The sequence below is a fragment of the Lachnoclostridium sp. genome, assembly GCF_031997925.1.
GTDB lineage: Bacteria > Bacillota > Clostridia > Lachnospirales > Lachnospiraceae > Lachnoclostridium.
This window is the reverse complement of sequence record NZ_DAMADT010000033.1, coordinates 1-54,216: the sequence shown is the minus strand read 5'-3', so window position 1 is coordinate 54,216 and position 54,216 is coordinate 1. Positions and strand designations below refer to the sequence as shown.

Sequence of the window (54,216 nt, the reverse complement as noted above, 5' to 3'; positions counted from 1 at the left end):
AAAAACCGACCTCCCAATCGTTAGATTTTTGGTCTAACTTTTGGGGGTCGGTTCACTGATAAGTCCCTCTTCCTAAAAATTCTTCTTATAAATATTTCTTTAACTCATCTGCCTTATCTGTTTGCTCCCAAGGAAGATTTAAGTCATTTCTACCAAAATGTCCATATGCAGCTGTTTGCTTATAGATTGGTCTTCTTAAATCAAGCATTTTAATGATACCAGCTGGACGAAGATCAAAGTGGTTACGAACAATTTCTGTTAACTCTTCATTACTCTTCTTTCCTGTTCCAAATGTATCAATCATAATAGAGGTAGGCTGAGCAACACCAATTGCATAGGATAACTGTATCTCGCACTTATCTGCAAGGCCAGATGCAACTATATTCTTAGCTACATAACGAGCTGCATAAGAAGCTGAACGATCTACCTTTGTACAGTCCTTACCAGAGAATGCACCACCGCCGTGACGAGCATATCCACCGTAGGTGTCTACAATAATTTTTCTACCTGTTAAACCACTATCTCCATTTGGTCCACCAATAACAAAACGTCCGGTTGGATTAATAAAGAATTTTGTATTCTCATCTACCATTTCTTTTGGAAGAACCGGCTCAAATACATACTTTTTAATATCCTCATGAATTTGCTCCTGTGTCACATCTGGATCATGCTGAGTAGATAATACCACTGCATTTAAGTGAACTGGTTTTCCTTCTTCATTATATTCCACTGTTACCTGTGACTTCCCATCCGGACGAAGGTAGCTAAGCGTACCATCTTTTCTTACTTTAGATAACTGTTTTGTTAACTTATGAGCCAATGAAATAGGGTATGGCATAAGTTCTTCGGTCTCATTGGATGCATAACCAAACATCATACCCTGATCTCCTGCACCAATTGCCTCAATCGCTTCGTCTGTCATCTCATTTTGTTTTGCTTCCAATGCTTTGTCTACACCAAGAGCAATGTCTTTTGACTGTTCGTCAAGTGCAACAATAACACCACATGTATCCGCGTCAAAACCATACTTTGCACGATCATATCCGATTTCTCTTACGGTATCACGTACAATTTTTTGTATATCAACATAACCAGATGTTGTAATCTCACCCATTACAAGTACGAGTCCTGTAGTAATTGCTGTTTCGCAAGCAACACGGCTCATTGGATCTTGCTCTAATAATGCATCCAATACTGCATCTGAGATTTGATCGCAGATTTTATCTGGATGTCCTTCAGTAACTGATTCTGATGTAAATAGTAATTTGTTTTGCATAAAATCTCCTTTCACCCTTCCATGCTCTGAAAGGCTTATGATATATTAATTTGTACCGATTTAAGTCCGAATACAATCGTCGTAGTATTTTACTCTATCCACAAAAAAAGTCCGCATAAGCGGACTTGTTATTTAAAAACCAAATCCTCTCATTGTTCGATTGCTCGCTCAACTTAGCACCTTCCCATAGGGGGTTGCCGTGACTTCACTGAGTCTTTACTCTCCGTCACTCTGAATAAGAGAAATATCTATGAACTTATTGTATATTCGCACACTTAGTAGACAACTAAAATAATTGTCACTTGTGCATTAACTATATCGAAAAATCACTTTCCTGTCAAGAAAAATAATTTACCAGAGCAATTAATTTTTCAAATATAGCTACTTTCTTGTTGCAGTAAAACCGATATCCGCTAACTCTTCCACTGCTTGATTTAATGTTGCTTCATCACCGTCAATACTTACAGACTTACTGGATAAGTCAACTTCATGATTTATATTTAGTCCTTCAAGAAGTTTATGAATACGATCTACACAGTGATTACAGCTCATTTCTTTAATATCAAATTTTGTCATAGTTTACTCCTTCTCCGTGCATCATTGCACTATCTATTTTTTTGTGACCTATATGCCAAACAAAACATATTTGATTGAATATTCTTTGCTTTTAGTTATTATCTTGTTATTTCATTATTTTCTACTTTTTCGTTATTATCCCGTTATTTCAGTATTTTCTGCATTATCATTATTATTCCGTTATTTCATTATTTTCTGCATTATCATTATTATCACGTTATTTCATTATTTTCTGTATTGTTTTTAAAAGTTCCTCAATCACTTCATCATTCCCTTGCCTAATATCCTCTACTACACAGGAGCGAATATGATTTCCTAACAATACCTTATTAAAACTATTTAACGCAGATTGGATAGCAGAAACCTGAGTTAATACCTCAACACAATAATGCTCTTCCTCTACCATACGGCGAACACCTCGTACCTGACCTTCAATACGATTAAGACGATGAATTAAATCTTTAAATTCTGCCTCATTACGGTGTTTCTGCTCATGGCATAAAGGCATCTCTTCATTTTTCTCGGACATCTACGCCCTCCTCTTTACCTAAAGTCGTTTGTATCGTAAGCTTAATGCATTTGTAACTACACAAACAGAACTTAAAGACATTGCAAATCCTCCAAGCATTGGACTTAATAACATTCCTGTAAATGGATATAGCAATCCTGCTGCAATTGGAATACCAATAATATTGTAAATAAAGGCCCAGAAAAGATTTTGTTTGATGTTACGGATTGTTAACTTACTTAAATGTACCGCGCGGTACACATCCATAAGGTCAGAACGCATTAATACAAGATCTGCTGAATCAATTGCAATGTCACTACCGCTTCCGATCGCAACACCAACATCTGCCTGTATTAGTGCAGGAGCATCATTGATACCATCTCCTACCATCATAACCTTATTTCCTTCTGCTTGAAGTTTCTTAACAACCTCTGCCTTATCACCTGGTAATACCTCCGCGATAATATGGTCCACCTTAGCCTTTTTCGCAATTGCCTCTGCAGTAACTTTGTGGTCCCCTGTTAGCATATATACTGTTAAGCCTAATGATTTAAGCGCTTCCACTGCTTCCCTACTAGTAGACTTAATTGTATCCGCTACTCCGATAATGCCTTCCAGTTTGCCATCTATCATTACATAGATTGGAGTTTGACCTTGCATTGCCATCTGATCAGCTGCCATGTGATATTCCTTAGACACAGCATCTTTTCCATAACTTAGCATAAGCTTTTCATTTCCTACAGCAATCTTTTTGCCACTCTCTGAAAGAATTGCCTCTACTCCAAGACCAGTCTTATTCTCAAACTGCTCTATTGCAGGTTCTTTTTCTTTCACACTACTATGATACTCCTCTACGATTGCTCGTGCAAGTGGATGTTCACTTCCTGCCTCAACAGCAGCAGTAAACTTTAAAATTTGTTCTCTACTATAATTCTTTGTAAATACTTCTACTACCTTCGGTTTTCCCTCTGTAATTGTACCTGTTTTATCTAATACGACTGTATCAATATGATGGGCTGTCTCTAGAGCTTCCCCACTCTTAATTAAGATACCGTGACTTGCACCGAGGCCTGTTCCAACCATGATTGCCGTCGGTGTTGCAAGTCCGAGGGCACATGGACAAGCAATTACTAAAACCGATACAAAAATCGTTAATACGAAAGCAAGGTCATGACCAAGTAAAAGCCAAATAATTGCTGATACAACTGCGATAATCATTACAACAGGAACAAAATATCCTGCAACTTTATCCGCGATCTTGGAAATCGGTGCTTTCTTTCCTTGGGCATCTTCCATCAGTTTTACAATTTTAGCAAGTGTAGTATCTTCACCAACACTTGTAACGCGTACTAAAAGCATACCATTAAAGTTCTGGCTTCCGCCAATTACCATATCGTTAATTTGTTTTTCCACAGGGATACTTTCACCAGTAAGCATGGATTCATCTACACTACTGCTTCCCTCAATAACAATTCCATCAATAGGTACTTTACTACCTGCCTTAATAATAACAACATCATTTTTTCTTAGTTCACTTACTGGAACTTCTCTTTCCACGCCATTTTCCACCAACATAGCAGTATCCGGTGCTAGCTCCATCATCTTACGAATCGCCTGCGTGGTCTTTCTCTTACTTCTGCTCTCTAAATACTTACCAAGCATTACTAACGTAACAACTACCGCTGCGGATTCATAATAAAGATTGTTAACTGCATCCGAATTATAAGGGATGCGGATTGTCATCACTACACTATAGATAAAGGCTGCTGATGTACCGACAGCAACTAAGGTATCCATATTCGGGTTTCCTTTGAATAGCGTATGAAATCCGTTCGTATAGAATTTACTTCCACATACTAAAACAGGTATTGTTAATATTAATTGTGCCACAGCAAAAATAAATGGCATATGATGCATGTCAAGAAACGCTGGCAATGGCATCTTCCAAGGTACCATATGTCCCATACTGATATAGAGAAGTGGAACAGCAAATATAATTGCTACTATAAGCCTAGTTCTAGAAGCCCGGAATTTCTTTTCCGTCTCCTCTTCTTCTTTTTGCCTTGCTGCTCTCTCATCTATTTGGTGTTCCTTATGATATGGAGAAATACCAAACCCCGCTTTTTTCACCTTTTCCATAATCAGGTCTGGAGTTACCTTATCATCCTCATATTCAATCGTAAGCTTCGCTGTCGTTAAGTTCACGCTACTAGAGATAACTCCTGGAAGCCTACCAGTAACCCGTTCCACAGCACTACTGCAGGAAGCACAGGTCATTCCTTCAATATTATATATTTCCTTCATATATCTCAACCTTTCTATTCTTTCTCACTTAACTCCGCTTTCTAAATGTCATAAATAGATATTCTAATTAGGTACAAATAGTATTCCTAATTTTAAGTAATCGATGAACAAAAAGAAATCTTTTAAAGCTAAGCTTCTTAGAATTAATTGTTATTTTAGTATACCCCCACGGGGTATATATTATATATAACTTAGATTTTGTTCCTTGTCAATAGATTTTTCCTTATTTATTTTTTCCATTTATTATTTTTTTCTTTTATATATTTATTCTTTTATATTTTATTCTTTTATTATTTTTTCTTATATTAGTTCTTATTTTATAAATTCTTTCTTTTATAGTTCTTTTATAACTCTTACTTTTAAAGCTCTTTTCATTTATAACTCTTTTCTATTCCTTCTAAAACGAATTTATCTTTCATACAGAGGAATAGAGCAGTTAGTAGATACTGTAGAGACTATTAAAGAGGAATGTAATTCTTTTTTAAAGGTAATGGGTGTTATAGCAACCATGTATGAACAAAGGGTTAAGGATATTAGGGACTTAAGAAGTAAAGATAATGTGATAGGAGTAGTAAAGAAGTTAGCTATTGCTAAAAAAGGAGTTTACGGTTTTTTACCTATACTTTTGTTCTATATGCCATACAACCATTTACATTATAAAAATAATTAAATTAATTATTTACAAAATACTATGATTTTCTGTTGATTTATTATGAATTTAATGTTGATTTTTAGAATATTTTGTATGTATTATTTGACATTTTTCAATTTTATTCTTATAATTATGGTAATAACTCACATTTTGTTTTCCATGTTTCATGTCACATATTATTAACACTTATAATGCCAAAAAGAAGGAGTACCTATGAAAACCAAAAAGATTCCAGTAAATCAAGCAGTTCCGGGTATGATAGTTGCAGAAAATGTCTATACGTTTAGTAATCAGCTTATTATATCAGAAGGTACTAAGCTCTCAGATAAAATCATCACCCGTCTTAAGTTCTACTCTATTCATCAAGTCATCGTTCAACTTCAAGATGAAATGGCATTAAATCCACCGGTAAACCCTGTTAACTCAAATCTTTATTTAGGAAAAATGAGGTCAACAGAAGAATTCGAAGATTTCAGTAGTACCGTCTTAAGCACAGTTGGAAGGTTCCATAATGCTATGGATGATATAGCAAATAACAATGGAAAAATAGACACAGATTCTTTGTATCGTGATATTAAAAAGATTATGGCTCGTGGCCGTAATAACCTACACATTTTTGATATGTTACACTGCATGAGAGACTACGATGATATGTCCTATATCCATTCTATTAATGTTGCTATCATGTGTCATATGTTTGGTGTATGGTTAAACTTTGGACCACGCGATCTTGAAACTCTAACATTATGTGGTCTTCTTCATGACATAGGGAAACTAGTTATACCAAGTGAAATCTTAACTAAAAAAGAAACACTTACACAAGAGGAGTATGACTTACTGAAGTCTCATGCCACACGTGGATATAAGATCCTTGAGCAACATGATATCAACATCCATATTAAAATGACCGCAATGATGCACCACGAACGTTGTGATGGTAGTGGATATCCTATGGGCTTAACTTCTGCACAGATTGATCGTTTTGCTAAAATTGTTATGATTGCAGACGTCTATGATGCCATGACCTCCTCTCGGAGCTATCGTAATCCTCTTTGTCCTTTTGAAGTTATTTCCTTATTTGAATCAGAAGGATTAACAAAATACGATCCAAAATACATCATGACATTATTCGATCATATCAGCCAGCTTTATTTAAATAGCTCTGTTCGCCTTAGTGATGGCAGAGTAGGTCAGGTTGTCTTTATGAATCGTAATACTCTTTCGAGACCAGTCATTCAATGTGGAGAGGAATTTGTTGATCTAATAAAGTTTTCTAACCTCTATATTTCGGAGATATTATAGGCAGAAGATGCTAAACCAAGAAATTACTAGGAACTAAACTGGAACTCCAGAAATAAAAATACAAAAAGCAGAGAATTCTAAATGTAATAAGAATTCTCTGCTTATATTGTTTTATGATGTTATTCTACACCAATATAGACTTCAACTATTTCTTTTCGGTTGTAAATAACTCCCCATGCATTTCCAATTATTAGTATATCCCATACGGAATAAAGATACACTCTTAGCCTATCTTTAATCTAGCTTTTCGAACGGACTTTTCGTCTTCCGCATCTATCTTTTCCATGGAAGCTCCAAGTTCTCTCATCTTTTCTTCAAAATTCTCGTAACCACGTTCTACTAATTCAATATTCTCAACAATAGTTACACCTTCCGCTGCTAATCCTGCAATAACTAATGCCGCACCAGCGCGTAAGTCTGGAGAACATACTTTTGCTCCTGTTAATTCAGCTACTCCATCAATGATAGCAGTGTTTCCTTCTACCTTAACGGATGCGCCCATTCTTGCAAGTTCATCGACATACTTAAAACGATTTTCGTAAATACTTTCTGTCACAATGCTTGTACCACTTGACATAGCTAAAACTGTTGCTATCTGTGGTTGCATATCCGTTGGAAATCCTGGATATGGTAAGGTCTTAACCTGAGTATGGCCTAATCTCTTATTTGCTACGACACGAATTGCATCATCAAATTCTTCTACCTCTGCACCAATTTCAACAATTTTTGCAGTGATTGCTTCCAAATGTTTTGGAATAACATTCTTAATTGTTACATCACCTTTTGTAGCAACTGCTGCCAACATAAAGGTTCCTGCTTCAATCTGATCTGGAATGATGGAGTAGGTACTACCATGTAATTTATTTACACCTTTAATACGAATCACATCAGTTCCTGCACCTTTTATATTAGCACCCATGCTATTTAAGAAGTTTGCAACATCAACAACATGTGGCTCTTTTGCTGCATTCTCCATTATTGTTTGACCCTCTGCCAAAGCTGCTGCAAGCATAACATTTATTGTTGCACCAACTGTAACACAATCAAAATAAAGATGTGTACCTACTAATTTTTTTGCTGATGCTGTTATCATACCATGCTGAATCTTTACATCTGCCCCAAGAGCTTCAAACCCCTTAATGTGCTGATCAATCGGTCTGCTTCCAATGTTACATCCGCCTGGGAGTGCAACTTCTGCATATTTATATTTTCCTAGTAACGCACCTAAAAGATAATAAGATGCACGAATTCGACGAACAAAATCATCGTCGATACTTCTTGAATTTATAGTACCACCATTTATCTTAACAGTATGTCTGTCTATTCTCTCTACCTTAGCACCAATCGCTTCTATTGCTTGAAGTTGAATACAAATGTCACTAACATCCGGCAAATTTTCAATTGTAACCTGCTCGTCCGTCATTACAGCAGCCGCCAAAATACCTAATGCTGCATTCTTTGCCCCACCGATGGTAACTTCACCGGCTAAAGCCTTGCCTCCCTTTATAATATACTGCTCCATTTCGCACCTCTATCTATTATTAATGCAGTTATATCATATTCCATTTCCTGCTTTATTTTACCATGTTAGTCATCAACATGCGTGAAACGCAGCGATGTACATCCACGCAAAAAGCCTATGGTGACCCATAGTTAAAATGCACATAAACTGCGTCTTGAATTTGTGAAAATTGATATCTTAATAACGATTATAACACAAAGCTCAAATTTGTAAATGACTTTTTTTCGAAAAACCCTGTATTTAACTACCTTTTCCAACGTTTCTCTCGAAGCTCGACTGACTTATTCTATAATTGTGTGCACGCGTTCTACAATTGTCTCCATTGTAGATTCAATATCCATATTTTCACAATCTATTACAATATCTGCATAGAGTTCATACATAGGGCAACGTTCTTCATATAAACCTGCTAAATCCTGTCCCTCTTTTAGTACCACTCCTCTTTGCATTATATTTCCGAGACGCTTACTAATCTCCTTATAGCTTATCTTTAAATAAATGACTGTTCCAATGCTTTTAAGATGCTTCATCGCTTCCTCACCATAGATTACACTGCCCCCAGTTGCAATCACGGTATGTTTTGTTTGAATGCTTTGATTTGCCTCATTCTCGATCTGTATAAAGCGTTCTAGTCCATCACTAGAGATAATTTCATGTAAGAGACGCCCTTCTTTTTCTTGAATGAGTAAATCTGCGTCAATAAACTGATACCCTACTACTTTAGCTAAAATAACACCGATTGTACTTTTTCCGGCGCCTGGCATCCCAATTAACACAATATTATCTTTTTTCATCGTTAATCTTACCCCGCGGCATCTTACTATTTTTTTTATCAACCTTTTGTATCTTTTGTTTTCTTACAGAGTAACCAAAGTTTCCTAGTAAAGTTCCAAGACCATAATACTCTCCATGGGAATAAACTACCGGTCTTGTCTTATTCAATTCAAATTTACCAGTCTCATTCATAGATCTCTTATCGACTTGAACCCCTACAACCTCTGCGATAAACATGTCGTGAGAACCGAGTTTTATAATCTCCTTTAAGCGGCACTCGATATTAACAGGGGATTCCTCTATAATTGGCGCGTTCACCTTCTCTCCTTTTTTCGGAGTTAAATTCATCTCCTTAAACTTATCCACGTCTCTACCTGAACGAACACCGCAAAAATCAGTTGCTTTCGTAAGTTCTTCTGTGGTTAAATTAATAACAAATTCTTTTGTATTTTCTATTATTGAATAAGAGTGTCGCTCCGGTCTTATAGAAACCGAAACCATAGGTGGATTAGTACAAATCGTTCCGCACCAAGCTACCGTTATGATATTATTATTCCCAAATTCGTCAGCACAACTGACCATTACAACTGGTAATGGATATAACATATTACCAGGTTTAAAAATTTCTTTCTCCATTGTAATACCTTTCTAATTTTACTTGTTAATTTTGACACATATGGGATAATTTGATATAATACAACCTATTAGAAAATGAATTTCAAACTTCTGATAAATGGTGCTGCTATTGCGTCATTTAGCCCATATTGGAATACGCTTAAAGTTCCGATAAATATTTAAAATAAACTATTAAACATTATAATATACTAAACTTTTTGAGGTGAACAATATGCCAACCGATTACATCGATATAGAAGCTGTTTCTGGTAGTGATCCAGCCCTGATAAGACAGAATTTAAAATTTAAAACAGGAAAATTTGCTTGGAGAGTTAAATTCTCAGCTCCCTTAAATCCTTCCACCGTCAATAATATGAACCTTTACGTAACAAGATCAGATGGTTCTTCACTTAAAACCACTATTCAATATGATTCTGTTAATAATTATATTGAAATTGAACCACTAGAGGCCTATGCACAAAATGAGTCCTACATATTAAATATAACGAAAAATGTTGAGTCAAAAGGTGGCCAACGATTGAAAGAAGAAATCCGACTTCGTTTTAAAATTTAATCAGATTTGAATATTAGTTTTCTACTGTTTCAGGTGTAAAAATGCTTGCTTATATGGCATTTTTACACCTGAAACAGTATAGAAAACTTGTTCAACTTAGATAGGCATCATTTAATATCTTCTTTTTTTAATATAGAAAGATCAAAATGATTCAAGCTACCCTTACGGGTTAATTCTAATAACACTTGTTCATTTTGCTTTTCATGATCAATAATCATTTGATTGAGATCTGAGAAAACTTCGGAAAGGATATTTTCTCTCTTTCTCTTTATTTTATCCCAGATTACCTCTATTAAATACTCAAATGCTTCCTTTTCTATTTTGTATCCTGCTTCACATATTTTGTCATAGGCAAATCCTGCATAATCCTCCACCTTATATTCAGGCAATATAATACGGATCGGATAATAATTACTTAAATCCTCGTTTGCTTCCCATAGTTGATCCATTTCTTCATTTACTCCAGTTAACATATAAATAATGTTCTGATCTGGTATATGCTGTAACTCCATTAAGCGAATTAAAGTCTCTCTTGTTAAATTCTGAGAATTTTGTAAAATCATGATGCAATCTTTTAATTGATGACTTTTGGAAATAAAGTCCATTTTATTTAACTTCTTTGCATCAATGAGTGCAACTCTAGGAGAAGAGATAAAAGATAAGCGATGCAATAATTTTGCATATTTCTTGGCTAATAGTGTTTTCCCACTATCTTTACTACCCATTATAATTAAATTTTGATTCCCATATACAGAGTGAATCATTGATTCAAGACTTTGAAGTATATCCTCCTTCAACCCGTCAACTCTCATAAAATTACCGAATATTTCACTTAGTGAAATATTCTTTTCTTCTAATAGAGGCAAAAGCTTTGAGTTATAATTATCCATGAGTTCAGCATTGGATTTTAAATCAAAATGAATCAAACTTTTTGAACTTGCTTCTGTATCTTCTTCTATTATAGTTTCATCAACAGTTTTACTCTTTATAGTATCATCTATTCCGATATTATCTTTTTGTAGGTCATACTTTTTATGAAATAACTTATGTTTAGACTTTCCAAATCCAGGCGGAATTATTATGTTAGCTTGTTCATCCCATTGTTGTGTTTTCTTGTCCTGTAAGCCCTCGTCTTGTAATGACTTCTTTGCTTCTGGCTCTTGTTGTATCTCTTCTTGTTCTAGATTTTCTTTATATCCTCCTTCAAGCTCTATCTTCTCTTCTTGATTTATTTCTTCCTGTACTAACTCCTCTTTAAATCCTTCTTCACCCTCTAGTTTTCTTTCTTGCTCTATTTCCGCTTGCTCTAATTCCTCTTTAAATCCTTCTTCGAGCTCTTCTTTCTCCGTTTCTTCTTGTTCTAGCTCCTCATTGGATTCTTCTTCAAACTCTAGCTTTCCTTGTTCATTCTCTTCTAGACAATCCTCATCCACTCCATCTTCCTGCTCTATATTGTTTTCAAGTGCGTTAAAATTGTCCTCTTTTGTATCATTTCTGTCTATTGGGGAATTATCCTTACTCTCCAACTCGTTCTCGTCAAGTTGATATGAAATTTCCTCATTACATCTATCTTCGAGATTCTCATATTCGATATTCTCTTTAAATTCGTTTGCATGTTTATCTATGTTCTTCGAATTATTTTCTTCAATCTTATTGTCCTTTTGCTTTGTGGTTTCAAGGAGCATATCTATATCTAAATCACCATTATAAAAATCCAGAAGTGCCTTTGCTCGATCTACATATTCACCGCTGCCAAACCACAAAATGATTTTTTCACATTCTTTGCGGCAAGCTGCTTCATTACCACTTTTGTAATATAATTTTGCAAGCTCATAAGCCCAACATTCAATATATTCGACCTCTTTCAGCTTTTCTAAATCCATAATTAATACACCGATAGGCTTTCGCATTAACTTATCGATGCTATAACGGAATATATACTGATAAAAATCATCCGGAGCTATTTTAATAAATTCTTCTAGATAATAATTTGCCTCAATAATATCCTTTAATTTAATTGTCAAATGAACTATTTGCGCCAAAACTCTTCTTGTTCTCACTGTATCATAGATTTGCTCAAACAGTTCCTTTGCTTCAACATATCTTTTATTTTGAAAGTAGCATTCTGCAATCACACCTAAATCAGACATACTTTTTAACTTTTTGATATCTACATTTTCAGCCAAATCGTATGCTTCTTTTAATTGCCCCTGCTCTAGATATTTCTTTATTTGTTCTATCTGAATGATTAATTTATATTTCTTCATTCTAACCTCCAAGCGCCAATCGTTTTTAATCTATAAGAATTAAAAACGGATATGACTATATTACTTCGTTTAGAAATCTATAATTTTTTATCTATAATTTTTTATCTATAATTTTTTATCTTAAAATCTGTTACAAAATTATACATGCAAGATGTGTTTATGAATCACGATCTTACACACTTCATCATAATGTCAAAACAGCTTCACTAAGAAACAGGAGACATCTTCTGTAAGGTTATACTATTCAATTTATACTAATCAATTAATGCTTAATTCCTCATAGAGCTGCTCTAAAGAAATTTTTTGGTCACTTCGTATAAGGGAATTTGATACGGTATCATTCCATACACATCTTCCTTGATTAAAAATAAGAATCCTGTCACACAAGCGTTCCACTTCTTCTAAATAATGGCCTACATATAAAATTGCAGTTCCAGACTTCTTTAGCTGTTCAATAGCGGATAAAATCTGTTTTCTAGATTGTAAGTCAATCCCAACGGTTGGCTCATCTAAGATTACTAATTTAGGTTCATGTAACAGTGCTACCGCAATATTTAATCTTCTTTTCATACCACCGGAGTACTCTTTTACTTTTCGATTTAACTCACTCTCGGTAAAACCGATCATATCACTTAATTGCTTTATTCGTTCTTTCCTCAGTGTTTTTGATAAATGATAGGCATTTCCCCAAAATTCAAAATTGTCCATTCCAGTCAGTGATTCGTAGAGTGCAATGTCTTGAGGTACGTATCCTAAGGAGCTTCGGATTATTTTAGGATTTTTTGAAATATCCTCTCCATTGAAAAGAATCTGCCCCTTGTCCGGTCGAAGTAAAGTTGCGATCATCGATACTGTTGTTGATTTTCCCGCACCGTTTGGACCAATTAAACCTGTAATTTCGCCCTGCTTCATCTGAAAACTAATGTCCTCTACAGCGGTATGATTTTGATAAGCCTTATGTACGTGATTTACTTCTAGCATTGTTAACCCTTCTTTCCGAATGCAATTCTCCCTTTTTTGACATAATCTAAACTAATATTATCATTATCGTTTCCAATTAACAAGTAGTATCAATAGAACAACCACAACATATAGCGTTTTTAGTAAAAAACAGAGGTAAATTAGGGCTTTCCGTATCAGACACAAAATCTTTCCTTGTCGGAACACTACTAATTTACCTCTGCTATTCTTTTTATCACAATTCTACATTAACCTTTTATGAATTTTGAAAAATAAGTATAGTAAGACTTTTTAACGAAACCGCTTATTCCTTATTGATAAAACTCAAAACTCGTCTGCTCGTATTTTAATGGAGTAAATTCAGTCTCTCTTGCTTCCACCGAGCTATGATAATCTACCACAACGGTCTGTTGTCTTTGATCGATTAATTTTTGTCCAAGGACATAGTTAACATCAAATCGGCTCGTAATTGCTGGTGTCGTACCTCTGGCAGGAACAATTAACTGCACCTGATTTGCCTTAAGAAGCTCAAAAATTGGTTCCCAGATATAAACATCCTTTGCTGCACCGAATGGATTATCAATAAAGATAACTTTACGTAATCCGCTATTCTCTGTCCTATGAGAATTGATATTGGTAATGTAGTTAATAATCGAAATTAAAAACTGTGTATAAATACCCTGTGACTGACCTGTACTTCCAACTGCTTCTTCATAACGAAGATGACGGCTTTGCTCTTTGATACGCTCTCTCTTATATAAACTAAGCTTAATTGCATTCATATCGGTGACAATAACAGAAAATAGTTTCTTTAAGGACAGTGCATTACGAATAAACTTAAGTCTTTCATTCATATCCTTCATGCTATCCGCACCTTTTACGATTTCATCTATATAAGAGGACATCTTATCCTTATAGAACTCTTCTTTCACATAAGGAATGTGCAGAGAAATCATTGGAATTAATTCTCCCTCTAACGTAATACGAGAAAGCTTAGGAAGTCGTTCCAGTTCTGTTTTGATATAAATACAACGCTGTAAACACTGATTTTCAAAGTTGTCTTTGATATTTTGCATATCTTCAATTCCCTTAAAGATACGGTCTTTTTCTAACGTTAAACAGTCATTGACCTCACTAAGGCTAGAAATTAATCTTCTGGTCTCAGATTCTGTGTTAGGGAGTTTTACATTCTGGCTAATCTCATCCGCTAACATAACAGCACCTAGAAGTTTTAAGGAATCCATAGTCTTGCCTTTGTTATGAGCAAATTCCTCCTGCTTTTGTTTCACACGCTTTTCATTCTCAAAGAAACGAGACTCAAGCTCCTTTAATTCTAAGAATAACTTCTCTGTGCTAAGTCCTGTGTATTTAACTCGGCTTGAATCTGTTTCAGCCTCGGAAATGGAAGTATCTGCAACCTTTCGCATACGAACGATGTCCTTTTTCATCTCTTCGAATAATGCTTCTTCTTTTTTACAAGCTTCCAATATACTCTGATATTTCTTTGCCTCTGCATCTAAGCGATTTAATTGCTCTTTGGTATCGATTACTAATCGATCTAAGTCAAAGCCATCAAAAGACTCAAAAGGACCATCCCCATACTGTTCTTTTAATGCACTGACCGCTTGATCGCACTTACCAAGAAGTCTATGATAATCAGAACGGAGAGTATCGCATGTTACCTTTGCCCTTTCGGTTTCCTTCTCAAGTGTTTTACACACTTCTTTTAATGAGGAAATCTCACTTTCGCTAGTTTCAAACAGACGATTTTCCTGTTGCATCTGTTCTAACATTGATAAGGAGATACTTCTACCTTGAATACTCTTAAGACAACGATTCATAGCACTTACATAAGAATTAACTAAGCGGTTTTTATCTTCTAAATCGGTATGTTTTGACTCTAATGCCGATAAGCATCCATGGAGTTTCGTCGTTAGCTCTTCATCTGTAAGAGATATTTCTTTATACTCCCCTTCTTTGTAATAAAGCTGGTATTTACTTTCCCATAGGAGTTCCTGTTTATTCAAGGCTTCTTTGTTAGAATTTCTAACAGATTCAAGCTCCTTGCTTCTTTCAAATAGTATTACCTTTTCTTCTGATACCTGAGATAAAATTTCTTTTATCTTCTGTTTTCTTGCCCCTTCGCTTTCAAGTTCAGCTTCTTGGGTGGTAAACTCTTTCTTAAAAACAAGTAACTCCTCTAAACTTCTTATCTCTCTACTTGTAGACTCAAACTCTTTTTGTAGTTCAGTAGCCAACTGACCTAAGGCTATAATCTGATCTTCTCTCTCCTGACACTCTTCCCGTCTTTTTCTAAGCTCAATTTCTACTTCCTCAAGTTTCTGTTTCCGTGTCTTGGTACTTTCTATCAGCTTTCCATATACTTCTTCTTGATTTCCCTGATAGAGTGACACCTTTTCCTCATCTTCAGAATATGTTTTTTCCTGATCTTGTAATCGATAAATGTGATTCTCTCTTTCCCTAATCTCATCCTCAAGTTTATTAACTTGCCTTTTAAGTCGTGCTTCATCAAAAAGAATACTCTGATCCTTTGACAACAAACTAATTCCTTTTGGCAAAGATAACTTATCTACCCTATCTAAACTTTGCTCCAGAATTACTGGAATTACATATTCCTCAAATTCTTTTCCTTCCAGTATAATTTCTTCTGTGCTTTCTTCACCTATAAGGATGATAGCGTATGGAAGATATGGTAGGTTTAAGCTTAAGTCACTCCGTTTCTTTGCTTCTTGGGAATGAAGATACTCTACCCCTGTCACAGCATCGATGCCATAACGGGATTTCAGTGTTGTAGCAGCGAGTTGTAACACCTCTTCATTGCCAGAGAAACGCCCTAACTCTAAGTCCTCTTTATCTTTTTTCAGTTTTATCACAATTTCTTTTTCAATAGCAATTGTTTGAATTATCTTTCTAAGCCGTTTGTAAATCTCCTGCTTTAGTTCTCCTAATCCACTTTGCCCATAAACATGAAGCAGTTGATCTAATTTTTTTCGTTCTGAAACAATTTTTTCAATCTGTTTTTCTTCTTCCTCTTGCTGTTCCTTATAGGTAGAACTTTGAAGAGAGAGCTTTGCTACACTAATTTTTGCTTCCTGATAGGACGCTTCTTCAAATAACTTCTTCTCCTCGGTCGCCTTCTTCCGTTCTCTAAGTTCACTAAGTCTTGTTTCACTTGCATGCTTTTGCTTTTCGGTTTCCTCTATTAATAATAAATTTGCCTCTCTCATGAGAATCGTGATCTTTTCCCCTAGCTCTTGCCTCTTAGTGTTTAGCACCTGTAATTGATGGGTAACAACCGCATATTCTTTTTCTCCAGATAACGCTTTGTCATTTGCCATCTCAAGCACCTTTTGTACTTCAATTATTTCAAGGTTAAGACCATCTAAGAAACGAGCACACTCTGTTCTATAAGCATCGAAACGCTTCTTCTTTTCAAATACCAAGGAATGAATTTCTGATAACAGGTCCGAATTATTATTTTGTACCGCATGAATAGACTCCAAGACCTCATTTCTCTTCTGCTTCTCGCTAAGATACTCAAGGTAATCATTCATTGATTCCTTTTTCATTAACTGAGTCTGATTTAATTGCAGCTTTTCAAACAGAGCTTGATATTCTTCTTCCGTTTTTTCTAATCGCTCATGAAGGTCAATCGTCTCTTTCTTTGTTTCAAATACTCGGATACTTTCGAGGCGTTTTTTTAGTTCCTCGCGTTTTTCTTCACTCTCTCTAACCTGCTCTTTGTGACTTTCGTATTTTTCTTTCGACTCCTCTGTCATGTCGGAAGCTTTTAAATATACCTTCCTTAATTCCTCTTCACACTGTTCTTTCTCCTGACATAAAGTGGCGAGGCCCTCTAATCGGTGAGAAAAATTTTGTAATACATCGATTTGTTTATCATAATTTGCAATTTCATCTTTACAACGAGATAATTCCAAAAGCTTTTCTCTAATGTCAAGTAAAGTTTTGGACATCGTTTCTTCTTCCTCAGAACCACCCGCTTTTTGTGCAAAAGACTTTTGAATAATCTCTTCGATTAATAAATCTTCCACTACTTTGCGAGTAGTTTTATAATTTGTTTCAAAATAAGTTCTTACATGGCCTTCGGTTTTATTAATACCACGAATGATCTCCCATTCACTTTCGTAGATTCCATGGCAAGCAACAAACGCCTGATAATCCCTCTTACGGTCAAAAATTTTTACCACATAATTATTGTCACGTTCTAAATCCTTTAGATATTTCCTAAGCCCAGTATACGTAATCCTCTCTTTGTCCTTTACAAGAGGAAGATTTTTGATATCATTTTCATTGTATTCCCGATAAAAAACACAATAATTAAAGTACTCAATCGAGGCAGTATCCTTTACCTCTTCTGGTACCTGGTTGGTTGCTTTTCTTGCACAAAATCCAGTTAACATATAACGGAATCCATTTTCGGTATCGTAATCATCTAATCTCCACTCAATTAACGAATGAATGGTCTGACTTCCATCTCCGGTACGAAACAACTTTTCAATCGGCTGTTTTTCATCTAACGTACAATTTGGAATCATGTTCTGTAGCATAAGTAACATTAATACACTTTTTCCACCACCATTTGCAAGGTCATAGAGTGTGTTGTGACAGAAGGGTTTCATGATGAAATCATCATACGCCTGCGTACCAAAGTTATATTTTACGTTGTTTACACGGATACGATTAATGTGTGGCATCCTCCTACCCCTCCTTTTCCTCTAGTTGTTGCTGCATCTCATATAATCTACCTCTCTCTTCTTCAAAGTAGTTTTTCACCACCGCGTGGAATCGGTTGGTTGGATAATACTTCTCCTGTGCTTCCACAAAAAGATTCTGAAGAGTTAGAAAGTTAAATACAAGCTTTACATAGCCTGACTTAGAGCCCCTACCGGCACGAATTCCATTCGTATCTTCACTGCTAACCACTGGTAGTTCATCCCAAGTTAGTGCAAGTGTTTCAAAACTGCTCTCTTCTAGTTCATTTCGTACTAGAATGTTTATGTTACGAATCATATTTGTAAGGTTTCTGCTAACTGCTTCTAGAATTTCCTCAATTCTTACATACTCTGTATAGGTATAGGTTGCAGAATCACTATAGAAACTAACCATAATGTTATACATGATAAAGTAACAAAGATACAACTCCTTATTAAGACGTAATCCCATCGCACGCTTTAATTCTTCGTTTGTATATCCAAACACACGATTGTGGTCTCCAGCAGTTAAAAAGAGGCTATAATTATAATCGTAGATTTTTAAGTTCATTCCTTTCGCCATCTGTTCCACAAGATCATTAACTTCAGCATTGTTACTGTAAGCCTCATAATAATCTGCATTTTTCCCAGTCTCCAGGCTAATTTCTTCTCCGATAATTAATGCCTGAAAAACTTCCATTGCCTTTGCAAGACTTTTATTATTTAACATTGTAAATCTCCTATCTTCTCTCATTTTGACGGCATAGACAATGCATAAAACTAGTGTAAGAATTACATAGACGGCGTCTTTTGACGTCTTAGAAATTCTCTACACACTTGTAACCATGCCGCCAAAAGCGGCATAAACAATGCATCAAACCCGGACAAATAAAATGTTGGTCGTAACAAATTCACGATTTCCAGATATATCAGTAATTAAGTGGGTAACCTTCTCTTCTTCTCCCTCCTGATCCGAAAGAAGTTTTAGAGAAAATCGTAATTTACGATACCTCTCATGTCTTGCTTCCTCAAGAAATCTCGCTAGAAATCCATCAAAGAAGGTGTCCTGATGCTTTCTTATCTCTGAGAGATCATACTCTTTCTTTTGACTTAGATGAACTAAGAAGGAGTAATAATCGCTATTTTTAAAGATGTCATCAAAAAATTTTAACTCAAGTTCATGATTGAATTGTGCTAGTGAGAAATTTTCCCTTACAAGTAGCATATCAAGTAACGTCTTTATCATCGCTTCATAGTTCTGTGAGATTCTTTCTTCTTCAACTTCATCGTCAAATGTATAACTCACTTCATCCACTTCTAAAACGACTTCACCGACTTCTTCCTTTTGGCTTGTATAACTTAGGAGTTCATCAATATTTCCAAGATAAAAAGTCTTTGTAATCTTTGGAGAAAACAATGGGGAAACAATAGATTTTAATAAGGATACATCATTTTTATTCTTTGCCTTTTCTACATAATCCGTAAAATCAAAGGCATTTCTAAAGCGGCTATATTTATGCTTTCTTATCATTTCATCAGAACGCATCTGAAGTTCAGTACAATCTGATAAAAGTCTACTGTGATTGGTCATCGCCTTTTTTAGTTCTGTCTCAAGCTCATAGATTTCTTTTAAAGAGGCTTGGTAACTAACCCCAGCTACACTTGCCTTTTTAAGTGCCTGATCCGTTAACTCTTTGTTTCGTAAGAAAGCCTTTTGTTCTCTGTCAAACCACTGCATTCCCGTTCTTTGAAAATCTTCTAAAGCTTTTGCACCCTCGAACACATTGACACCTAATAAGCTTAAAACTTCCTGCTTTCTAAGTCTAAGACGATTGACTTCACTGTTAATTCGTCTAACAACCTCCGTACCACCCGTAAAATTCTTGGTCTCAATCATTTTTTCCAGTAAGAGCTGTTGGATATTAATCTTGCTTTCTTCCTTTACCTCTTTGGTCTCTAAATAAAACTCGATTGCATCCGCGGTAACGGAATACACTACACTACCAGCCAGTAACCTACTCTCTAAAAGTTTTACTCTGGTTGTTTTTTGCTTTTTTTCTACTGGATCAAAATAATCCATAACAAATGGCTTCCCATCGTTTTTTATCTTATCAAAAAGGTAATCAATTAGTTCCTTTTCTTCCTCTCCATAGAGGGATAAGGAAAAATCGTTTCTTAATAACTCCGATAAAAACTCCGCTACTTCCTGATAGGTAACGCTCCTTTCATTAAAGTGGTTTTCTTCAATAAAATAACGAAGAAGAGCCATTGTGACATATCCCATGTCAACAATGGCGTATTTTCCATCCTTAAATTGAGTCATAGATACCTGTTGCAATAAAAAAAATGGTATGTATTTTTTTAAATACTGCATACGAGTACTATGATTATTTACAATATCATTCCGTAGTGTATGATTCATGGTACCTCCAAATAAACGCAAACAGCCCCAGCGATTACACAGAAAAACCACTGGGGCAGTAAATATTAAAGTTCTCGGTAAAAGGACATCGTGTCCTCTAATTCCTTTGTCAACTCGATTTTTTCTTTAGTTAATGCATGGAAACGAAGTTCTAATTCTCTAATCTTCTTAGTAGTGTTACGTTGATACCTAGCAAACGCCTCCACAAACAGCGGTTGCGTAGCCAGTTTCTCTCGTATCTCTTTAGAGAATGGACAATACGTAGCGAGAAGATCTCTTGCCACTTTATTTAGTCGAATGGCACCAGAAGCCTCCCCTTTAATCCATGCCTCATAATCAATTACAAATATCTCTCTTGTATTATTTCTTCCCTTTTGAATCTGTAGTTTTAACTTTTCTTTCCGCTCCTCAGATAAATCATGATTTCTGCGGTAGAATTGAATATAATCTACATATTCTGAAGTAAGGGACTTATGTTTTAAATCATTCCAAGCAGTTCCTTGAATACATCTGCATAATTCCCAACGGAATCGTGCAAACAATTTTATCATAATATCATCCAAATTGGAATCGATAAACTGTGGAAATAAAAAACGACCCGGATTATTTCTTCTCTTAATACTAATCTCCTGCCACATAGAACCATTTGAACCAGCGACTGGTAGGATAATAATCTCTGGAAGCACTTGTTTCATAATATATTCTTTCTCAATACCTGCTTCCGCATTGACATAGAGGGACTCACGGTGGAAGGCAGAATAATCAATTGCTAGTACCTTCTCAAAGGAGTCATTAATTTTTTGCTTGGTAAGCATTGCTCTCTCTACGACATTGTAGAATTGTTCTTTATAAAGGATAGGAATGAAAATAGAGATTTGTCCATTTAATAACTTATTATTATAGGCAAACATATTCGTAACTTCATAATGAAGTTTCTTATCCACATCGACGAGAAGCTCTTTCTCTACACTCTCTGTGATTTCTCCCTTTTTACGCAGTGCTCTAAGATGATCCACATATTCTAAGTCGAATTCGCTTTTGGATGGTTCTCTTTTTCCTTGCATAATTAAGCTAAGCCATTCATACAACGTATAAATACGACAAGGCCCTTCATTTGTTCCAGCATCTAGTTTGCATAAGCTATGAAGTTGCTGTTCGGTCAATAAGCGCTCATCTACGAATCCATATCTTAAAAATAATTCAATTGCCTTCGGAATCGCTTTTTGTTTTTTATAGGAAATTAAGAAAGCTCGTTCATAAATTTCATAATATAGCTTTGTAATTTCTCTTCTTTTTAATCTCATCTCATCGTCTGGCGATAAACGATCTTCTGCATTTACAAAGTAATCGACCGCTTTTGTAAATGCTATTACTTTTTCTTTTTCTAGCTCAACAAAATTGAATATCTGTCGCATCGAACCATGTAAAGAATCTACCATTGCTTTAATATCTGCAGTATCATTATTTGTAGTTTCCTCTGGTTCAGTTTCTACAACTAGACTTAAATATAATTCTTCAAATTCTTTACGTTCCAGCGTTACACTATGATTTGTATATAGCGATAATATTTTATCTACAGAATTAATACGATCTACCATATTATCAATCCGACGCATTAATTCTTGATTAACGAGACCATCCTTCTTGAAGTCCTGATAAAGTGCTATTGTTCTTTTAAAGAGACACATTTCACTATTGTTCATAAGAAGTTTAAAGGTGTCCTCAAGGTGAACATTAACCTCTTGGCAATTTAGCGTAAGATTAGCAAGAATAGCGCACGCATCCTCGACATGTGCCATCGTCATGCTTTCACTGTGTCCATAAAATGTCTTTACCGCAGCAAGTGGTAAATTGGAACATTCACAGAAGAAATCTGCTTCTCTATGATTAAATTCAACCTCTGAATTATAACCTTCTAATTCTTCAATTTTTGGTATAGCATATACAGGAAGCTTACTACTATGACCCGCATTAACATAATAGGAATATTCATCCTTTAAATAGTCAAAGAGGGACTCATCACATCGACTAATCTCCTCTAATACCTGACTTAGTTCCCTGATATAGTAGCAAAGGGAATAAATTATAACACCTTGATAATCTTTATTGAACGCAAAAATTTCATGAAGGGAATCCACTCCACTTACCGGGAAAGGATAAATAACCGCGTCCTCTGATGCTACATAATTACTTAAATATCTACCTAAAAATAAATCATGAATGCCAAACATACACCCCTGCGTCAGGACAATGCGGCTCCCATGATTAATCGCAGTTATTCGACCTTTTAGCACCATGCATATGTAAGTTACTTCCTCTTGTTCTTGGAAAATAACGGTGTTTTTTAATAATTGATTGACCGTATTTGGTTTTAATAACAAATGCTGCGCCTCCTTGCTTTCGTGTAATTATAACCCTGCCCATCCTTGATTTATAATTTGTCTCTCAAACCCCAAAACCAAGATGTTCCACTCATCTATTATAATCGAATTTAGTATAATGGGAAAGTATATTTTCTCTTTTTATCGAAAATCGGAAAATAGAAACAAAAAAACCGATATAAAAAGTAGGCTATACTTCTTCTATATCGGCATATTTTTTATTAATGTATATGGATAATTAGTCATGTATTTATTAATCCGTGCGCCTTGCTTCGAATAATTACCACAAACGTTACCTTTACAGTTAACTCGGTCCAGGCACCCTCACGGCACACGAAAGGTTTTGCTTAGTGCTGCTGCATTCCTGCCCTGACACGGTTCACAAATTTTCATTGCGTAAGACCCAAACGTCAACATCACTTATAAAGGGCAGCTATGCAATAAGTTATCCTAGGCAAGACATCACCCCTGCTGTAGCGGATTGCAGGTACAGGGCACCGCTATCTCCCCGGCTGCACGGAAACTTTATAACAATAAAAAGACCAGTGGTCTCATTGCTACCTTATAAGCAGTATCCACAGTTGGATACTATTCATACACCAGACACAAAACGTAAGCTTTGTGTGAGGTAAGGTTTAGTATACTTTGTTTTTTCTTACTTGTCAATAGTTATCCCTATGAAGTAAACTTTCAAATTATGGCTATTTCTATTATGAATGCAAAAAATTTAAGTAATTGTCTCAAGGGATATCCCACTAGAAATAACACAAAATAAAAACCTTAGACTAATTCTCAGTAGCTAAATACGCAGCCCTTGCTTCCTCTTCCGTGTCTTTATATAAATCTTGATACAAGCGAACTATATTTTCTTCCCAGTTAGGAAGAATAGGATAAGTAATACCATTATACTCAGAAGGATCCTCAAACAATCCATTATAAGGGAAACGTTCTGAATTTAAGGTTGTTATTCCATCCTCAACAATAAATTCTATTGTATTTGATATTTGCCCACTAGTAACATTTGACTTTACATAAGAAAGACATTTTGATGTGATAGATAATAAGTCAAATATATTTTTCTTTTTATATTTATCAAATATAGCAGTTAGTAAACGACGCTGTCTTAAGGTTCTTCCATAATCGTCATTCACTCCACCTAAAGTTTCAACCTTTCTAACTCTGGAATAGCCGAGTGCTTGGTTACCGTTAAGATGATTCATTCCAGCTTTTACAGTACGATTGGCAGGATTTGAAATATAATTTTTTACATTTAAATAAGCAGCTTCTTTTGCTCCCAGCTCTATATCAACTCCACCTAATTCATCAACAACTTTCTCAAATGCCTCAAAGTTTACATAAGCATAACCGTCTATTTTAATACGATAATTTTCCTCAATTACACTGATGAGTGAATTCATTCCTCCGGCTGCATAATAGGCGTTTAATTTTTTAGCTCGATTCTCACGTTCAATATACGTATCACGAAGTAATGACACTAGTGTAATTTCCTTGCTATTTTTATTAATTGAAGCGATTATTATACTGTCTGTATTCCTATTTCCTCTGATTTCTTCAATTCCAACTAAAAGAAAGTTCTCTACACCCTCTTCAATTCTTGGTACAATATTTTTATCCGATCCTTCTGTAATCTCTGACTCTGGAAAGAGATCAACCAGATCATCGGGATTCACATCATCTTCTGGGTAAGGCGTTACTAATGGTTGAAGAACTTCTGGTGAAGTGTCCATAGCATCATGCAGAAATAAGCCAGCTAAATTATAAAAAATTCCTCGTCCTGACCGAGTTCCAACGGCAAAAGATACGATTCCTATACAAACAATTACCAAGGAACCTACTAAAAAACGACGGTATTTTTTCTTCCATTTGAAATAAATTGAATCTTCTCCGGATATGTCATTTGGTTCTTCCTCTAATAAACCATTTGGCCCTTCCTTCAATAAGTCATTTGATCCTTCTTCCTCCGATAAGTCATTTGATCCTTCTTCCTCCGATAAGTCATTTGATTCTTCAGTTTTCTTATGATTAAAAACCCAATTCTTCATAACTTAATCCTCCGTTAGATTTGTTGGAATTTAGATATTCCCTTAGACCTTATATCACTAACTTTTGTATCATACCCATATTCTTTTTATTATAAACATTAATTTATTACCAGAATGTGTCAAATGAATGTTTAAAATCTTATAAATTTATTACAGATGCAAATCACTATGTATTCTATACTTATCTCTCTGTTTATCTCGCCATTGTTTCTATCTCTTCCTCCAAAGAACACGGATTGCTTCACTTACTTCTACCCATTTATTTACGTGGATTGAATTGCGCCCATGCAGGGCGCACGGTTATATAGCCTTGTACTTCTACAGTAAAATGCTATAATGATAGAGATGTTCCTCTGTAATTTACATGGATTTTTATAATTCAGGTAGATTTCATAATCCATACATCCTATGTAAAATAAGCATAAATTCTAGTTGCTATAAGGAGACTAAAAAAATGGATGAGAAAATAAAATATATGAAAGCTGCGATAGCTCAGGCAAAAAAGGCCGCCTTAATTGGGGAAGTACCAATTGGTTGTGTTATCGTTTATAATAATAAAATTATTGCTCGAGGTTATAACAAGAGAAATACAAAAAAAACCGCGCTCGCTCACGCTGAGATACTTGCAATAGAGAAAGCCTCAAAATATCTTAACGATTGGCGTTTGGAAGGTTGTACAATGTACGTAACTCTAGAACCTTGTCAAATGTGCTCTGGTGCTATTGTTCAATCACGAATGGATCGTGTTGTTATCGGTTCTATGAATCCGAAGGCTGGTTGTGCCGGTTCCATTCTTAACTTATTACAAATGGAGCAATTTAATCATCAGGTAGAACTAGAAACAGGTGTTATGCAAGAGGAATGTACGAAACTATTGCAAGACTTTTTTGTCCTACTTCGTGAACAAAAAAAGAAGGAAAAGGAAAGGAGATTACTATGAAAATCAGCGGCTTACAAAAACTAACGCTTTTAGATTACCCCGGACATCTTGCCTGTACGATATTTACTATGGGCTGTAATTTTCAATGCCCATTTTGCCAAAATGCCTCTCTTGTCATTTCTCCTAAAGAAACTCCACAATATAGTGAAGAAGAGATTCTAAATTTTCTATCCTCTCGTAAACATATATTAGAAGGAATCTGTATCTCTGGAGGCGAACCAACGTTGCAATCAGACCTTATTGACTTTATTCGCAAAGTAAAATCAATGGGGTATTTCGTAAAGTTAGACACGAATGGTACTTATCCAAAGCTCATACGTCAACTAATCGAAGAACATACCATCGATATGGTAGCAATGGATATTAAAAATAGCAAAGAAAGCTATGCAAAAACTTGCGGAATTGAAACTCTTAACATGAATATCATAGAAGAATCAGTGAATCTTCTAAAAGAAGGATTGATACCTTATGAGTTTCGAACTACTGTTGTAAAAGAACTACATACCAAAAAAGATTTTGAGGAAATTGGTAAGTGGCTTGAAGGGGCATCCCCTTATTATCTACAAGCGTTTGTTGACTCCGGTGACTTAATCGGTACTAATCTTACCGGCTATAATAAACAGGAACTGACTGAATTACTTGAGATAGCAAGACTCTATCTACCTAATGCATCCTTACGCGGGATTGAAGTGTGAAAGAAACCTTCGATTTCTTTCGCACAGAAGTTTGTGCCTGCGTCGTCCTCGGCACAAACTTCCGGTTTTCTGAATAGGAATGTTTTCAAGTATATTTTTGTTTCAAGGAGGCGTTTTTTGGACTCAATATATTATACCGAGCATCTTATATTAAAAAATCTAGATCCAAGTTGGGCTCCATCTGTTCTCAATTTTTATCTAATTAACCGTTCTCATTTTGAACCTTGGGAGCCACTTCGACCTAATAATTTTTATACCTCTAATCACCAGCGTTTCGTTCTCGCTGCAGAGCAACAATTATTCTTAAATAACCAGGCCGTTCGATATTATCTATTTGAAAAAAGTAATACTCATAAGATTATTGGTTCTGTAAACTTTTATAACATACACAAAAACCCTGATAATTCCTGCAAGATAGGCTATAAATTAGCCTCCTCCAAGCTACATAAAGGCTATGCGACAGAAGCTATATCCTTTCTAATACCAAGAATCTTTCATGATTATAATCTATATCGAATAGAAGCGGACATCATGAAAAATAACCTCCCCTCCATTCATCTCATTGAGAAATTGAACTTTCATCTAGAAGGAATTACACGAGGAGGTTTCGAGATCTGTGGAAAGAGAGAAGACCATCTCAAATATTCACTAATTTATACCGATATTTAATGAAGCCAAGTTCATCATTTACTTATTTGCAATGAATCACAGAGTTTTATAAAATACCATTTATAAACATCAGAATAGGGGGTTCACTTCAAAGTGACCCCCCTATTCTGATAAAAGTAATGTGAAACTTCCAGTCAAAGCGGATATTCGCAATCCGCTTACGCTACTCGCTTATAACTATTCTTTAGATAGTACTAGTATTACTATAATCGATATAGGCATACCAGTATCCGAAATCTCCATCTCTTAATTTACGTCTTCTAGAACATTTGAAATCTTTAAAACCAAACATTCCAGCCATATGTTTCTCCCTTACGTTATAAGCACCTGGTACCATAATCATATAGTAAATTCCTTCTCTTGACATCTTTTTTGCAAAAAGAAGATGACGATAAGTACTAAAGGAATGAAGTAAAAAGCTATTATTACCGAGAACCCAGGCATCCATAGGTAGTGACCCAAGATCTTTTGGTTCAATACGAACACATTCGGTTATTTCTCCGTCATCGAAAGGATACATATGAGGAAAACGATCCATAATGGATCTTGCCGACGGGTGGTCGCACCAGCCTTCCTTCTCGGACATACTGGGTGTAGTATTACAATCATTTACTAACTCATCCGTATCATCAAGTGCCAATTCATCCTCTTCTAGGCAATCCCCTACTTGAGCTGCTTCGATAGAGGATACCATAAATTCTTCCTCTTTGTTTACTTCTTCTCTTTCGTCAATTATCTCCTTCTCTATTTCCTCTACAACCTTTTCTTGCGTTACGCTACCCTCTTCAACTACCGTTTCTTCTTGCACTACATCATCCTTCATTACTGCGGATTTTTCCACGGTGTCTTCTATATTTTCTAAAACATTGTCAAAGGTTATTTCTGTATTATCCAGTACTACTTCAGTATTATCAACTCTTGCTATCGTATCTGTTACTTGCTCTTTTATTTCTAAACCATCCTCTATGACCATATCTTTTTCATTAAATTTTGCTACATTATCTATTTTTAAAGCTTCATTTTCTTGGTCGATTACTTTTTCTAGCTTTTCCTTCTCCTCATTCTTTGTGCTACTTACTAGATTTGAGCTTTCTGGTAGAACCTCAATTACCTTCTCTGTCTTGGTATCCACAATCTCAACAACAGAAGGTTGTTTTTTTGATTCAACCTTTTCATTTTCTTCTCGAGCACTTAAAAGTTTATCCTCAAAAGAGGCTACCTGATGATATGTAATCGGGATATCATCCCATTCTGTAACAAAATAATTATCCTTAGAAAAGCAAACAACGATACCTGTGATCTCGTAGAAACGTACCTTCGTATCCTCTATAACTCCTCTTGGCATCGTAACTCTAGCTTCTACTCCATCTGCCTTCGTGATTGCAGTTCCAGCTATTATGCCTTCTGTCTGATCCCGGTTTCTTTTTACGAAGTATACTCTACACACTCGACCAGCAATTGTTCTAAGGTTACAATTTAGAGAAACCTTACACATTTCATCGCTAGTTTCTATTCTCGCATATCCAGTATTGTTATTTTTTCTTCCCGAATCATATTGATAAAAATACGATACAAAGCGTTTGTAATTGGTCATACTGCACCCCTTTTCTTTTCACTACCGTTCTTGCCCTTTCATCCAGAATATTTATGATGAGCCCGTCTTATCCTAATATATGTGATAACCTATTGTACTATGACAAAAAATATGCTTACTTAAAACAAGTATCACTAACAATGCCCTACCATTGCGTTTATATTACATATAGTGTAAAATGTGTCTAGTTATTAAGAATCTAAGTCATTCTTAGCATAATATAAACCTGGCATTCGCACAAAACGTGCTAGAACGGAGTAGTCAATGAATTTATTAACCATGGAAAATATCAGCAAAAGTTACACCGAACGTATGCTGTTTGATAAGGTAAGTCTAGGAATTAATGAAAATGATAGAATTGGCGTAATTGGTATCAATGGTACCGGTAAATCAACGCTTTTAAAGTTAATTGCTGGAATAGAAGAACCAGATGAAGGTACTATAACCAAAGGTAAGCAAGTAAGAATTGAATATCTGCCTCAAACCCCACAATTCGATGAATCACTTACAATTCTTGAAAACGCGATTGAAGGAAAGACAGCCAAAGAAGAATATCGAAATCTTGCTGGAGAAGCAAAGGCCATGCTGCTAAAGCTTGGTATTGAAGACTGTGATCAAAAAACCACCTATCTTTCTGGTGGTCAGAAGAAACGTATTGCACTTGTTCGTACCTTGCTAACCGAAGCAGACATCTTAGTGCTAGATGAGCCTACGAACCATTTAGATAGTGCCATGACTGAGTGGCTTGAAGATTACTTAAGTAAGTTCCGTGGGGCTTTTATTATGATAACCCATGACCGTTATTTTCTTGACCGTGTTACCAACCGTATTGTGGAATTAGATAAAAGTAAACTTTATTCCTATACCGCTAATTACTCAAAGTTTTTGGAGTTAAAGGCAGAGCGCGAGGATATGGATCTTGCTACAGAAAGAAAGAATAAGAGCCTTTACCGTGTAGAGCTTGAGTGGATGATGCGTGGTGCAAGAGCCCGATCTACCAAACAAAAAGCTCATATTTCACGTTTCGAGGATCTTCGTGATCGTAAGAAAATAGAAGTAGATCAGTCCGTAGAGATGTCTTCTATTGCCTCTCGCTTAGGAAAGAAAACAATAGAGCTTGAAAACATCTGTAAATCTTATGAAGACCGAACTCTAATTAACGATTTTTCCTATATCTTTTTACCGGGAGATTATATTGGAATTGTTGGACCAAATGGCTGTGGAAAATCCACGCTACTTCGTATCTTAACTCAAACAATTGAGCCTGACAGTGGTTCGGTAGTCATGGGGACAACCGTAAAACTAGGATATTTTTCTCAGGAAAATGAATATATGGATGAAAATCAAAAGGTACTAGATTACATCCGTGCAACTGCTGATTTTATTCAAACTACAGACGGAACCATTACAGCATCCCAGATGTGTGAAAAATTCCTCTTTACTGGTTCGATGCAACATCAGTTGATTTCTAAGTTAAGTGGTGGTGAAAAACGTCGTCTCTATCTGTTAAAGATATTAATGGATGCTCCAAATGTTCTTGTTCTAGATGAGCCAACCAACGACTTAGACATTAAAACCCTAACGATTCTAGAAGATTATCTTTCTAGTTTTCAAGGAATTGTAATCACAGTATCCCATGACCGTTATTTTCTTGATAAGATTGCAACTCGTATCTTTGCTTTTGAAGAAAATAGCATAATTCGCCAGTATGAAGGAAATTACTCTGATTATAAGGATACACTGAAAGAACGTTATCCACAATCACAAAGAGAAAATGAGACCTCTATCAACAATAGCAGTAATTCATCCAACTCTTCTGTGGACAATACAAACCAGAAATCATCACGAACTACAGAAAAGAAGTTAAAGTTTAGCTACAATGAACAGAGAGAATTTGATACCATTGAAGCTGATATTGAAGAGCTAGAACAAAAGATATCTAATCTTGATGATGCCATTGCAACTTCTGCCTCTGAGTACTCTAAATTAGATGCTCTCATGAAAGAAAAAGAGGAAGTAGAACTTCAGTTAGAAGAAAAGATGGAACGCTATCTTTATTTACAGGATTTAGCTGATAAAATAAAAGAGCAGAATAGTAAGGGGTAAAGGTTAAAAAAACGCCTTGAGAACTTCTCTAATCTACATCAAGTCGGTCAGTAAAATATAAATCATCATATGCACGGAAGAGCACTCCACTCGAACTTTTCCTTATCATGAACAAGAAAAATCCAAGGTAAGCATAAGCTTTCCCTTGGATTTTTCTTTTGTTATGAGTCACCTTATAAGATGCCTTATGAGTTACCTTAGTAAAGCGTACCAATATGAATGATATCACTACACTTTGATAAGGTAATAATTACTCCTACAATTAGGACTCCTTTTCTATATTAAGCCTTGCATTATTTCACATTCCTTAAATCCGTAATCTCTCCCTTTAAAATTTTCACTACCATTTGATTGATTTCATTCGATATTTCATGATTAATCCCATGCCCAACACCATCATAAAATTTGGCATTCATATGATACCGTCTCAGTGCTAACGCCCCTCCCATTTGTTCAAAAGGATCTTCCGTCCCAACCAGATAGAATACTTTATCCCTTATTTTATTTACCTCATCCTCAGAAAAGGACCTCACTTTATGATATTTCATCGCCATATTATTAAAGCCTCTAAGCAGGGAAGTATAGTGTTCCATAATAAGATTATCCTCTGTAAATACGGAATAGTTTGTTCCAGACATTTTCTTTAGCAACTTTTTGACGTTGTTTTTCGTTGGAAATAAAGCCTCTGGTAAGAAAATCTTCATCATCGTCTTCATAGGGCTCCCACTCTCTCCAATTGGAACCGCTGCCGATAAGCATATTGCCTTTTCAACCTTTTCAGGCCTATGTAATGTAAATAGCTGTACTAAATATCCGCCATGAGAAACTCCCATAAAGGACGCCTTCTTTAGCTTTAAACCCTCTAACACTTTATCAATCCATACTACATCATCAAAGTTCTTATAACCCTCTCCTAAAGAACTCTTACCCGGACCACCAAGCGTATCCACAGCATATACTCTGAACTGTTCGCTTAAAGCCTTTGCATTAAAGATCCACATAAGAGCTGAATCATCCCCAACACCATGAAAGAGTACTAATGGTGGTTTCGTTTTATCTCCGCACATGATTATATGTGTGTTACCATAAGTAGTCGGAATGTCTATTTCATCCACCCTAACATTCCACTTTGAAATTAACTTATCATAGGTATTCAAAATATTATTCTGAGCCTTCGAACTACGATAAACCTTCATATAGGATACCTCCTTATTTCTCCATAGAAACTATCTTCTCTAAATAAAAATTCCAGACTTTATATTCGATCCCTAATCCCTGAAAACAAAATTGTACAACATCTCTCAATGCCTTTTCCTCATTCTTTGGTGTTTCCTGTGTTCCTAATATGAGCCTTGAATATTCAAATAGATTAGCAACAAAAACTGTCCAAAAACTATTAGCAGCGCTGCTAGGATTCATAATCGGTATTAATTTCTGTTCCATACCTTTTTCTATGATTTTAGTTAACGCTAATCGATGCAGATCAGACTTTAGTGCTCCTTCAATCCGCTGGTTCTTACTAAATACTGCATATGCGTCGAATGGTACTCTCATAAAAAACTGCATCATACGAGGATTTTTCTTATTCGCTCCAAATACAGCGTACACATAGTACATTAGTTGCTCCAATGCATCCATGCTTTCCGTCTTTTCAAGGATCGAATTAGAAAAGTCCTCTCCTTCCTGAAACATCCATTCAAAAAGTTCTATAAACAAATCCTTTTTCGTTTTGTAATAGTAATACACCAAACCTTTGGCAAGCCCAGCCTCTGCTGCCACCGTATCCATATCAGTACCATAGTATCCCAAACGTACGTATATAGTAAGTGCAGCTTCAAGTATCTGTTTTTTTCGTGTCTCTCTAACTATAGTATTTTGTTCTACTGTCCGTGGCATATCATCACATCCTTTTTGACTTAATTTTAAGTCAATTATAATATTATAAAATAAACAAGTCAACAAAATAACGATGTCTTGTTTATCACAACACTGTTCATATTAAAACACCCTATATATCTACCGTAATACTCTTACCATACCACATAAAACAATAATTTTTGCTCTATATGAAACCCAAACTCTTCATAGAGATGAAATGCAGCTTCACTTTTTGTACTAACCTGAAGGATGATATCTTTTAGCGGGCTATTTAGCATCTCTAGAAACTTTGCTAACAACAATCTTCCATAACCCTTCCCCTGTTCGGTTTTACTTATCGCAATATCAAAGATAGTATCTGATTTAGTACCAATATAGGCGCTGCATGTACCAATGATCTTTTTATCTAATTTCACTATATATAACTTAAAGTCACTATCTTCTAAACACTCCTCTAGATGCCCTGTAGCAACTTCATCACTCATTGAAAAGATATCTTTTAATGTTTCAAGATAAAATTGTACCTCTTCTTCCTGTGATCGATCCATTGGCTCAACCAAGAATGACACCCTACCCTTTTCCTCATTGCTATGATTATTATTCTCTTCTATCCTTGTTTTGGTTTTAGAAACCTCAGTATCCATAGAGTTGGATATATTTGCGATACTTGCCTGATCGTTGCCTCCTCTTGAAAGACGCATAAAGTATTCCGCATAATGAGGGTAACCAGTTAGGGAAGGAACGTCCTCATCACTAAGTAATGATAGATGTTTTAACTCTTCGTATTCTTCCTTAATGCTCTGTATTAGATACTCAGCATATGTTTTCTCATTTTCACTAATATAAACTCTTCCCTCTGCAACAAGTTCTCCGTCACTATCCTCTTCCACGCAGAGCAATACAAAAAAACCTACTACCATTTCCCCTTCATAAAGAAGAGCAAATGGTGGCAAGCCAAATTCTTCATATACCTGTACGCCAGCTACCATATCTTCTGTTACTCTATCTTCACTGTCTAAGGTAAGTAGGTTATAAATCTGTTGCTTATGACGATTTTGTAAACGACATAAGAATTTAACTTTCACAGATATCCTCCAATCCAATGTAAGCACACCTATTTTATTTTTTCATCAATAATATCCGCTAATTTCGCAAACTGTTCTAAAGTAAGTGCTTCTCCACGAATCGTAGCCACAACACCAAGCTCTTCAATTGCCTCACTAATCAATTCTTTTGATAGCGAGATTTCCGGTGAATTATTTAAACCATTTGCTAACGTCTTTCTTCTCTGATTAAAAGAAGCTCGAATTAATCGGAACAGTAAATTTTCATTCTTTACCTTAACTGGTGAGTCCTGATGAAGGGTTAAACGAATCACAGCAGAACCTACATTAGGACGTGGCATAAAGCAGTTAGGTGGTACATTTGCAACAATATATGGATCCGCATAATACTGTACCGCTAATGACAAAGCACCATAATCCTTACTTCCTGGACCAGATTGCATACGGTCTGCAACTTCTTTTTGTACCATAACTGTAATATTATCAATTGGAACATGTGCTTCAAATAAACCCATAATAATTGGAGTTGTTATATAGTAAGGTAGATTTGCAACCACCTTGATTGGCTTACCACCATTCTTCTCGTTCACAATCTGATTAATATCTACTTTTAAGATATCCTCATTAATAATCGTAACATTATCGTAGGAAGTTAGTGTATCCTGCTCTAATATTGGTATCAGGTTCTTATCAATCTCTACTGCTACTACTTCTCTCGCATTTTCACATAAATACTGCGTCATTGTACCAATACCTGGTCCAATTTCAAGTACTAGATCATCCTTTGTGATCTCAGCGGAACGAATAATTTTCTCCAGTACATGAGTATCAATTAAGAAGTTCTGTCCAAACTTTTTTTGAAATATGAAACGATATTTATTTAGCACTTCAATTGTCTGTTTTGGATCTCCCAAATATGCCATTTAATTTCCTCTTTCCTTCTGACTTTATAGCTTACATTCTTAAGTTTCGTAAATGCAAGCTTCACTTGTAATCTCATAACTGTAAAATTGAACCTGGCTATTAAGACTCTACCTTAGGCTCTACTATTACATCTGATATACTTTACGTGCATTTTCCGTTGTCTGTCTAATTACTTCTTCAACACTTACATTCTTAATGAGTGCAATTTCCTCTACCACATGAGATAAATAACCGGAATAGTTTCGCTTTCCTCGATAAGGCACCGGTGATAGATAAGGGCAGTCTGTTTCTAATACAAGACTCGTTAATGGAGCCATCTCTACAACTTCCTTTAGCTTTCTACCATTCTTAAAAGTTACCACTCCGCCAATACCAAGGTAAAATCCCTGTTTCAGATAATAATCCGCAATTTCTGTTCCGTAGGAAAAGCAATGTATGATTCCGGTTAAGGTTTTATTCCGTTCTTTTGCATAGGCAACTGCTTCCTTCATCATCTCAAGCGTATCTGCTGCTGCATCTCTACTGTGAATAATCACTGGAAGTTTTTCCTCCATTGCTAGGTGTAACTGCTTTTTAAACCAAAATTTTTGTATTTCTCTGTCTGTAGCATCCCAGTAATAGTCTAGACCGATTTCACCGATTGCAACCACTTTCTCTTCCTTAGCCATCTCACAAAGACTATTAAAATTTTCCTCATTTAACTCTTTTGTCTGGTCAGGATGTACACCAACTGCGGCATGCACAAAATCAAATTTCTTTGCAAGTGCAATCGAAGATTTGGAGCTTTCTAAGCTAGCTCCAATATTGACAACATTTATAATTCCTTCGTTCTTTAAATTATTTAATATTTCTTCTCTATCTAAATCAAATGCTTCATCATCATAATGAGCATGTGTATCAAATATCATTTTTACCTCATTCCTGCGCTGCATTTTGCGCATCCAAGTCTGTGGTTGCAGCGTAGACACAAAACTTTTGTTAAGATAAGATTCTTTGTTTCGATCTTTATATAAAAATTACTGCAATCATATTTTATTAGAATGCCTATAATTATAAGGGCTTATCCTTTATTTGTCGATACACTTTTTTAGGTTATCCTATAGCATGCAATAAAATTATATGAATATTTGAGGATATAACTCCTTCGTTGGTAGCCAATCACTAAATGCACTTGCACTTCCTGTTTGTACAGATAGCTCAAATGCTTTTTGATAATTTCCTGTTTTTATATACCCTGCGAGAAATCCAGCTAACATAGAATCCCCTGCGCCCACAGTATTTCTTACCTCTCCTTTTACTGCCTCAATTTGATAGATTTCTTTTTGTTCTGTTAGAAAAATAGCCCCTTTTGCACCAAGGGACACCAAAACATTTCTTGCACCAAGTTCTTGAAGTTTTTCTGCGTAATAAATAACTTCTTCTCTCTTCGTTATGTTAACTGAAAATAGCCCATTAAGCTCTTCTTCATTCGGCTTTATTAAAAATGGATGATACGGTAACACTTTTCGTAAAAGCTCTCCTTCTGCATCCACGACTGTCTTGACACCTTTTAAAGCTAGACTTTCTAGAATCACCTCATAAGTATTACTACTTAATGTCGCCGGAATACTCCCTGCAAGTACTAAAAAATCACCTTCTTTAAGGTTTGATAGTGTATTCATCATCTCATCGATATTTTCTTTTGCTATCACTGGCCCACTTGTATTTATATCTGTTTCTTCGCTATCACGTATTTTAACATTGATTCGAGACATCCCATCCTTTGTATAAATGAACTTTGTCTCGCATCCTTTTTCCTTCAGCAATCGCTCAATCTCTCTTCCGGTAAATCCGGCTAAAAAGCCTATAGCTATATTATCAATTCCAAACTCTGATAAAACCAGAGATACATTGATTCCTTTTCCACCAGGGTATAGTTCCTCTTTTTTGGTTCGCTGAATTTTCCCCTTCGTGAGATTATCCACGTGAAGTATGTAATCAAGTGCTGGATTCCATGTCACAGTATAAATCATATTAATAACCATGCCTTTCCATAGCCTACGTCTGCAGGCATAATATCTGTACAGTGAATTGCATAGAAATTCACTGTGTGAAAAACTTTATCTAATAACCTTACCTTTTTATAGCTTAGCATAATAAAAATGAAGTTTTCTGAAACTCAATTGCATGTTCTATTCTTTTTTGATCTTCTTCATTAAAAATACTTAACAGTTGCTTTACTTCAAGCTCAAGGAGAATCGGGAAACTTAAAAAATATTCATTCTCTATGGGAATACGAAGTACCCTTCCATTGGTAACATCTCCAATAGATATCGTTTTTATTTCCTCCTGATAGGTTGCCCTTATGGTATTATCAGAATTTAAGAAATCTAATTTTTGATTGATAAGTAACACTAACTTTTCTATCCGTTCCATTAAGTTATATTTCTCCTTATTTCATATTCAATGATTCAATTATATCACGATTTCTTCCATAGTTCTCCTTATTACAGAAAATTTATTAGGCTAACCTTACCGAGTCAAAGCGGATACACGGAATTCGTTTCGCTACTTCCTCGTATAATTATTTTTTATTTTTTTATTTTCCCTCTTGTAATATTAAAAAAAGTGTATATAATCAATATATACAATATATATATTATAGTAACTAAAATCATATTATGAAAATCGATAAACGATACTAAAAATGACCTTTATTAGAAATTTAAGAATACTAATTGATAAGCTATATCATTGAAACTAGATGCTTGTTTCGATGTCAGACTTTGCATTATTGCACTTTTTATCAATAATTACTACACATCTTCTGATTGTTATTGCATTTACAGTAAGTATTTTATTTATCATTTCAAAGCTCATAATGTGGTAAAGAAACAAGGAGAGGAAGCATGAACATAAACATTAGTAATTCAAGTGGCCAGCCAATCTATGATCAAATCACTTCCCAGATAAAAAATCTCATCATCACCGGTGAATTAAAAGAAGGGGACGCCCTTCCTTCGATGAGACTTTTAGCCAAGGAATTAAGGATTAGTGTCATCACTACAAAGCGCGCGTATGAGGAATTAGAAAGAGAAGGCTTTATCGTCTCCATGACCGGTAAAGGTAGTTTTGTTGCCGGTAAAAATATTGAATTTATCAAAGAGGAGCATCTACGAAGTATGGAGGAGCATCTGCAACAAGCAGTAGAAGCTGCCACTCTTGCCGGTGTTACTCTGCCAGAAATGATTGATTTATTAACCTATCTTTATAAAGGAGAATAGCTATGGAATATGCGTTGGAACTTAATAATGTGACGAAGAAATATTCTGATTTTACCTTAGACCACATTAATCTTAGACTTCCAAAAGGCTCTATTTTAGGGTTTGTTGGTGAGAATGGTGCAGGAAAAAGTACAACTATAAAATTAATTTTAGATACGATCAAACGGGATGAAGGAAGTATTACCGTATTAGGCGAAGACAATCTTAAGATTTCTGCCAAGACAAAAGAACGTATTGGTGTCGTTTTCGATGACTGTTGTTTTCCAGAAGTTTTGAACCTTAAAAATGTAGATCAAGTAATGAAGGGTATTTATAAACAATGGGATTCTTCTATCTTTTATCAATATGCAAAGAAATTTAAATTGCCTGAAACCAAAAGCATTAAGGATTATTCTAGAGGAATGCGAATGAAATTATCTATCGCATGTGCCTTATCTCATCATGTGAAATTGTTAATTCTTGATGAAGCTACCAGCGGATTGGATCCTATAGTACGAGATGAAATCCTTGATGTTTTCTTAGAATTCATACAAGACGAGACAAACTCCATCCTTATCTCTTCTCACATTATCAGCGATTTGGAGAAGATTTGTGACTATATTTGTCTAATACACGATGGCCATATCCTAATTTCAGAGCCGAAAGATAATTTACTGGAAACCTATGGAATCCTAAAATGTTCCGAATCTGATTTCACTCATATTACGAAAGAAGCTGTAATTGGATACCGCAAAAATCAATTTGGTATTGAAGCTCTTGTTAAAAAACAACTGATAAACAAGATAATTGCAATGAATAAGCAATATGTTGTAGATCCAGCTACGATTGAAGATATTATGCTTTTCTATATCAAAGGAAAACGATAGGTTTATTTTAAAACAACGATTTCTGCCATCAAAGATATAGCTATCTTTATAAAAAGGCGCTAGAGCGCCAGAAATGAGGTTACTATGTTAGGATTAATAAAAAAAGACCTTTTTACATTAAAAAAACAACTTATCATCATTATATTTTTTGCTATATTCTATGGGGCTTTAAGTTTCGCAGAACCAAGTTATTATAGTATGTTTGCTTATATGGTAACGCTTTTTAGTGTCTTTGTCCCCATGACTTCTCTTGCTTATGATGACCGTTCTCAGTGGAATAAATACGCAATTACGATGCCAGTTACACGAAAGCAGTTAGTGTATAGTAAATATCTAATAAGCATACTCGCAATCGGTATTACCGGAGTTCTGTGTCTTGCCCTCTCACTACTTATAGATAAGAGTATTACCGCAGAAAGTCTTGTTACTATAGTTAGTTCTTTATCAATTGGTATACTTTTTATATCAATCAATATCCCTTTTAACTTTAAGTTTGGAGTTGAGAAAAGCAGATTTATTATAATTGGACTCTTTGGTATTCCGACCGTACTGATTGTCATCCTTAGTAAAGCAAATGTTCCGCTTCCTAGTGAGGAATTTCTTTTAAAACTAGTACGTTTCCTACCATTTCTCGCTATTGCTTTACTCATCATCTCTATTTTAATTAGCGTATCCATTGTAGAAAAGAAGGAATATTAGATAGTGGCTTTATGATCTATAATAAAAGCGGATTAAAAGTAATAACCTTGGCTAATTTATCCTTGGATATTCCTTTTATCCGCTTTTTGTTTAGCCGTTGTCTTTTTATACTTACTGCAATCTACTTTTTTCATGTCTTACTCCATTCTCTTTCCATATACCTAGGATATCACTCCATAATCTTTTTTCTCTTCATAAGAAAATAATAACTCTTCTGCACTTAAAAACAAAGTTATCAGTACGAGCTCTTCTCGATCTAATACTAGTTGCTTCCCTTTTCTTCCAATTGAATTTGTGGTAGAATAAAAAAATAAAAGGTAATGCCAAACAAGGTAAAAGCGTGCTCCACGAACATCCTTTGTCATGAATAACTTTTTCATTTTTATAAGCAATTAATGCCTACGTTAATAAACGCATCATTTGATAGAACAACCATAGAAATAACGAATGTACCAATACAATAATCAATATATAACCAAAATGGAGGCTACTATGAATAAATTACACGGTGGTATATCCGCTTTTGAAGGAATAGCGATAGGACAAGCATATGTTGTAACAGAAAAGCTCCTCACCATTCCAAAACATCTTTTATTAGAGAATCAACTTTCTTCGGAATACCAAAGATATCTATCTTCGGTAGAAGAAGTATCAAGTCAATTACTAGCCTTACATGACAGTACCTGTATTCTTGCAGCCCAAGCAGAGCTTGTTCGTGACGATTCTATCATGAAACAGGTAAAGTTTGCGATAAGCGAAAAACGAAGCAATGCAGAGCTTGCAGTCTATGAAAGCTATCAGGATTATCTCACTCTCTTTGAACAATCGGAGGATCCTTACCTAAAAGAGCGTGTTACCGATATCATTGAAGTCAGGGAGCTCCTTTTATCTCATTTACAAGGAGTATCTTCCAGACCCTTTGAAAATTTGACCAGACCATCCATCATAATCGCGGATGACTTATCCCCCTCAGAAACATTAGCGATTCCCATTAACTTAATAAAAGGACTTATCTTAGGGCAAGGAAGCAGTAATAGTCATATTGCTTTGATTGCAAAAAGTCTTGAAATCCCTGCAATTGTAGCAGCAAAAGAGCTCCTCCCACAATTTACAAATGGAGAAGAGCTTATTTTAGATGCCTATGAAACAGATATCATACAAAATCCTACTTTGAATCAAAAAGAAGAATATCAAACTAAATTAAGAGAATTTCTTGCTTTAAAAGAGGAGGAGGCTAATCTCATATCACTACCAGTAATAACTTTGGCGGGGAACCCTATCAAGCTATCTGGAAATGTGATGAACTTTGAGGAAGTAACAAAATTACGTCAAATTGGATGCCAACATATTGGCTTGTTCCGTAGTGAATTTCTCTATCTAAATCGAAATAACTTACCTTCCGAGCAGGAACAATATCAAGCTTATAAAGATATATTGTTACTTGCTGATGGAGAAGTTACGATACGTACCTTAGATATTGGTGGAGATAAAACGCTTCCTTACTATCCTCTTCCAGCAGAAAATAATCCTTTTTTAGGCTACCGTGGAATTAGAATTTACTTAGACCGCGAAGAACTGTGGAAGCCACAACTACGTGCTTTACTAAAAGCTAGTGTTCGCGGAAATTTAAGAATCCTATTTCCGATGATAGCAGATGTAACTGAACTCATTCTTGCGAAGCAAATACTTGCAATATGTAAGGAAGAACTGTTACAGGAGGGAGTGTCCATTTCCTCCAAAATACCAATAGGAATTATGATAGAAACTCCAGCTGCCGTACTAGATGCTGACGTTCTAGCAAAGCATTGCGATTTTTTTAGTATCGGAACCAATGATTTGACACAGTATCTTTTTGCTATTGATAGAACAAATCCTTCCGTTGGTAATCGCTATGAACTGTTACCAAGTGCGTTAAAATCTGCACTATCTATGACATTAAAAGCAGGAAAAGAGAATCATATACCTGTATGTATTTGCGGTGAACTGGCAGGTAATACAACCGCTATTAACACGCTTTTAACTCTTGGTTTTGAAGAATTTAGTGTAGCTATCGCCCGATATAATCCTATTAAGCGTTGTATCCGCAACCAATCATGATAATTACATTAACCCCATAAATAAAGTACTAATAATAACTCCAGCTAATGTAGCTACTAGGGCGCCAGCTAATGTGTATCTTGTTTTCTTGACTCCAGCAGTCATATAATACACCGCCATTGTGTAGAAGATCGTTTCGGTACAGCTCATAATAATACTACTTAATCTACCAATATAAGAGTCTGGACCGAACTCTTTGAATAAATCAAGCAATAGACTTGTTGCTGCAGAAGAAGAAAACATCTTAATAATTACAAGAGGAACAATTTCTGATGGGAAGTGAAATACAGAAGTGACCCCATCGAGAGCATTGGATATCAATAACAACACACCAGAAGCCCGTAGGATTCCAATAGCAACCATTAACCCAATGAGCGTTGGCATAATTCCAAGTACCACTTGAAATCCCTCTTTTGCTCCTTTTATAAAATCGTCGTAAACCGGTCTTTTCATGAGAATTCCCATACCGATGATATAAAAGAAAAGTAGTGGTATAATATAATCCGATAGGTAGACTACAAACTTCATTGTTATTACCTCCATTTCTACTTTTTGTTGTTAATCTATTATGTTAAGAATCTAAGAATGCGATTTATATGCTCGCTCGAATCTTAATACTTTGGTTTCTTAGATAGTTTTCTTGCTATAATAGAAAAAGCAACACCAACAAGGGTAGAACAGAGCGTAACAAGGATGCTAACACCTAAGATGTCGGAAGGATTCACCGCACCATACTGACTTCGGTATGCTATAATATTAACTGGTATCAGCTGAAGAGAAGAAATATTGATAATAAGAAACGTACACATATCACAACTTGCAAACTTTGAATTTTTATTTAGGGTAGCTAATTCTTTCATTGCCTTTAAACCCACTGGTGTGGCAGCCCACCCAAGTCCCAGGATATTAGCAATCATATTAGATGCTATGTACTCATTTACAATATGATCCTTCGGTATATCCGGAAATAGAATTTTTAGTAATGGCCGAAGTTTCCTTGTTAATTGATCCATAAGCCCAATGCCCCTAGCAACCTCCATAAGCCCCATCCATAGAGACATAACCCCAAGCATTGCAATACATAAGGTTACAGCCTCCTTTGCAGAGGATATGGTTGTTGTACTGATATCCGCCATCTTACCTGTAAATGCACCGTACACAATTCCAATAATAATCATGAATGCCCATAGATAATTTATCATAGTGCAAAACCATTCGTTTTTTTAATCATATGAGATTATTGAAGAATCTATTCTTCCTACTATTCCGTATCAATACTATAACACGTTCCTTTCATATTGGTATGGCATCTGTGGTTTGAATTGTTGAAGTAATAAATAGGATAAATTACTTATGTACTTTCCTTTTACATATAGACGATATAAGGTATATATACCTTCTTTTATTTTCGGATAATATATAGGGGATAATTGTAAATTCTTAAACCTCTCATAAAAGAAATGAAAATGCTTACAATCATCAATTAAAACAACTAATTATTTATAATAATTTATATAATGTCTTATTTTCTGATAGTTCGCCATTTATTTACAATTTCTCTTTTTAACAAGTAAATAAGAGGGTGAAAACGTTAACTTTGACGAAACTATACACTTATTTTACATTTTGTGAATATGCATCTTAAAAAAATGCTAGAATGTAACATTTTTTTGAATTGACTTCACCTGTCTTTATATGATAATTTATAGTAAGTAATTCAAAATAATTACAAGATTTGACAGTTTATATGTTCGTTTGACATTGAAAGGAGTACTATAATGAAAAGTACAGGTATCGTTAGAAAGCTTGACGAGTTAGGCCGCATCACACTTCCTATTGAATTAAGAAGAACACTTGGTGTTAGCGAGAGAGATCCATTGGAAATCTTCGTAGATGAGGGTAAGATTATTCTTCAAAAATATGAGCCAGCTGATATTTTCAGTGGAAGTAAAGATGATTTAGTAGATTATTGCGGTAAAAAAGTCGCTAAGAGTTCTATTATGGAGCTTGCTAAACTTGCAGGAATTATTGAATAATTAATAAACATGCTACAACCTAACATATAAAGAGTTCTACATATTGCAGTATAATCTATTCAAATTTATTTATCATTCTGCAAAGCCAATTACTCTTTATTTTAAGTTATCATTCCTTCGAATATTTCTTGATTTAAAATCAGATATAATATAGCTGGATGCATACTTTGGCGGCAAAAAAAGTATAGGAAATCATGCTTACAATTAAGCATATTACCTATACTTTTTTATATCTTTTATCTTTGCTCTAGTATTCTTTTTTATTCTTGATCAAGAAGCTGCGAATAAATTTCTCTTTTAGATACCCCTCGATCAGAAGCAACTAATTTCATGGCTTCCTTTTTACTTAACCCTTGACCGAGATAGTAATCCATATGGGCTTCTAATGTCCACTCTGCCCATCGCTCCTGCTCTTCTTTTTTCAGTTCTTCCCTTGTACGCCCTTCAATTAGTACCACGCACTCTCCTTTTGGTTCACTGTCCGTATAGAAGGCAAGCGCATCCTCTATCGTAGTTAAGAATGCAGTTTCATATCTCTTTGTTAATTCTCTGCAGACGGTAATTCTTCGATTACCAAGAGTCTCATGGAGAGCATTTAGTGTTTTTACCAGCCGATGTGGAGCTTCATATATAATAATCGTTCTTGTCTCATTAACAAGCTCATCAAGAATGGATTGACGTTCTTTTTTATCTACTGGTAAAAAAGCTTCAAATACAAACCTTCTGGTAGATCGGCCAGAAATCGTTAGCGCTGTGATTAACGCACAAGCTCCTGGTAAAGACGTCACTACAATTCCTGCCTCATAAGCCATCTGAACTAGCTCTTCTCCCGGATCTGAGATTCCAGGGGTTCCTGCATCGGTAATCAGCGCAACATTCTTACCCTGTAGCATCGCATCTATTAGATACTTACCTTTTTCTATCTTATTAAATTCATGATAGCTCGTCATCGGCGTTTTAATATTAAAATGATTTAATAACTTAATACTATTTCTTGTGTCCTCTGCGGCAATCAAATCTACCTCAGATAATGTCCTTACAGCACGAAAGGTCATATCCTCCAAGTTACCAATTGGAGTAGCACACAAATATAATTTTCCTGACATGATTCCTCCTAACACCCGTTGCATATCAAATCTGTATGCGGATAGTATCCGCGAGAGGATTCCGTCTGCATACAGATTTGATACTGCCAGAAACAAGAAAAAGTACGCATCGCGAACTATTCCTTGTTATTTAAAAGTGTAAATTTACTATATATTTTCAACACACATGTGGTGTTAATACCAAACATTAATACGTAGTCACATAAACTAATAACCATAGATTTCATAAATCTCATCGGTATAAACATTTACCTCACGATAGACGACAAGCGGTGCTTCTATCGTAATCATAGGGTTTCCACCACGCAAACCTTCGATTAGTACCATATTTGGTTCTTTGTCTACATAAGGATGTACTAATTTCATCCGTTTTGGTTCTAATTTATATTGACGCATGATAGAAAATATTTCAACCAAGCGATGAGGTCGATGTACCATATAAAATCTCCCATTCGGTTTTAGAACTTTAGCAGTTTCTCTTATAACATCCTCAAGGCTACATAATATTTCATGTCTCGCAATCGCCTTAGGCATAGCCGGATTCACTAACCCATGTTGATTATTCATATAAGGAGGGTTACACGTAACAACGTCAAAAGAGCCCCCTCCAAATATCTTGGAGGCCTCTTTAATATCACCCATTACTATTTCTACACGTTCTTGTAAATCATTATAGAGAACACTTCTTCTTGCCATATCTGCGCTCTCTTCCTGAATCTCAAGACCTGTAAAGTGTTTCCCTTTTGTTTTCCCTGCTAATAGAATAGGAATAATTCCTGTCCCTGTACCCATATCAAGAGTAGATTCTTCTGGTTTTATTTTAGCAAAACCAGATAATAAAACAGCATCCATTCCAAAACAAAATTTCTCAGGGTTTTGAATTATTTTATAGCCATTACGATGTAATTCATCCAATCTCTCCCCTGCAAAAAGAAGTTCTTCTTTTTGTGTTATAGAAATTTTCTCTGTATTAATCATCCAGATGATTACCTTCTTTTCTTTCCAACGCTTCAAGTGCACGAAGTTCCTCATCAAGCAGCACTTTCTCTTTTTTCTTCTTTGGCTTAAAGCGAAGGTCACTTACTTTATATTCACGAATTTCTTTTTCATCATTTTCTAATACGACGATGACTTTTACTAATTGTTTTAATACGCTAACGCTTGTTACTTCACCACGAAGATTGTCACTCGTAGTTACAAAATCACCTACGCTCGGAAGCTTACTATTTAAATCCTCATATGCCTCTTCCTCGTTTTTTAAACAGCACATTAATCTTCCACATACGCCAGATATTTTCGTTGGATTTAATGAAAGATTTTGTTCCTTTGCCATCTTAATAGAAACAGGAGCAAACTCAGATAAGTGCGTGTGACAGCATAGAGGTCTTCCGCAGATTCCGATTCCACCTACAATTTTGGTTTCATCACGTACACCAATTTGACGTAATTCAATTCTTGTCTTAAAGACCGAAGCCAAATCCTTTACTAATTCACGGAAATCAATTCTTCCATCGGCAGTAAAATAAAACAATACCTTATTATTGTCAAACGTATACTCACAATCGATCAACTTCATGTCAAGCTGATGTTTCGAAATCTTCTCCATACAGATGCGAAATGCTTCTTCTTCTTTCTCTTTGTTTTTATGCTCTATCTCATCATCTTCCGGTGTTGCCGTTCTCATAACCTGCTTTAATGGCTGTACCACTTGGCTCTCTTCTACATCTCTCGGTCCAAGAACTACATTGCCATATTCTATACCTCTTGCGGTCTCAACGATTACATTATCCCCTTGTTTAATTGAAAAACCAGCTGGATCAAAAAAATAAATCTTACCAGCTCTTCGAAAACGTACACCGATTACATTTATCATAGTTTTTATCCTCTCTCCCTTTTTATTCACTCTTAGCTATACGGATATCCAATCAGAATATAAAACAAATTCGATTGAATACTCGTATATGACATCTATTGATAACTTTCCTTCATAGAAAGCAATAAAAGTTCCATTGCTACTTCAAAATTTACGTTTGCATTCAATCGATCCTTGACCGTACTAAACGCTTGTATTATATGCTCTAACCCTTCAAAACTGCTTAATTTTGCTTGCTTTTTAATGGTAGATACTTCTTCCTTATATACTAAAAGATTACCATCCTGCGTCGCCTTAAACATTAAAATATCTCGATACCATAGAAGCATTAAATCCAAGCAGTCTAAAATATCACCTTTATTTTCTGAGAAATATTTGACCGCTTCCGCAATATCACCAAGGTCCATTCCCTCCATATTGTTCATAAGATGAATGATATCTTCCTTCATCTTTACAAATCGTTCTGAGGTCGCATACTTAATCGCTTTCCCCAGATTCCCTCCGGAAAAGGATGCACTGATTTGTGCCTGATAATCTACGATATGTTCTTCGTCTACGAGATATTGTTTGATTCTATTCTTGTCCACTGCTTTAAAGTTAAGTAAAACGCAGCGGGATAATATCGTCGGTAAAAAAGAATTGCTATTGTTTGTTAATAACAGAATAATTGCATACCCTGGCGGTTCTTCAATTGTTTTTAAGAGAGCATTTTGAGCTTGCTCTGTCATCTTCTCCGCTTCGTCTATGATATAGATTTTATAAGGACCAACATAGGGCTTAATTGCAATATCATTATTTAACTGAAGTCTTATATCATCTACACCAATACTCGCTTTCTCATGAGTGATTTTTCGAATATCTGGTTGATTTGCTGAAACTGCTTGTAAGCAGGATTTACATTTGGTACATGGATTGATTCCATGTTCATTACATAAAAGAGCAGCGGCAAAAATATTTGCAACAAAGTTTTTTCCGATTCCATCTTCCCCTTGAAAGATATAAGCGTGAGAAACCTTATTGGTTTTCATTGCGTTTTGAAGATGATTCACGATTTCTTCATGCCCAATGACATCTTTAAAGGTATTCATGTTTTCCCTGCCTTTCTAAAGCTATGCCAACAAGTCCAGTAATAATCCTCTAATTTCATCGATTCGATTTAAGATTGCAATGGTATCCTTCTCCTCTTTGATTAGCTCTAATGCTAATTCATCCAAGGTTTTATCGATTAATTTAATCATACCATATACTCTATGTCTTCCGCGTTTATCTAAAAAATTCTGACGTGAAAATTTATGTGATCGGTTTACAACCTCATTCATAAATTCCTTGATTAACTCCCTATACCTTCTCATATCGGTAACATCCATATGCTTGGTGATTCGTTTACCTTGAGTGGAAATTTCCTCTACTAATAGATTTAAACGCGCCTGAAGTGACTGCTCCTCAATATTACTAATTAAGGTAAAGCGAAAAGAATCATCTCCATTTGGAACAGGAGCTTTCACCTCTGTCTGATTGATTTGCTGTACTTGATTCACCTTAATCTCCATGCGCTCACCTCCCATTCACCGTATCCTTTGGTATTAAACATTTTATCATATTTACATGCAATTATGATATGCGGCACATCGCGTCGTTTGTACACTTCACTTTGCCGTCAAAGCACAAGTACGTTTGATATAATGTCTAATGGCATTATACCATACGGTACCTGTAAATTATAGCATTTTCTTTTATCCTACCTACTACAATAATTTAAGAAATTCATACCTATTACAATGATTTAAGAAATTCCTATTAACAGCTAGTTTCATAAATGGTTTAATTTTTTAAGCTTTATATCTGAAAACTCTTAATATCATTCTCGATTTCATTAATACATTCATTTAAATCGACATTTTTATACCTTTTAATAATATTAGCTTCCATCAATTTTTCTTCTGAAAAATCCTCTTCATCTGCGAGATACCTTCTGCAAACCTCCGCATACTTAGGGTTTTCTTGTTTTCTCTCTCGAATAATTGATCTTTCTAGCCGTATGTCATCCGCAACTTCAATATAAATCGGAATTACGATATCCTTACCAAAATATTTTCTTATTTGAACAAAACCCTCTAATGTACTAATAAGAAGATAATCATTCTTACCAAGAATAATCTGCTCATCATTAACCGTAAAATAATGCCACTCACCCTGTACCGTATCATAAGATCTATGCTCAATAATCAGACCTTTCTCTTTTAGATTTTCCATCTCATTCTCGGTCACAAAGCGATACTCCACGCCATTTCTTTCACCTTTGCGAATTGGTCTAGTCGTATAACCAACCGCTGTTTTAAGCATAAGCTCATTTGATTCAATCAGCTTTTTATAGACCGTGTCTTTCCCGGTCGCACTCTTTCCCATGATTACAAAAATTTTAGACATGCTTTTCTCCTGCTTTAACTGTAATGAAGTCCCCTTCCTTCTCTAAAAGACCTTTAACCCTTAATCCAGATTGCTTAAAGAGGAGAAGTTTTTCTATCATAGGTCTATCAATAACCTCTCCTGGGACCAAAAGAGGAATTCCAGGTGGATAAAGATACACATAATCCAGTACAATCCGTCCCTCGCTTTTTACAAGCAAAATTACTTCTTCCTTGCATCCATCAAGTTCATAAGTCTCATAATAGCGTATTGGTTCTTGCAGTTTATTTAATTCACTTTCAAAGAATTCTATCTCTGTAAAAGTTTGATTTAGATTCTCTACGTTTGTATCGTCTTGTTTCGTAATAAACTCTTGTCCTGATAACGCTTCTAAAAGACTTCTCTTATTAAAATCTATGTCAATAAATCGTCCTTTTTCAATATCCCTTTCTATTGATAGAATTGCCTCAATAAATCGATGAAAACCTTCTTTTGTATCACACACACTTGTCATACATAACACATAATCTTTCGATGCCATCTCTGGTTGAATAAGATACTTTGTCCTTAACTCCTCATATAACATCTTTCCTGTTATATCCTTACGATTTGATGCAATTACAAGCTTCGATACATCTTTGTTTTCCGGATTCCAAAGAGTAAGATTTTTTAGATTAGAAAGTTTTTCATATACATTATCTAAGTATTCCCCATAGAGTTTAAATTTTTCTTCCCCATCTGCCCTTAAAAAATCCATACATCTCACCAAACTTGCCATTAATAAATAAGAAGGACTACTTGTCTCATATATTTTCAAAAAATGTTTGATTGCTTTTTCTGACACCAACTCACTATTTCGATGTAAAAGTGCTGTTTGCGTAAACGATGGCAACGTCTTATGTGTACTTTGAATTACAATATCCGCTCCACATTCGAGTGCACTCTTTTCCTTTCCACCTTGAAATAACAAATGCGCTCCATGTGCCTCATCTACTAAAAGCCCTGCTCCATATCGATGAGTTACCTCAGCAATTTTTTTAATGTCAGAGACAATTCCTTCATAAGTAGGTGAGGTTATTACGACTAGCGATATATCAGGATTCTCCTCAAGAGTTTGAGCTACGGAATCTACTGTGACTTGCCCAGCTATCCCATACTGTAACATGGATGGATAAAGATATACTGGCCTTAACTGTCTTTGATAAATTGCATGATAGACTGCCTGGTGCGAACTTCTTGCAATTGCTACCTTATCTCCACGATTTGTCATTGCAGAAATTCCCGCTAAAATTCCGCAAGTACTTCCGTTCACTAAGAAAAAACTTTGCTTCGTCTGAAACAACGTTGCAGTCTCCTCCATGGCTTCTTTCAATACCTCTTCCGCATCATGCAAGTTGTCAAAATCATCGATTTCCGTAATATCAAGAGTATAGGGATTATCCATAAACCATTCTTCATTTCTCTTGTGGCCAGGCATATGCATCGGATAATATCCTGTTTTTGCATACTCCTGTAACTTTCTATATAAATTCAACTTGCCACTCCTCTTTTCTATCCAATGATTCCGTATTTTCTCATTCTATTAACACCAAGTCAAAGCGGATATTCGCAATCCACTTACGCTACTTGCTTCTAACCTCATTGCCACTACGTGGCATTTTAAAACAGGCAAGTCCACTTCCCTGATGAGGTTAAAATAAGAAGTGAAATGCCTTTTATTTCACAATAACTTACCGATATTATAGCGTACAAAACTTTAAAACACAAGAAAAAGCCCCAATCGAGCAGTCTGATGTATGGACAGTACTAATTGACGAATAATAAGATAACAAGTATAATAAATCTTAGGTTGACACGCCTTAATCGGTTTAGAAAGGTAGGAGAAACATGCGACTTCGAAATATTCCCGGCTCAAGAGAATACATAGCACAAAATGACTATGTCATTCATGATCCGGAACAAATGAAAGGTAAATGGCACGAAGTATTTGGTAATAACAATCCCATACACATTGAAATAGGCATGGGAAAGGGGCAATTTATCACTTCACTAGCAATGCAAAATCCTAATATAAATTATATTGGCATAGAAAAATACTCTAGTGTATTATTACGTGCCATCGAAAAAAGAGAGGAATATGAAGGAGATAATCTCTATTTTCTTCGTTTTGACGCAGAAAATATCACCGATATTTTTGCTCCTTCTGAAGTAGATAGAATCTACTTAAACTTCTCTGATCCATGGCCAAAAGATCGCCATTCAAAAAGAAGATTAACTTCAAGCGAGTTTTTAGCACGCTATGATCAGTTCTTAACAAAGGATGGATATGTAGCCTTTAAAACAGATAATAGAGACTTATTCGACTTTTCGCTAGAACAAGTAACTCTATCCGGATGGCAATTGCGTGATGTAACTTTTGATTTACATCATAGTGAGTATGTGGAAGGCAACATCATGACAGAATATGAAGAACGTTTTTCCTCTATGGGAAATCCTATTCATCGCTTAGTTGCCAGTCGAGAGAAATAATAATTGGATATTTTTTTGATTACCGTAATATGATATAAAAAAAGCATAGCTGGTATATTATGAAAAATTCGCCAAAAACTAGGTTGTCACATACTCTTATGTCCAATCAAAACCTAAACAAGAGAGCATTAGACTTAAAAAGTTCTTGGGATGCCGTAGATAGTTTACTAAAAAACTCTAACCTTCTAAAAAAGAATGTTAGTACTACAGATAACAAGCCTAAAGAAAATAAACCCAATACATCAGGGAACAAACCTAATAATTCTGGAAACAAGCCTAATAGCTCAGGGAATAAGCCTAATAATTCAGGGAACAGACCGAATGCTTCGGGTAATAAACCTTCCAAATAGTAATCCTAACTAAACAGGTTAAAACTCTTTGAATAAGGGTAAAATACCAAAAGGTGAATGATACCTGATTTGATAACAAGTGACAAAGGAACTATTTATTTAACTATACCATACAACGGAGGTACTAATATGGCACTAATTTTTACTGATGAAAATTTTGAAAAAGAAGTAATTCAATCCGATTTACCAGTTTTGGTAGATTTTTATGCAGATTGGTGCGGACCATGTAAAATGATGGGTCCAATCATCGAGGAATTACATGACCAATATGAAGGTAAGGTGAAGATTGGTAAACTTAACGTAGATAATTCTCCAGAAACAGCAGCAGAATTTCGCGTTATGTCTATTCCAACTTTAATCTTCTTTAAAAATGGTAAAGCAATTGAAACAATGGTAGGTGTTGTTGCAAAACAAAAATTAGAAGATATGTTAAATGCATAAAAAAAATCCTGTTCCTAACACTCTTTGTTAGGAACAGGATTTTTTTATCGTATTTCTATGTTGCGTTTCTTTAGACGTCCCGTAATAAGCATATCTGACAGATAAGCAATCACTGCTACGAAAGGAACTCCTAAAAACATTCCAATTACGCCACCGTAAGCGCCTCCGACTGTGATACCAAAAATAACCCATAAAGGAGTTAGTCCAGTTGAATCACCAAGAATCTTAGGCCCTAAAATCCAGCCATCAAACTGCTGTAGGGCAAGTATCATAATGGCAAAAACTAACGCTTGAATCGGACTCATAAATAAATAAAGAAGTATTCCTGGTACCGCACCGATAAATGGTCCAAAGTAAGGAATCATATTCGTAACTCCTACAATTACACTGATTAAGATTGCATATGGTAACTTAAGGATTGACATTAATATAAAACAAAGAATACCAATAATGGTGGAATCAATTGTTTTTCCAACAATAAATCCGGTAAAGATTGATCCACATTCTCTTGTTACATCAAGGAAGGTATCTGCTTTCTTTTTCGGAACAAATGCATAAATTACACGTGCCGAATTTTTTGATAACATCCTTTTATCATAAATCATATAAATAGAGATCGCAATGGATAATAAAATATTAATCGCTGTCTTCGCAATTGATATAGAGGCATTTAATATCTTTGGAAATACATTTTTAACGAAGTCTGTTCCAAAAGAAATCAACTGAGGAAAAGATTGTTCAATTTTATTTTGTATATATTCCGTATCAAGAATTGGAACCTTTTCACCAAAATCATTTAGCCAGGCTTCACCCTTCTTATATAACGTATCGCTATTTAGAATTAATTCCGTTATGCTGTTTGTAACCTGCGGTATAATATAAGTAAAGCATACTACTAATACTGCAATAATTATAATATAAGTGGTCGCAATACCTAGAGCCAAGCAAACTTTTGGTTTCTTTATATTTAGCGTTTTACCGTAAAATTTATCAGCCAACGCTTTCACAATTGGATTTACAATAAATGCAATAAAGAAAGCAACGATGAATGGTTGTATCACTATCGAAAACTTTTTTAAGCCTACTGAGAACGAAGGAATATTCTGTAATGCTAGTTTAAATATAATAGCAAGTGCAATTACACCAAACGCATATACACTAATTGTAAAATACTTTTTGGTTGGCTCGAATCGGAATTTATAGTCCTTCGGACGCTCTACTAATTCTGCCTCCTTCTCTTCCGATACTTCCTTTTCTTCCGATACCTTCTCTTCCTTTAGAACTATTACCTTAATTTTACCGGTCTCTTCATGAACTACAGGTTTTTTCTTCTTGTTTATTCCAGAAAGTTTTAACTTTTTCGCCATTTATTAACCCCTTTTATTTTTCTATTGACATTGGTGAGTAACGGGCGTAATTTCTGAATTCCCCTCCCCCTTACTTCCATTGTAATTTTCATACTATAAGCATTATATCGGTTATAAGAACTATAATCAACGGTAATTATAACTCTTTTGACTTTCAATCGAATTATTAACAAGAATCTTTTGACTTAGACGTTACTTTTCAAACGAATGTTTCATTTGAATATTTTATGGAATAATATAACATTTTATTTTTTTTAAAAAATGCTTGCTTTTTTTTATACCATCGTATATAATAATTTTTGCGTTCACGAGATAGAACAAGTCTTTAAATATGTGTTATGCGTCTTTAGCTCAGTTGGTAGAGCACCTGACTCTTAATCAGGG

47 protein-coding genes, 1 other RNA gene and 1 riboswitch are annotated in these 54,216 nt (G+C 35.3%); of the genes, 14 read left to right on the top strand and 34 right to left on the bottom strand.

Annotation, left to right across the window (positions count from 1 at the left end; all coding sequences use genetic code 11):
- Positions 1 to 85 precede the first annotated feature (85 nt).
- From metK to RTP52_RS17000, 4 genes are all read right to left on the bottom strand, one after another.
- Positions 86 to 1,276, bottom strand: a complete 1,191-nt coding sequence (metK, locus tag RTP52_RS17015) for a methionine adenosyltransferase (protein ID WP_312100073.1) — start codon at positions 1,274 to 1,276, stop codon at positions 86 to 88.
- Positions 1,277 to 1,422: 146 nt separating this feature from the next.
- A riboswitch (SAM riboswitch) is annotated at positions 1,423 to 1,518 on the bottom strand.
- Between the two features lie 139 nt (positions 1,519 to 1,657).
- On the bottom strand, positions 1,658 to 1,852 hold the full coding sequence (locus RTP52_RS17010) for a heavy-metal-associated domain-containing protein (RefSeq protein ID WP_312100074.1): 195 nt from the start codon (positions 1,850 to 1,852) through the stop codon (positions 1,658 to 1,660).
- Positions 1,853 to 2,069: 217 nt separating this feature from the next.
- Entirely contained in the window at positions 2,070 to 2,381 is a 312-nt protein-coding gene (locus RTP52_RS17005; protein WP_312100075.1) for a metal-sensing transcriptional repressor, read from the bottom strand.
- An 18-nt stretch (positions 2,382 to 2,399) separates the two neighbouring features.
- Complete coding sequence (locus RTP52_RS17000) at positions 2,400 to 4,664, bottom strand: heavy metal translocating P-type ATPase (protein ID WP_312372644.1); 2,265 nt, start codon at positions 4,662 to 4,664, stop codon at positions 2,400 to 2,402.
- Between the two features lie 865 nt (positions 4,665 to 5,529).
- Between RTP52_RS17000 and RTP52_RS16995 the strand changes: the two genes are divergently transcribed.
- Positions 5,530 to 6,618 (top strand): HD-GYP domain-containing protein, encoded by a 1,089-nt coding sequence (locus RTP52_RS16995; protein ID WP_312372643.1) that lies wholly within the window; start codon positions 5,530 to 5,532, stop codon positions 6,616 to 6,618.
- 223 nt (positions 6,619 to 6,841) lie between these two features.
- Here RTP52_RS16995 and RTP52_RS16990 read toward each other — a convergent pair whose 3' ends face one another.
- From RTP52_RS16990 to RTP52_RS16980, 3 genes are all read right to left on the bottom strand, one after another.
- Complete coding sequence (locus RTP52_RS16990; protein ID WP_312100154.1) at positions 6,842 to 8,140, bottom strand: UDP-N-acetylglucosamine 1-carboxyvinyltransferase; 1,299 nt, start codon at positions 8,138 to 8,140, stop codon at positions 6,842 to 6,844.
- 281 nt (positions 8,141 to 8,421) lie between these two features.
- The gene (locus tag RTP52_RS16985) at positions 8,422 to 8,934 is read right to left on the bottom strand and encodes a shikimate kinase (protein WP_312100156.1); all 513 of its coding nucleotides are present in this window, start codon (positions 8,932 to 8,934) and stop codon (positions 8,422 to 8,424) included.
- Positions 8,921 to 9,550 carry a flavin reductase family protein gene (locus RTP52_RS16980; protein WP_312100158.1) on the bottom strand — a complete coding sequence of 210 codons (630 nt, stop codon included), beginning with the start codon at positions 9,548 to 9,550 and terminating at the stop codon, positions 8,921 to 8,923. The genes RTP52_RS16985 and RTP52_RS16980 overlap by 14 nt, the downstream gene beginning before the upstream one ends.
- A 211-nt stretch (positions 9,551 to 9,761) precedes the next feature.
- Between RTP52_RS16980 and RTP52_RS16975 the strand changes: the two genes are divergently transcribed.
- Positions 9,762 to 10,103, top strand: a complete 342-nt coding sequence (locus tag RTP52_RS16975) for an Ig-like domain-containing protein (protein WP_312100159.1) — start codon at positions 9,762 to 9,764, stop codon at positions 10,101 to 10,103.
- A 107-nt stretch (positions 10,104 to 10,210) separates the two neighbouring features.
- Here the strand turns inward: RTP52_RS16975 and RTP52_RS16970 are convergent, their stop codons facing one another.
- From RTP52_RS16970 to RTP52_RS16935, 8 genes are all read right to left on the bottom strand, one after another.
- Complete coding sequence (locus tag RTP52_RS16970; protein ID WP_312100160.1) at positions 10,211 to 12,370, bottom strand: hypothetical protein; 2,160 nt, start codon at positions 12,368 to 12,370, stop codon at positions 10,211 to 10,213.
- Positions 12,371 to 12,628: 258 nt separating this feature from the next.
- Positions 12,629 to 13,351 (bottom strand): ABC transporter ATP-binding protein, encoded by a 723-nt coding sequence (locus RTP52_RS16965; RefSeq protein WP_312100162.1) that lies wholly within the window; start codon positions 13,349 to 13,351, stop codon positions 12,629 to 12,631.
- A 290-nt stretch (positions 13,352 to 13,641) separates the two neighbouring features.
- Positions 13,642 to 18,066 carry a hypothetical protein gene (locus RTP52_RS16960; RefSeq protein ID WP_312372642.1) on the bottom strand — a complete coding sequence of 1,475 codons (4,425 nt, stop codon included), beginning with the start codon at positions 18,064 to 18,066 and terminating at the stop codon, positions 13,642 to 13,644.
- A 4-nt stretch (positions 18,067 to 18,070) separates the two neighbouring features.
- Positions 18,071 to 18,793, bottom strand: coding sequence for a DUF6063 family protein (locus RTP52_RS16955; RefSeq protein WP_312100166.1), 723 nt, complete (start codon positions 18,791 to 18,793; stop codon positions 18,071 to 18,073).
- Positions 18,794 to 18,937: 144 nt separating this feature from the next.
- Complete coding sequence (locus RTP52_RS16950; RefSeq protein WP_312100167.1) at positions 18,938 to 20,485, bottom strand: hypothetical protein; 1,548 nt, start codon at positions 20,483 to 20,485, stop codon at positions 18,938 to 18,940.
- Between the two features lie 65 nt (positions 20,486 to 20,550).
- Entirely contained in the window at positions 20,551 to 22,866 is a 2,316-nt protein-coding gene (locus tag RTP52_RS16945; protein ID WP_312372640.1) for a hypothetical protein, read from the bottom strand.
- Between the two features lie 258 nt (positions 22,867 to 23,124).
- Positions 23,125 to 23,386: signal recognition particle sRNA large type (ffs, locus tag RTP52_RS16940), an RNA gene on the bottom strand.
- A 265-nt stretch (positions 23,387 to 23,651) separates the two neighbouring features.
- Positions 23,652 to 24,929, bottom strand: coding sequence for an LCP family protein (locus RTP52_RS16935; protein WP_312372638.1), 1,278 nt, complete (start codon positions 24,927 to 24,929; stop codon positions 23,652 to 23,654).
- Positions 24,930 to 25,383: 454 nt separating this feature from the next.
- Between RTP52_RS16935 and tadA the strand changes: the two genes are divergently transcribed.
- From tadA to RTP52_RS16920, 3 genes are all read left to right on the top strand, one after another.
- Positions 25,384 to 25,869, top strand: coding sequence for a tRNA adenosine(34) deaminase TadA (tadA, locus tag RTP52_RS16930; protein ID WP_312372636.1), 486 nt, complete (start codon positions 25,384 to 25,386; stop codon positions 25,867 to 25,869).
- Positions 25,866 to 26,564, top strand: a complete 699-nt coding sequence (locus tag RTP52_RS16925; protein ID WP_312372635.1) for an anaerobic ribonucleoside-triphosphate reductase activating protein — start codon at positions 25,866 to 25,868, stop codon at positions 26,562 to 26,564. The genes tadA and RTP52_RS16925 overlap by 4 nt, the downstream gene beginning before the upstream one ends.
- Positions 26,565 to 26,681: 117 nt before the next feature.
- Positions 26,682 to 27,233 carry a GNAT family N-acetyltransferase gene (locus RTP52_RS16920; RefSeq protein ID WP_312372634.1) on the top strand — a complete coding sequence of 184 codons (552 nt, stop codon included), beginning with the start codon at positions 26,682 to 26,684 and terminating at the stop codon, positions 27,231 to 27,233.
- Positions 27,234 to 27,417: 184 nt separating this feature from the next.
- Here the strand turns inward: RTP52_RS16920 and RTP52_RS16915 are convergent, their stop codons facing one another.
- Positions 27,418 to 28,827 carry a DUF6128 domain-containing protein gene (locus tag RTP52_RS16915; protein WP_312100175.1) on the bottom strand — a complete coding sequence of 470 codons (1,410 nt, stop codon included), beginning with the start codon at positions 28,825 to 28,827 and terminating at the stop codon, positions 27,418 to 27,420.
- Positions 28,828 to 29,091: 264 nt separating this feature from the next.
- Here RTP52_RS16915 and RTP52_RS16910 point away from each other — a divergent pair, with 264 nt between their 5' ends.
- Entirely contained in the window at positions 29,092 to 30,933 is a 1,842-nt protein-coding gene (locus RTP52_RS16910) for an ABC-F family ATP-binding cassette domain-containing protein (protein WP_312100176.1), read from the top strand.
- A gap of 293 nt (positions 30,934 to 31,226) precedes the next feature.
- On the opposite strand, the gene RTP52_RS16905 is transcribed toward RTP52_RS16910, so the two are convergent.
- The 7 genes from RTP52_RS16905 to RTP52_RS16875 all read right to left on the bottom strand — a co-directional run bounded on the left by RTP52_RS16905 (position 31,227) and on the right by RTP52_RS16875 (position 37,214).
- Positions 31,227 to 32,129, bottom strand: coding sequence for an alpha/beta fold hydrolase (locus RTP52_RS16905; RefSeq protein WP_312372633.1), 903 nt, complete (start codon positions 32,127 to 32,129; stop codon positions 31,227 to 31,229).
- Positions 32,130 to 32,142: 13 nt separating this feature from the next.
- On the bottom strand, positions 32,143 to 32,829 hold the full coding sequence (locus RTP52_RS16900) for a TetR/AcrR family transcriptional regulator (RefSeq protein ID WP_312372632.1): 687 nt from the start codon (positions 32,827 to 32,829) through the stop codon (positions 32,143 to 32,145).
- Positions 32,830 to 32,963: 134 nt separating this feature from the next.
- On the bottom strand, positions 32,964 to 33,896 hold the full coding sequence (locus RTP52_RS16895) for a GNAT family N-acetyltransferase (protein WP_312100179.1): 933 nt from the start codon (positions 33,894 to 33,896) through the stop codon (positions 32,964 to 32,966).
- 29 nt (positions 33,897 to 33,925) lie between these two features.
- Complete coding sequence (gene rsmA / locus RTP52_RS16890; protein WP_312372631.1) at positions 33,926 to 34,798, bottom strand: 16S rRNA (adenine(1518)-N(6)/adenine(1519)-N(6))-dimethyltransferase RsmA; 873 nt, start codon at positions 34,796 to 34,798, stop codon at positions 33,926 to 33,928.
- Positions 34,799 to 34,924: 126 nt separating this feature from the next.
- Positions 34,925 to 35,707: a TatD family hydrolase gene (locus tag RTP52_RS16885; RefSeq protein WP_312372629.1), complete on the bottom strand. Its 783-nt coding sequence runs from the start codon at positions 35,705 to 35,707 to the stop codon at positions 34,925 to 34,927.
- 207 nt (positions 35,708 to 35,914) lie between these two features.
- Positions 35,915 to 36,811: a 1-phosphofructokinase gene (gene pfkB / locus RTP52_RS16880; RefSeq protein ID WP_312100208.1), complete on the bottom strand. Its 897-nt coding sequence runs from the start codon at positions 36,809 to 36,811 to the stop codon at positions 35,915 to 35,917.
- Positions 36,812 to 36,926: 115 nt separating this feature from the next.
- Positions 36,927 to 37,214 (bottom strand): hypothetical protein, encoded by a 288-nt coding sequence (locus tag RTP52_RS16875; RefSeq protein WP_312100184.1) that lies wholly within the window; start codon positions 37,212 to 37,214, stop codon positions 36,927 to 36,929.
- A 473-nt stretch (positions 37,215 to 37,687) separates the two neighbouring features.
- Here RTP52_RS16875 and RTP52_RS16870 point away from each other — a divergent pair, with 473 nt between their 5' ends.
- The 3 genes from RTP52_RS16870 to RTP52_RS16860 all read left to right on the top strand — a co-directional run bounded on the left by RTP52_RS16870 (position 37,688) and on the right by RTP52_RS16860 (position 39,627).
- Positions 37,688 to 38,062 (top strand): GntR family transcriptional regulator, encoded by a 375-nt coding sequence (locus RTP52_RS16870; RefSeq protein ID WP_312100186.1) that lies wholly within the window; start codon positions 37,688 to 37,690, stop codon positions 38,060 to 38,062.
- A gap of 2 nt (positions 38,063 to 38,064) precedes the next feature.
- Positions 38,065 to 38,928 carry an ABC transporter ATP-binding protein gene (locus RTP52_RS16865; protein WP_312100188.1) on the top strand — a complete coding sequence of 288 codons (864 nt, stop codon included), beginning with the start codon at positions 38,065 to 38,067 and terminating at the stop codon, positions 38,926 to 38,928.
- Positions 38,929 to 39,012: 84 nt separating this feature from the next.
- A complete protein-coding gene (locus RTP52_RS16860) occupies positions 39,013 to 39,627 on the top strand; it encodes an ABC-2 transporter permease (protein WP_312100189.1) in 615 nt (204 codons plus the stop codon).
- A 161-nt stretch (positions 39,628 to 39,788) separates the two neighbouring features.
- Here the strand turns inward: RTP52_RS16860 and RTP52_RS16855 are convergent, their stop codons facing one another.
- Positions 39,789 to 40,019 carry a hypothetical protein gene (locus RTP52_RS16855; RefSeq protein WP_312372627.1) on the bottom strand — a complete coding sequence of 77 codons (231 nt, stop codon included), beginning with the start codon at positions 40,017 to 40,019 and terminating at the stop codon, positions 39,789 to 39,791.
- 100 nt (positions 40,020 to 40,119) lie between these two features.
- On the opposite strand from RTP52_RS16855, the gene ptsP reads away from it, so the two are divergent.
- Positions 40,120 to 41,724 (top strand): phosphoenolpyruvate--protein phosphotransferase, encoded by a 1,605-nt coding sequence (ptsP, locus tag RTP52_RS16850; protein ID WP_312372626.1) that lies wholly within the window; start codon positions 40,120 to 40,122, stop codon positions 41,722 to 41,724.
- Between the two features lie 3 nt (positions 41,725 to 41,727).
- Here ptsP and RTP52_RS16845 read toward each other — a convergent pair whose 3' ends face one another.
- Together RTP52_RS16845 and RTP52_RS16840 are read right to left on the bottom strand one after the other, a co-directional pair.
- A complete protein-coding gene (locus tag RTP52_RS16845; RefSeq protein ID WP_012201901.1) occupies positions 41,728 to 42,252 on the bottom strand; it encodes a spore maturation protein in 525 nt (174 codons plus the stop codon).
- 83 nt (positions 42,253 to 42,335) lie between these two features.
- Complete coding sequence (locus tag RTP52_RS16840) at positions 42,336 to 42,926, bottom strand: nucleoside recognition protein (RefSeq protein WP_312100193.1); 591 nt, start codon at positions 42,924 to 42,926, stop codon at positions 42,336 to 42,338.
- A 576-nt stretch (positions 42,927 to 43,502) separates the two neighbouring features.
- Here RTP52_RS16840 and RTP52_RS16835 point away from each other — a divergent pair.
- The gene (locus RTP52_RS16835) at positions 43,503 to 43,760 is read left to right on the top strand and encodes an AbrB/MazE/SpoVT family DNA-binding domain-containing protein (protein ID WP_012201903.1); all 258 of its coding nucleotides are present in this window, start codon (positions 43,503 to 43,505) and stop codon (positions 43,758 to 43,760) included.
- Between the two features lie 260 nt (positions 43,761 to 44,020).
- On the opposite strand, the gene rsmI is transcribed toward RTP52_RS16835, so the two are convergent.
- From rsmI to RTP52_RS16800, 7 genes are all read right to left on the bottom strand, one after another.
- Entirely contained in the window at positions 44,021 to 44,866 is an 846-nt protein-coding gene (rsmI, locus tag RTP52_RS16830) for a 16S rRNA (cytidine(1402)-2'-O)-methyltransferase (RefSeq protein WP_312100195.1), read from the bottom strand.
- A 207-nt stretch (positions 44,867 to 45,073) separates the two neighbouring features.
- Positions 45,074 to 45,844 (bottom strand): tRNA1(Val) (adenine(37)-N6)-methyltransferase, encoded by a 771-nt coding sequence (locus tag RTP52_RS16825; protein WP_312100209.1) that lies wholly within the window; start codon positions 45,842 to 45,844, stop codon positions 45,074 to 45,076.
- Complete coding sequence (locus RTP52_RS16820) at positions 45,837 to 46,739, bottom strand: PSP1 domain-containing protein (RefSeq protein WP_312100196.1); 903 nt, start codon at positions 46,737 to 46,739, stop codon at positions 45,837 to 45,839. Before RTP52_RS16820 ends, RTP52_RS16825 begins: the two co-directional genes overlap by 8 nt.
- A 95-nt stretch (positions 46,740 to 46,834) precedes the next feature.
- On the bottom strand, positions 46,835 to 47,827 hold the full coding sequence (holB, locus tag RTP52_RS16815) for a DNA polymerase III subunit delta' (protein WP_312372625.1): 993 nt from the start codon (positions 47,825 to 47,827) through the stop codon (positions 46,835 to 46,837).
- Positions 47,828 to 47,848: 21 nt separating this feature from the next.
- The gene (locus RTP52_RS16810; RefSeq protein ID WP_312100199.1) at positions 47,849 to 48,289 is read right to left on the bottom strand and encodes a YaaR family protein; all 441 of its coding nucleotides are present in this window, start codon (positions 48,287 to 48,289) and stop codon (positions 47,849 to 47,851) included.
- A 286-nt stretch (positions 48,290 to 48,575) separates the two neighbouring features.
- On the bottom strand, positions 48,576 to 49,166 hold the full coding sequence (locus RTP52_RS16805) for a guanylate kinase (protein ID WP_312100200.1): 591 nt from the start codon (positions 49,164 to 49,166) through the stop codon (positions 48,576 to 48,578).
- Positions 49,159 to 50,679, bottom strand: a complete 1,521-nt coding sequence (locus tag RTP52_RS16800) for an aminotransferase class I/II-fold pyridoxal phosphate-dependent enzyme (RefSeq protein ID WP_312372624.1) — start codon at positions 50,677 to 50,679, stop codon at positions 49,159 to 49,161. The genes RTP52_RS16805 and RTP52_RS16800 overlap by 8 nt, the downstream gene beginning before the upstream one ends.
- A gap of 353 nt (positions 50,680 to 51,032) precedes the next feature.
- On the opposite strand from RTP52_RS16800, the gene trmB reads away from it, so the two are divergent.
- From trmB to trxA, 3 genes are all read left to right on the top strand, one after another.
- Entirely contained in the window at positions 51,033 to 51,674 is a 642-nt protein-coding gene (trmB, locus tag RTP52_RS16795) for a tRNA (guanosine(46)-N7)-methyltransferase TrmB (protein WP_312100202.1), read from the top strand.
- A 59-nt stretch (positions 51,675 to 51,733) separates the two neighbouring features.
- Positions 51,734 to 52,024 (top strand): hypothetical protein, encoded by a 291-nt coding sequence (locus RTP52_RS16790; RefSeq protein WP_312372623.1) that lies wholly within the window; start codon positions 51,734 to 51,736, stop codon positions 52,022 to 52,024.
- 129 nt (positions 52,025 to 52,153) lie between these two features.
- The gene (gene trxA / locus RTP52_RS16785; protein ID WP_029502705.1) at positions 52,154 to 52,465 is read left to right on the top strand and encodes a thioredoxin; all 312 of its coding nucleotides are present in this window, start codon (positions 52,154 to 52,156) and stop codon (positions 52,463 to 52,465) included.
- 44 nt (positions 52,466 to 52,509) lie between these two features.
- Here the strand turns inward: trxA and RTP52_RS16780 are convergent, their stop codons facing one another.
- Positions 52,510 to 53,832, bottom strand: coding sequence for an AI-2E family transporter (locus RTP52_RS16780; protein WP_312100204.1), 1,323 nt, complete (start codon positions 53,830 to 53,832; stop codon positions 52,510 to 52,512).
- Between the last annotated feature and the right edge of the window lie 384 nt (positions 53,833 to 54,216).

Excerpts from the sequence above, each read along its gene's own strand:
- metK (WP_312100073.1), bottom strand. The coding sequence starts at position 1,276 with ATGCAAAACAAATTACTATTTACATCAGAATCAGTTACTGAAGGACAT.
- RTP52_RS17010 (WP_312100074.1), bottom strand. The coding sequence starts at position 1,852 with ATGACAAAATTTGATATTAAAGAAATGAGCTGTAATCACTGTGTAGAT.
- RTP52_RS17005 (WP_312100075.1), bottom strand. The coding sequence starts at position 2,381 with ATGTCCGAGAAAAATGAAGAGATGCCTTTATGCCATGAGCAGAAACAC.
- RTP52_RS17000 (WP_312372644.1), bottom strand. The coding sequence starts at position 4,664 with ATGAAGGAAATATATAATATTGAAGGAATGACCTGTGCTTCCTGCAGT.
- RTP52_RS16995 (WP_312372643.1), top strand. The coding sequence starts at position 5,530 with ATGAAAACCAAAAAGATTCCAGTAAATCAAGCAGTTCCGGGTATGATA.
- RTP52_RS16990 (WP_312100154.1), bottom strand. The coding sequence starts at position 8,140 with ATGGAGCAGTATATTATAAAGGGAGGCAAGGCTTTAGCCGGTGAAGTT.
- RTP52_RS16985 (WP_312100156.1), bottom strand. The coding sequence starts at position 8,934 with ATGAAAAAAGATAATATTGTGTTAATTGGGATGCCAGGCGCCGGAAAA.
- RTP52_RS16980 (WP_312100158.1), bottom strand. The coding sequence starts at position 9,550 with ATGGAGAAAGAAATTTTTAAACCTGGTAATATGTTATATCCATTACCA.
- RTP52_RS16975 (WP_312100159.1), top strand. The coding sequence starts at position 9,762 with ATGCCAACCGATTACATCGATATAGAAGCTGTTTCTGGTAGTGATCCA.
- RTP52_RS16970 (WP_312100160.1), bottom strand. The coding sequence starts at position 12,370 with ATGAAGAAATATAAATTAATCATTCAGATAGAACAAATAAAGAAATAT.
- RTP52_RS16965 (WP_312100162.1), bottom strand. The coding sequence starts at position 13,351 with ATGCTAGAAGTAAATCACGTACATAAGGCTTATCAAAATCATACCGCT.
- RTP52_RS16960 (WP_312372642.1), bottom strand. The coding sequence starts at position 18,066 with ATGCCACACATTAATCGTATCCGTGTAAACAACGTAAAATATAACTTT.
- RTP52_RS16955 (WP_312100166.1), bottom strand. The coding sequence starts at position 18,793 with ATGTTAAATAATAAAAGTCTTGCAAAGGCAATGGAAGTTTTTCAGGCA.
- RTP52_RS16950 (WP_312100167.1), bottom strand. The coding sequence starts at position 20,485 with ATGAATCATACACTACGGAATGATATTGTAAATAATCATAGTACTCGT.
- RTP52_RS16935 (WP_312372638.1), bottom strand. The coding sequence starts at position 24,929 with ATGAAGAATTGGGTTTTTAATCATAAGAAAACTGAAGAATCAAATGAC.
- tadA (WP_312372636.1), top strand. The coding sequence starts at position 25,384 with ATGGATGAGAAAATAAAATATATGAAAGCTGCGATAGCTCAGGCAAAA.
- RTP52_RS16925 (WP_312372635.1), top strand. The coding sequence starts at position 25,866 with ATGAAAATCAGCGGCTTACAAAAACTAACGCTTTTAGATTACCCCGGA.
- RTP52_RS16915 (WP_312100175.1), bottom strand. The coding sequence starts at position 28,827 with ATGACCAATTACAAACGCTTTGTATCGTATTTTTATCAATATGATTCG.
- RTP52_RS16910 (WP_312100176.1), top strand. The coding sequence starts at position 29,092 with ATGAATTTATTAACCATGGAAAATATCAGCAAAAGTTACACCGAACGT.
- RTP52_RS16905 (WP_312372633.1), bottom strand. The coding sequence starts at position 32,129 with ATGAAGGTTTATCGTAGTTCGAAGGCTCAGAATAATATTTTGAATACC.
- RTP52_RS16900 (WP_312372632.1), bottom strand. The coding sequence starts at position 32,829 with ATGCCACGGACAGTAGAACAAAATACTATAGTTAGAGAGACACGAAAA.
- rsmA (WP_312372631.1), bottom strand. The coding sequence starts at position 34,798 with ATGGCATATTTGGGAGATCCAAAACAGACAATTGAAGTGCTAAATAAA.
- RTP52_RS16885 (WP_312372629.1), bottom strand. The coding sequence starts at position 35,707 with ATGATATTTGATACACATGCTCATTATGATGATGAAGCATTTGATTTA.
- pfkB (WP_312100208.1), bottom strand. The coding sequence starts at position 36,811 with ATGATTTATACTGTGACATGGAATCCAGCACTTGATTACATACTTCAC.
- RTP52_RS16875 (WP_312100184.1), bottom strand. The coding sequence starts at position 37,214 with ATGGAACGGATAGAAAAGTTAGTGTTACTTATCAATCAAAAATTAGAT.
- RTP52_RS16870 (WP_312100186.1), top strand. The coding sequence starts at position 37,688 with ATGAACATAAACATTAGTAATTCAAGTGGCCAGCCAATCTATGATCAA.
- RTP52_RS16865 (WP_312100188.1), top strand. The coding sequence starts at position 38,065 with ATGGAATATGCGTTGGAACTTAATAATGTGACGAAGAAATATTCTGAT.
- RTP52_RS16860 (WP_312100189.1), top strand. The coding sequence starts at position 39,013 with ATGTTAGGATTAATAAAAAAAGACCTTTTTACATTAAAAAAACAACTT.
- ptsP (WP_312372626.1), top strand. The coding sequence starts at position 40,120 with ATGAATAAATTACACGGTGGTATATCCGCTTTTGAAGGAATAGCGATA.
- RTP52_RS16845 (WP_012201901.1), bottom strand. The coding sequence starts at position 42,252 with ATGAAGTTTGTAGTCTACCTATCGGATTATATTATACCACTACTTTTC.
- RTP52_RS16840 (WP_312100193.1), bottom strand. The coding sequence starts at position 42,926 with ATGATAAATTATCTATGGGCATTCATGATTATTATTGGAATTGTGTAC.
- RTP52_RS16835 (WP_012201903.1), top strand. The coding sequence starts at position 43,503 with ATGAAAAGTACAGGTATCGTTAGAAAGCTTGACGAGTTAGGCCGCATC.
- rsmI (WP_312100195.1), bottom strand. The coding sequence starts at position 44,866 with ATGTCAGGAAAATTATATTTGTGTGCTACTCCAATTGGTAACTTGGAG.
- RTP52_RS16825 (WP_312100209.1), bottom strand. The coding sequence starts at position 45,844 with ATGATTAATACAGAGAAAATTTCTATAACACAAAAAGAAGAACTTCTT.
- RTP52_RS16820 (WP_312100196.1), bottom strand. The coding sequence starts at position 46,739 with ATGATAAATGTAATCGGTGTACGTTTTCGAAGAGCTGGTAAGATTTAT.
- holB (WP_312372625.1), bottom strand. The coding sequence starts at position 47,827 with ATGAATACCTTTAAAGATGTCATTGGGCATGAAGAAATCGTGAATCAT.
- RTP52_RS16810 (WP_312100199.1), bottom strand. The coding sequence starts at position 48,289 with ATGGAGATTAAGGTGAATCAAGTACAGCAAATCAATCAGACAGAGGTG.
- RTP52_RS16805 (WP_312100200.1), bottom strand. The coding sequence starts at position 49,166 with ATGTCTAAAATTTTTGTAATCATGGGAAAGAGTGCGACCGGGAAAGAC.
- trmB (WP_312100202.1), top strand. The coding sequence starts at position 51,033 with ATGCGACTTCGAAATATTCCCGGCTCAAGAGAATACATAGCACAAAAT.
- RTP52_RS16790 (WP_312372623.1), top strand. The coding sequence starts at position 51,734 with ATGAAAAATTCGCCAAAAACTAGGTTGTCACATACTCTTATGTCCAAT.
- trxA (WP_029502705.1), top strand. The coding sequence starts at position 52,154 with ATGGCACTAATTTTTACTGATGAAAATTTTGAAAAAGAAGTAATTCAA.
- RTP52_RS16780 (WP_312100204.1), bottom strand. The coding sequence starts at position 53,832 with ATGGCGAAAAAGTTAAAACTTTCTGGAATAAACAAGAAGAAAAAACCT.